58 protein-coding genes are annotated in these 50,434 nt (G+C 31.1%); 14 read left to right on the top strand and 44 right to left on the bottom strand.

From position 1 onward, the window contains the following. Positions 1 to 368 precede the first annotated feature (368 nt). Both COE53_RS20110 and COE53_RS20105 read left to right on the top strand, forming a co-directional pair. Positions 369 to 1,916: a bifunctional GNAT family N-acetyltransferase/carbon-nitrogen hydrolase family protein gene (locus tag COE53_RS20110; RefSeq protein WP_069032142.1), complete on the top strand. Its 1,548-nt coding sequence runs from the start codon at positions 369 to 371 to the stop codon at positions 1,914 to 1,916. A gap of 468 nt (positions 1,917 to 2,384) precedes the next feature. Further along, positions 2,385 to 3,164 (top strand): nitroreductase family protein, encoded by a 780-nt coding sequence (locus COE53_RS20105; RefSeq protein ID WP_069032141.1) that lies wholly within the window; start codon positions 2,385 to 2,387, stop codon positions 3,162 to 3,164. Positions 3,165 to 3,249: 85 nt separating this feature from the next. On the opposite strand, the gene COE53_RS20100 is transcribed toward COE53_RS20105, so the two are convergent. Both COE53_RS20100 and COE53_RS20095 read right to left on the bottom strand, forming a co-directional pair. After that, entirely contained in the window at positions 3,250 to 3,813 is a 564-nt protein-coding gene (locus COE53_RS20100) for a tetratricopeptide repeat protein (RefSeq protein ID WP_084006714.1), read from the bottom strand. Between the two features lie 73 nt (positions 3,814 to 3,886). Next, positions 3,887 to 4,546 (bottom strand): class I SAM-dependent methyltransferase, encoded by a 660-nt coding sequence (locus tag COE53_RS20095; RefSeq protein ID WP_286143661.1) that lies wholly within the window; start codon positions 4,544 to 4,546, stop codon positions 3,887 to 3,889. A gap of 232 nt (positions 4,547 to 4,778) precedes the next feature. Between COE53_RS20095 and COE53_RS20090 the strand changes: the two genes are divergently transcribed. Next, positions 4,779 to 5,360: a TetR/AcrR family transcriptional regulator C-terminal domain-containing protein gene (locus tag COE53_RS20090; protein WP_091021195.1), complete on the top strand. Its 582-nt coding sequence runs from the start codon at positions 4,779 to 4,781 to the stop codon at positions 5,358 to 5,360. Between the two features lie 136 nt (positions 5,361 to 5,496). Here COE53_RS20090 and COE53_RS24140 read toward each other — a convergent pair whose 3' ends face one another. The 4 genes from COE53_RS24140 to COE53_RS20080 all read right to left on the bottom strand — a co-directional run bounded on the left by COE53_RS24140 (position 5,497) and on the right by COE53_RS20080 (position 6,736). Next, positions 5,497 to 5,640, bottom strand: coding sequence for a DUF6440 family protein (locus COE53_RS24140; protein ID WP_175495535.1), 144 nt, complete (start codon positions 5,638 to 5,640; stop codon positions 5,497 to 5,499). Positions 5,641 to 5,722: 82 nt separating this feature from the next. Continuing rightward, a complete protein-coding gene (locus COE53_RS20085) occupies positions 5,723 to 6,031 on the bottom strand; it encodes a hypothetical protein (RefSeq protein ID WP_069032138.1) in 309 nt (102 codons plus the stop codon). 117 nt (positions 6,032 to 6,148) lie between these two features. Next, the gene (locus COE53_RS24135; RefSeq protein WP_175403431.1) at positions 6,149 to 6,316 is read right to left on the bottom strand and encodes a hypothetical protein; all 168 of its coding nucleotides are present in this window, start codon (positions 6,314 to 6,316) and stop codon (positions 6,149 to 6,151) included. Between the two features lie 93 nt (positions 6,317 to 6,409). Then, complete coding sequence (locus COE53_RS20080; protein ID WP_091021194.1) at positions 6,410 to 6,736, bottom strand: hypothetical protein; 327 nt, start codon at positions 6,734 to 6,736, stop codon at positions 6,410 to 6,412. A 182-nt stretch (positions 6,737 to 6,918) separates the two neighbouring features. Between COE53_RS20080 and pssA the strand changes: the two genes are divergently transcribed. Further along, entirely contained in the window at positions 6,919 to 7,410 is a 492-nt protein-coding gene (gene pssA, locus COE53_RS20075; RefSeq protein WP_069032136.1) for a CDP-diacylglycerol--serine O-phosphatidyltransferase, read from the top strand. 83 nt (positions 7,411 to 7,493) lie between these two features. Here pssA and COE53_RS20070 read toward each other — a convergent pair whose 3' ends face one another. From COE53_RS20070 to COE53_RS20060, 3 genes are all read right to left on the bottom strand, one after another. Beyond that, the gene (locus COE53_RS20070; protein ID WP_069032135.1) at positions 7,494 to 7,847 is read right to left on the bottom strand and encodes a hypothetical protein; all 354 of its coding nucleotides are present in this window, start codon (positions 7,845 to 7,847) and stop codon (positions 7,494 to 7,496) included. A 196-nt stretch (positions 7,848 to 8,043) separates the two neighbouring features. Beyond that, positions 8,044 to 8,646, bottom strand: coding sequence for a hypothetical protein (locus tag COE53_RS20065; protein ID WP_091021193.1), 603 nt, complete (start codon positions 8,644 to 8,646; stop codon positions 8,044 to 8,046). A 233-nt stretch (positions 8,647 to 8,879) separates the two neighbouring features. Beyond that, a complete protein-coding gene (locus COE53_RS20060; RefSeq protein ID WP_091021192.1) occupies positions 8,880 to 9,464 on the bottom strand; it encodes a hypothetical protein in 585 nt (194 codons plus the stop codon). Positions 9,465 to 9,790: 326 nt separating this feature from the next. Between COE53_RS20060 and COE53_RS20055 the strand changes: the two genes are divergently transcribed. Next, positions 9,791 to 10,750, top strand: coding sequence for an AAA family ATPase (locus COE53_RS20055; RefSeq protein WP_091021191.1), 960 nt, complete (start codon positions 9,791 to 9,793; stop codon positions 10,748 to 10,750). Positions 10,751 to 10,761: 11 nt separating this feature from the next. Continuing rightward, positions 10,762 to 11,397: an RNA ligase family protein gene (locus COE53_RS20050; protein WP_098948628.1), complete on the top strand. Its 636-nt coding sequence runs from the start codon at positions 10,762 to 10,764 to the stop codon at positions 11,395 to 11,397. Between the two features lie 211 nt (positions 11,398 to 11,608). On the opposite strand, the gene COE53_RS20045 is transcribed toward COE53_RS20050, so the two are convergent. The 11 genes from COE53_RS20045 to COE53_RS19995 form a co-directional block, all read right to left on the bottom strand. Then, a complete protein-coding gene (locus tag COE53_RS20045) occupies positions 11,609 to 11,923 on the bottom strand; it encodes an iron-sulfur cluster biosynthesis family protein (protein WP_091021189.1) in 315 nt (104 codons plus the stop codon). 22 nt (positions 11,924 to 11,945) lie between these two features. Continuing rightward, a complete protein-coding gene (locus COE53_RS20040; RefSeq protein WP_098948627.1) occupies positions 11,946 to 13,004 on the bottom strand; it encodes a lactonase family protein in 1,059 nt (352 codons plus the stop codon). A 116-nt stretch (positions 13,005 to 13,120) separates the two neighbouring features. Next, entirely contained in the window at positions 13,121 to 13,786 is a 666-nt protein-coding gene (fsa, locus tag COE53_RS20035) for a fructose-6-phosphate aldolase (RefSeq protein ID WP_056465967.1), read from the bottom strand. Positions 13,787 to 13,834: 48 nt separating this feature from the next. Next, complete coding sequence (gene gnd, locus COE53_RS20030) at positions 13,835 to 14,728, bottom strand: phosphogluconate dehydrogenase (NAD(+)-dependent, decarboxylating) (RefSeq protein ID WP_069032129.1); 894 nt, start codon at positions 14,726 to 14,728, stop codon at positions 13,835 to 13,837. 92 nt (positions 14,729 to 14,820) lie between these two features. After that, entirely contained in the window at positions 14,821 to 16,815 is a 1,995-nt protein-coding gene (gene tkt, locus COE53_RS20025) for a transketolase (protein ID WP_098948626.1), read from the bottom strand. Next, a complete protein-coding gene (gene zwf, locus COE53_RS20020) occupies positions 16,816 to 18,327 on the bottom strand; it encodes a glucose-6-phosphate dehydrogenase (RefSeq protein WP_098948625.1) in 1,512 nt (503 codons plus the stop codon). It lies immediately after the preceding gene. Between the two features lie 391 nt (positions 18,328 to 18,718). After that, a complete protein-coding gene (locus tag COE53_RS20015; protein ID WP_098948624.1) occupies positions 18,719 to 19,909 on the bottom strand; it encodes a DUF445 domain-containing protein in 1,191 nt (396 codons plus the stop codon). A gap of 207 nt (positions 19,910 to 20,116) precedes the next feature. Beyond that, positions 20,117 to 20,542: a GNAT family N-acetyltransferase gene (locus COE53_RS20010; protein WP_286143660.1), complete on the bottom strand. Its 426-nt coding sequence runs from the start codon at positions 20,540 to 20,542 to the stop codon at positions 20,117 to 20,119. An 89-nt stretch (positions 20,543 to 20,631) separates the two neighbouring features. After that, on the bottom strand, positions 20,632 to 21,450 hold the full coding sequence (locus COE53_RS20005) for an SPL family radical SAM protein (RefSeq protein ID WP_098948623.1): 819 nt from the start codon (positions 21,448 to 21,450) through the stop codon (positions 20,632 to 20,634). 19 nt (positions 21,451 to 21,469) lie between these two features. Continuing rightward, positions 21,470 to 21,982: a methylated-DNA--[protein]-cysteine S-methyltransferase gene (locus COE53_RS20000; RefSeq protein ID WP_098948622.1), complete on the bottom strand. Its 513-nt coding sequence runs from the start codon at positions 21,980 to 21,982 to the stop codon at positions 21,470 to 21,472. Between the two features lie 589 nt (positions 21,983 to 22,571). Then, the gene (locus tag COE53_RS19995; RefSeq protein WP_098948621.1) at positions 22,572 to 23,144 is read right to left on the bottom strand and encodes a DUF1836 domain-containing protein; all 573 of its coding nucleotides are present in this window, start codon (positions 23,142 to 23,144) and stop codon (positions 22,572 to 22,574) included. Between the two features lie 141 nt (positions 23,145 to 23,285). On the opposite strand from COE53_RS19995, the gene trhA reads away from it, so the two are divergent. Continuing rightward, positions 23,286 to 23,933: a PAQR family membrane homeostasis protein TrhA gene (trhA, locus tag COE53_RS19990; RefSeq protein WP_098948620.1), complete on the top strand. Its 648-nt coding sequence runs from the start codon at positions 23,286 to 23,288 to the stop codon at positions 23,931 to 23,933. A 36-nt stretch (positions 23,934 to 23,969) separates the two neighbouring features. Here the strand turns inward: trhA and COE53_RS19985 are convergent, their stop codons facing one another. The 6 genes from COE53_RS19985 to COE53_RS19960 form a co-directional block, all read right to left on the bottom strand. Then, positions 23,970 to 25,097 carry a Ger(x)C family spore germination protein gene (locus COE53_RS19985; protein ID WP_091021179.1) on the bottom strand — a complete coding sequence of 376 codons (1,128 nt, stop codon included), beginning with the start codon at positions 25,095 to 25,097 and terminating at the stop codon, positions 23,970 to 23,972. Next, positions 25,087 to 26,193, bottom strand: a complete 1,107-nt coding sequence (locus COE53_RS19980) for a GerAB/ArcD/ProY family transporter (RefSeq protein WP_091021178.1) — start codon at positions 26,191 to 26,193, stop codon at positions 25,087 to 25,089. Before COE53_RS19980 ends, COE53_RS19985 begins: the two co-directional genes overlap by 11 nt. Further along, positions 26,180 to 27,676 carry a spore germination protein gene (locus tag COE53_RS19975; protein ID WP_098948619.1) on the bottom strand — a complete coding sequence of 499 codons (1,497 nt, stop codon included), beginning with the start codon at positions 27,674 to 27,676 and terminating at the stop codon, positions 26,180 to 26,182. The genes COE53_RS19980 and COE53_RS19975 overlap by 14 nt, the downstream gene beginning before the upstream one ends. Before the next feature lie 176 nt (positions 27,677 to 27,852). Next, positions 27,853 to 29,703 carry a PTS fructose transporter subunit IIABC gene (locus tag COE53_RS19970; RefSeq protein ID WP_098948618.1) on the bottom strand — a complete coding sequence of 617 codons (1,851 nt, stop codon included), beginning with the start codon at positions 29,701 to 29,703 and terminating at the stop codon, positions 27,853 to 27,855. Positions 29,704 to 29,714: 11 nt separating this feature from the next. Further along, positions 29,715 to 30,626, bottom strand: a complete 912-nt coding sequence (pfkB, locus tag COE53_RS19965) for a 1-phosphofructokinase (protein ID WP_098948617.1) — start codon at positions 30,624 to 30,626, stop codon at positions 29,715 to 29,717. Further along, positions 30,623 to 31,378 carry a DeoR/GlpR family DNA-binding transcription regulator gene (locus tag COE53_RS19960; protein WP_286162603.1) on the bottom strand — a complete coding sequence of 252 codons (756 nt, stop codon included), beginning with the start codon at positions 31,376 to 31,378 and terminating at the stop codon, positions 30,623 to 30,625. Before COE53_RS19960 ends, pfkB begins: the two co-directional genes overlap by 4 nt. 302 nt (positions 31,379 to 31,680) lie before the next feature. Between COE53_RS19960 and COE53_RS19955 the strand changes: the two genes are divergently transcribed. Further along, complete coding sequence (locus tag COE53_RS19955; protein WP_098948615.1) at positions 31,681 to 32,172, top strand: DinB family protein; 492 nt, start codon at positions 31,681 to 31,683, stop codon at positions 32,170 to 32,172. Between the two features lie 93 nt (positions 32,173 to 32,265). On the opposite strand, the gene COE53_RS19950 is transcribed toward COE53_RS19955, so the two are convergent. Next, positions 32,266 to 33,051: a DUF4931 domain-containing protein gene (locus COE53_RS19950; RefSeq protein ID WP_483295439.1), complete on the bottom strand. Its 786-nt coding sequence runs from the start codon at positions 33,049 to 33,051 to the stop codon at positions 32,266 to 32,268. A gap of 432 nt (positions 33,052 to 33,483) precedes the next feature. Between COE53_RS19950 and COE53_RS19945 the strand changes: the two genes are divergently transcribed. After that, positions 33,484 to 33,636 carry a YpzG family protein gene (locus COE53_RS19945; protein ID WP_098948613.1) on the top strand — a complete coding sequence of 51 codons (153 nt, stop codon included), beginning with the start codon at positions 33,484 to 33,486 and terminating at the stop codon, positions 33,634 to 33,636. A gap of 101 nt (positions 33,637 to 33,737) precedes the next feature. On the opposite strand, the gene COE53_RS19940 is transcribed toward COE53_RS19945, so the two are convergent. The 5 genes from COE53_RS19940 to COE53_RS19920 all read right to left on the bottom strand — a co-directional run bounded on the left by COE53_RS19940 (position 33,738) and on the right by COE53_RS19920 (position 36,068). After that, on the bottom strand, positions 33,738 to 33,869 hold the full coding sequence (locus COE53_RS19940; protein WP_056466015.1) for a DUF4023 domain-containing protein: 132 nt from the start codon (positions 33,867 to 33,869) through the stop codon (positions 33,738 to 33,740). A gap of 83 nt (positions 33,870 to 33,952) precedes the next feature. After that, the gene (locus COE53_RS19935) at positions 33,953 to 34,276 is read right to left on the bottom strand and encodes a DUF2085 domain-containing protein (RefSeq protein ID WP_098948612.1); all 324 of its coding nucleotides are present in this window, start codon (positions 34,274 to 34,276) and stop codon (positions 33,953 to 33,955) included. Positions 34,277 to 34,290: 14 nt separating this feature from the next. After that, positions 34,291 to 34,593, bottom strand: coding sequence for a hypothetical protein (locus tag COE53_RS19930; protein ID WP_098948611.1), 303 nt, complete (start codon positions 34,591 to 34,593; stop codon positions 34,291 to 34,293). A gap of 243 nt (positions 34,594 to 34,836) precedes the next feature. Then, positions 34,837 to 35,133 (bottom strand): hypothetical protein, encoded by a 297-nt coding sequence (locus COE53_RS19925; protein ID WP_098948610.1) that lies wholly within the window; start codon positions 35,131 to 35,133, stop codon positions 34,837 to 34,839. A gap of 179 nt (positions 35,134 to 35,312) precedes the next feature. After that, complete coding sequence (locus tag COE53_RS19920) at positions 35,313 to 36,068, bottom strand: sporulation protein (protein ID WP_098948609.1); 756 nt, start codon at positions 36,066 to 36,068, stop codon at positions 35,313 to 35,315. 201 nt (positions 36,069 to 36,269) lie between these two features. Here COE53_RS19920 and COE53_RS19915 point away from each other — a divergent pair, with 201 nt between their 5' ends. Continuing rightward, positions 36,270 to 36,710 (top strand): cupredoxin domain-containing protein, encoded by a 441-nt coding sequence (locus COE53_RS19915; RefSeq protein ID WP_069032110.1) that lies wholly within the window; start codon positions 36,270 to 36,272, stop codon positions 36,708 to 36,710. A 97-nt stretch (positions 36,711 to 36,807) separates the two neighbouring features. On the opposite strand, the gene COE53_RS19910 is transcribed toward COE53_RS19915, so the two are convergent. Beyond that, positions 36,808 to 37,188 carry a FixH family protein gene (locus COE53_RS19910; RefSeq protein ID WP_180242463.1) on the bottom strand — a complete coding sequence of 127 codons (381 nt, stop codon included), beginning with the start codon at positions 37,186 to 37,188 and terminating at the stop codon, positions 36,808 to 36,810. Between the two features lie 192 nt (positions 37,189 to 37,380). On the opposite strand from COE53_RS19910, the gene COE53_RS19905 reads away from it, so the two are divergent. Continuing rightward, entirely contained in the window at positions 37,381 to 37,845 is a 465-nt protein-coding gene (locus tag COE53_RS19905) for a hypothetical protein (protein WP_098948607.1), read from the top strand. Positions 37,846 to 37,905: 60 nt separating this feature from the next. Here the strand turns inward: COE53_RS19905 and COE53_RS19900 are convergent, their stop codons facing one another. The 4 genes from COE53_RS19900 to COE53_RS19890 all read right to left on the bottom strand — a co-directional run bounded on the left by COE53_RS19900 (position 37,906) and on the right by COE53_RS19890 (position 40,467). Continuing rightward, positions 37,906 to 38,484, bottom strand: coding sequence for a histidine phosphatase family protein (locus COE53_RS19900; RefSeq protein WP_098948606.1), 579 nt, complete (start codon positions 38,482 to 38,484; stop codon positions 37,906 to 37,908). A gap of 69 nt (positions 38,485 to 38,553) precedes the next feature. Continuing rightward, entirely contained in the window at positions 38,554 to 38,706 is a 153-nt protein-coding gene (locus COE53_RS24130) for a hypothetical protein (protein ID WP_180242462.1), read from the bottom strand. 321 nt (positions 38,707 to 39,027) lie between these two features. Then, positions 39,028 to 39,885 (bottom strand): alpha/beta fold hydrolase, encoded by an 858-nt coding sequence (locus COE53_RS19895; RefSeq protein WP_098948605.1) that lies wholly within the window; start codon positions 39,883 to 39,885, stop codon positions 39,028 to 39,030. Between the two features lie 117 nt (positions 39,886 to 40,002). Further along, positions 40,003 to 40,467 (bottom strand): GNAT family N-acetyltransferase, encoded by a 465-nt coding sequence (locus COE53_RS19890; protein ID WP_098948604.1) that lies wholly within the window; start codon positions 40,465 to 40,467, stop codon positions 40,003 to 40,005. A 218-nt stretch (positions 40,468 to 40,685) separates the two neighbouring features. Between COE53_RS19890 and COE53_RS19885 the strand changes: the two genes are divergently transcribed. Then, the gene (locus COE53_RS19885; RefSeq protein WP_098948603.1) at positions 40,686 to 41,513 is read left to right on the top strand and encodes a 5'-nucleotidase, lipoprotein e(P4) family; all 828 of its coding nucleotides are present in this window, start codon (positions 40,686 to 40,688) and stop codon (positions 41,511 to 41,513) included. Positions 41,514 to 41,634: 121 nt separating this feature from the next. On the opposite strand, the gene COE53_RS19880 is transcribed toward COE53_RS19885, so the two are convergent. After that, positions 41,635 to 42,123, bottom strand: a complete 489-nt coding sequence (locus tag COE53_RS19880; RefSeq protein ID WP_098948602.1) for a hypothetical protein — start codon at positions 42,121 to 42,123, stop codon at positions 41,635 to 41,637. A 104-nt stretch (positions 42,124 to 42,227) separates the two neighbouring features. Beyond that, positions 42,228 to 42,845 carry a hypothetical protein gene (locus COE53_RS19875; RefSeq protein ID WP_098948601.1) on the bottom strand — a complete coding sequence of 206 codons (618 nt, stop codon included), beginning with the start codon at positions 42,843 to 42,845 and terminating at the stop codon, positions 42,228 to 42,230. 419 nt (positions 42,846 to 43,264) lie between these two features. Between COE53_RS19875 and COE53_RS19870 the strand changes: the two genes are divergently transcribed. Continuing rightward, the gene (locus COE53_RS19870) at positions 43,265 to 43,912 is read left to right on the top strand and encodes a 2OG-Fe(II) oxygenase (protein WP_098948600.1); all 648 of its coding nucleotides are present in this window, start codon (positions 43,265 to 43,267) and stop codon (positions 43,910 to 43,912) included. A gap of 562 nt (positions 43,913 to 44,474) precedes the next feature. Here COE53_RS19870 and COE53_RS19865 read toward each other — a convergent pair. After that, positions 44,475 to 45,344, bottom strand: coding sequence for a proline iminopeptidase-family hydrolase (locus COE53_RS19865; RefSeq protein ID WP_098948599.1), 870 nt, complete (start codon positions 45,342 to 45,344; stop codon positions 44,475 to 44,477). A 43-nt stretch (positions 45,345 to 45,387) separates the two neighbouring features. Beyond that, the gene (locus COE53_RS19860; RefSeq protein WP_091021167.1) at positions 45,388 to 45,627 is read right to left on the bottom strand and encodes a hypothetical protein; all 240 of its coding nucleotides are present in this window, start codon (positions 45,625 to 45,627) and stop codon (positions 45,388 to 45,390) included. 340 nt (positions 45,628 to 45,967) lie between these two features. Between COE53_RS19860 and COE53_RS19855 the strand changes: the two genes are divergently transcribed. Further along, positions 45,968 to 46,828 (top strand): alpha/beta fold hydrolase, encoded by an 861-nt coding sequence (locus COE53_RS19855; RefSeq protein ID WP_069032098.1) that lies wholly within the window; start codon positions 45,968 to 45,970, stop codon positions 46,826 to 46,828. A 107-nt stretch (positions 46,829 to 46,935) separates the two neighbouring features. Here the strand turns inward: COE53_RS19855 and COE53_RS19850 are convergent, their stop codons facing one another. The 3 genes from COE53_RS19850 to desA form a co-directional block, all read right to left on the bottom strand. Continuing rightward, positions 46,936 to 47,535 (bottom strand): response regulator transcription factor, encoded by a 600-nt coding sequence (locus COE53_RS19850; RefSeq protein ID WP_098948598.1) that lies wholly within the window; start codon positions 47,533 to 47,535, stop codon positions 46,936 to 46,938. Beyond that, positions 47,532 to 48,668 (bottom strand): sensor histidine kinase, encoded by a 1,137-nt coding sequence (locus COE53_RS19845; protein ID WP_098948597.1) that lies wholly within the window; start codon positions 48,666 to 48,668, stop codon positions 47,532 to 47,534. Before COE53_RS19845 ends, COE53_RS19850 begins: the two co-directional genes overlap by 4 nt. Positions 48,669 to 48,760: 92 nt before the next feature. Further along, positions 48,761 to 49,786, bottom strand: coding sequence for a Delta(5) desaturase DesA (desA, locus tag COE53_RS19840; RefSeq protein ID WP_069032095.1), 1,026 nt, complete (start codon positions 49,784 to 49,786; stop codon positions 48,761 to 48,763). Between the last annotated feature and the right edge of the window lie 648 nt (positions 49,787 to 50,434).

Raw genomic sequence — 50,434 nt, 5'->3', positions numbered from 1 at the left:
AACCTCTCATGAGTAACTATTTTTCACATTTTTGCTGTTTTACTTCCTCATGAACCTCTTATGAGTAACTATATTCCAGATTCATGCTGTTTTATTTACTCATGAACCTCTCATGAGTAACTATTTTTCACATTTTTGCTGTTTTACTTCCTCATGACCCCTTATGAGTAACAATTTTTCACATTTTTGCTCTTTTACTTCCTCATGAACCCCTAACATTAAATAAGTTGTATTTAAAAATAAAACCTCTTCTCTTTTTAAGATCATATTGAAAAGGTAAATTGTGGGTATCCTAACTGTGAGAATCGAAATGCTATAGACCATATGGCCCCTTAGCATCGAGACATTTATATTTAGGACGTGAGATTATGTCAGAGACAGATATGTCAAAATATGAGAAGAAAATTGAAGTTCGAAATATACGTATGGAAGATATAAGTGAAATTATGAAGTTATCAAATCGTTGTTTTCCTGGTATGGAAGGATGGAAACGTGAACAATTAGAAAGTCATATTCGCATTTTTCCAGAAGGCCAGTTTTGTGTAGAATATGAAGATAAAATTATTGGTTCTTGTTCAAGTTTAATGGTTGACTTCGACGAATATGACGATCAGCACACTTGGAATGTCATAACTGATAATGGTTATATTACAAATCATGATCCGAATGGATTTAATTTGTATGGTATTGAAGTTATGGTTGATCCAGAATACCGTCGTATGAAAATTGGTCATCGTCTTTACGAAGCGCGAAAGGAATTAGCTCGACAATTAAATCTTCAAAGCATTATCATTGGTGGTCGAATCCCAAATTATCATAAACATAGAGATGAAATGTCACCACGTGAGTATGTAGCTGCAGTAGAAAAACACAGTATATATGACCCCGTTTTATCATTTCAATTAATGGAAGGTTTTACTATTAAACGTATTAATACTCGTTACCTACCGGATGATAAAGCATCAGATTCATTTGCCACTTTAATGGAATGGAGTAATATTGACTATCTTCCAAAATCTAAACGTGTTTATCGTGCTTCATTTCCGGTTAGAATTTGCGCAATACAATACATGATGAAAAAAATCGATTCATTCTCTGATTTTACGAAGCAAATCGAGTATTATGTTGATGTCGCCGCCGACTTCGGTTCAGATTTTGCTGTTTTCCCAGAGTTGTTTACAACACAATTGATGTCTTTTCTGGAAGAAAAACGTCCTGATCAGGCTGTTCGTAGGCTTGCAACTTATACTGAGCAATATATCGAACTGTTTACAGAACTTGCTGTACGCTACAATGTCAATATTGTTGGGGGATCTCACTTCGTTGAAGAAGACGGTAATATCTACAATGTTGCTTATCTATTTAGACGTGATGGTACGATTGAAAAGCAATTAAAAATTCATGCAACTCCTAATGAGCGAAAATGGTGGGGAATTTCAGAAGGAAACGAAATCCATGTTTTTGATACCGATTGTGGAAAAATCGCTATCCAAATATGCTACGATATCGAGTTTCCAGAACTTGCTCGTATTGCAGTCGATCAAGGTGCAAATATCATTTTCGTTCCATTTTGTACCGATGATCGCCAAGGTTATCTCCGTGTTCGATATTGTGCTCAAGCAAGAGCGATTGAGAACCAAGTATATACTTGTATCGCAGGAACAGTTGGGAACTTAACACATGTACAGAACATGGACATTCAATATGCACAATCTGGTATTTTCTCCCCTTCTGATTTTGGCTTCGCAAGAGATGGCATTGTTGGTGAATGTGATGCAAATGTTGATACTGTCGTAGTCGGAGATGTTGACCTTGAAAAATTAAGACGTTCACGAAATACGGGATCAGTCCGTCAATTACGTGATCGACGTCGTGATTTATATCGAATTGAATTTAAGAATTTAAAGTTAGAATAAAAAACTTGATTGATAAAAAAGTTGAGAAAATAAGTTCAGTATAAAATAGTATGCTGAGCTTACTTTCTTTTTTATATTCAATTTATTTCCTTAGCTTCCTAATCATATAGGCACATCTATTACTAGTTTCTACCAATTTTTCTAAAGTCATATCGTTTATATTTTAATTAATCAATTTACTCATTAATTTAATAAATCATTCTATTAACCCTTAATCTACTTAGCAATATTTTTTGACATATTTAGACATTGTCCCAAACCTCTACTATTCTAAAAAAATGTTAAACTGAGTAATTTTTACTAAAAATTTTTAAAAAGCACAAATTTATGTACGGTAGCGTTTTTTTATGATATGTTTACTTTATAATTTGATTATTCAGAAATAATTACAAATTCATATTATTTGTCGAAACTTTGTATATTTTTATTATTTCTAATGAAATCTTTTTAATATGAGGAGTGAAAGCTTTGGAATTTACCGATGTACTACATGGGCACAGATCAATACGAGAATATGAAGATAAGGAAGTAAGCCAAGAACTGTTAGATCAAATATTAGATGCAGGAATTCGTGCGTCTTCAAGTGGCAATATGCAATCTTATTCGATTATTGTTACAAAAGACAAGGAAATTAGAAAGAAATTATATTCTGCTCATATGGAGCAATCAATGGTTATTGATGCACCTATACTTTTAACTTTTTGTGTGGATTTTAATCGAATGAGAAAATGGCTTACGCTTAATGATGCACCTGTACATTTTGATAATTTCATGAGCTTTATGATTGGTGCCATTGATGCTACATTGGCATCTCAAAACTGTGCATTAGCAGCAGAGAATGCTGGTCTTGGTTTATGTTATATGGGCTCTACACTTGCAAATTGCAATCAAATTGGAGAAATACTTAACTTACCACCAAATGTAGTACCAGTTGTAGGATATTCATTAGGCTATCCTAAAGAAAATCCAGCTTTACGTGACCGCCTTCCAAGACAAGGTCTAGTACATTATGAACAATATAATGATTATTCAGATGAAGATATTCTTGAAATCTATAAAGAAAGAAATGAAAAAGGCTGGCAACGTTACATGGACGTTCCAAAGCTTAAAGAAATGACAGAACGACTAGGATTAAAGAACTTAGCACAAATTTATACGATTGCAAAGTATACACAAGAATCTCATCATGAATATTCTCAAACAGTTCTAGAATATTTAGAGAAACAAAATTTTATGAATAATAAATGATAAGTAATATTAAAAAAGTCGATTTCCACCTAAGGAATCGACTTTTTATAATTTTCTCTATTAAAATGGAATTCTACTAGTAAAATTAAGTTAATAATTGATCCATTATAGGCTGCAACCTTTTGAATTTTTTATTGTAAGATTGTCTTTCTAACAATTCTTCTACTAATTTTATTGCATCTTCTTTTCGATTTGCTTTTACGTAGCAATCAATCATTACTTTATATTGCTCATCGTAAGGTATTTTTTCTAGTTTAACTAGCTCAAAAGCTTTATCGAAACTGTTGGTAGCATTTTCATAATCTTTTAAATAAGAATATGTTCCACCATTACCAACATATAATTCTGCACGTTGTAAATCAGATAGTGAGTGCAAATTCAGAGCTTCTTCTCTTATTTGGAGAGCTTTTTCATATTCTTTTCTGTCATCACAATTTAAAGCCTCGTTATGGAAATGCTTAAATTTTGTTAAGCTTTTTCTAGACTTTTTTGTTTTTAATAAAATCAAAATAATAAATAAATCGATGAAGATTGAAATAGTATCAAAACCTAGAGTTTGCGTTTTATTCTCTCCCCAAGCCTTATATACTAAATGAATGAGATCCCATGTAAGCTTAAAATACAAAATATAAAGAAGATATTTTCTCAAACCGATTCCAACTTTCTAAGATACTATCTGTTTATTATATCAATCTAGAATTTAAATGGGTAAATAAACCTGATCATTTAGAAAGATATACATATAAGCTAATATCCTCTTGCTTAATGTGATAATTCTTAAATTCAGTTTCATTTAAAAACATCTCAAAATTTTCTTTTGTATACGCACCTTTTTTCAAGAAAGTTTTAAATGCAAATTTTACAAAATACTTATCAAACCCCTTCATTCCAGTTTTTCTAATTTCACCTTCAATATCTTGAGCAGTTGCGTTAAAATTCATATCAATTATAAGTGACGTACCACCTGGCTTTAATACCCTGTACATTTCTTTAAGTGCCTTTAATGGATCCATAAAATTCTTAAATGCTGCACTGCAAACAATAAAATCAAATGTGTTATCTTCACATGGTAGATTTGATGCATTACCTTCTTTAAAATCTACTAAAACATTTGCTTCCTTTGCATTATTTTTTTCAATGTTAACAAAATCTGGACTTAACTCTACTCCTGTTACATCAAAACCCATTTTTGCAAGCTCAATAGATAGATATCCTGGTCCAGGAGCTACTTCTAAAATCCTAGCACCTTCATGAACTAACGATTTAATTTCGGTTGCATATTCTTGCATTTGTGCTAGACGACTTTTTCGAGAATTTTTATCATACCATTTTGCTGTAAAGCCATAAATACCAACATCTTTTTTCTTGCGCATATTTTTCATCATCATATCCACCCTATCTCTTTTTAATGTTATCAATCATTGTTCACAGATCTTATTATTTAAATTTATTTGATTTAGCAAATAGGTAATTTGTTTGAGCTTTAAAGTAGTTACTATTTCTAGTACAATAAGAGAACAAATACGTCTAACAACGTTAGTTATCTAACATCGTTAGATTAACATCTAACACTGTTAGAGTCAATGACAATTATTAAATTTTTGGAGAGAATTTATGGCGATAACGAAAGAAGCAATTGTAAAAGCATCACTTGATATTTTGAATCGTGACGGAATAAGTAATTTATCGATGCGCACTTTGGCAAAGGAACTTGAGATCAAAGCCGCGTCCCTATATTGGCATATTAAAGATAAACAGGCTTTATATGATTTAATTGCTGAGCACCTAAATAATGAAATTGTCCTTCCTGAAGAATTAGATGATGCAAAAGAAGCTTTAACAGCTCTTGCATTTGAAGTACGTAGAGTTTTATTAAAGACACGAGATGCAGTAGAAGTTTTTGCGCAATCAATGCCAACTACACCGAGTAGATTAAAAGCAGTCAAATTCACTTTAGAAAATTTGACTAAATATGGTGTATCTGATAAAAACTGTTTAATTGCTGGTAACCTTTTTAACAATTATGTTTTGTCATTTATAGCAGATGAACATCGTGCAAAACAGTTTACATACACTCCAGAGGAAGTAACTGCATTTACATCATTTTTTGGTGAACAGTATCATTATAGTTTTGATTTTGAAGAACAATTTCTATATGGATTAAGGGTAATATTTGCTGGATTGCATATTGAATAACAAAAAGAGTCACATCATCCTTTTGATGTGACTTTTTGAAATCAAATTTTAATACGTTAAATTTCTTTGTAAACGTTGGTCTATAAACTAATATGTACATGTTTAAAACGAAATAGAGCTGAATCCTAATCAGCTCCTATTCCTTTTCATTCTTTTCTTTTATGACTGGTTTCCCGTCCTTATCCAAAAATGGAGTAAGTCCTCCAGCATAGCCATGCCAACTAAATAAATAATGTATTTCTGTCTCTTTATCTTCTATTATTTTTACGCCAGACGTCATTTTACCTTCTTAATAAGTTACATTAAATCTATTATCTGGATCTTTTTTTTAGACATATGTATTCCTCTTAACATTCGTTTAATTATTCATTAAAATCCAACCGTACTGTCTCAATACCATCAACTATATCCTCTAATTCAGTTAGGAAATTTAATTGTACTGGACCTGGAATTTGCTCCATCCACTTTTTAACTTCAGGTAACTCCTCAGCATCTTCTATATTTGTAGGTTTTGGATCAAGCGTTTCCCACCATTTCTTCACTTCATCAATAAATTCATAGAAGTAGCGTTCGAATCGTTCTGCCCATTCTGCTCCTTCATCATCAGTCGTTTTTTGCATCATACTCCAAGCTTCCATTGCTGTTTCAAAGTATTCATCAATCTTTTTCATGGTATTTTCCTTTCTTGGTAAAGTACTACTTTTTCTTTTATATTAACTTTTTCAAGCTTCTACGTCATTTGGAAATTAGTACAATGATTTTTCAATTAATTCAACCGCACCCATGATTTAAAATCTTGGTCGATCATTGTTATGTGTCTGTCTCGTAATTTCTTCATGCAATTTTTGACTTTCCGTTTTATCAGGTGCTTTTGTTCCAAATTTTTTTTGCATAAAAAAACCAAATGCAATGGCAACAACAAAAAATCCCCAAAATAGATAGCCAAATAGTGTCAATTCAATCACTCCTAGATTCAATTGTATAGACAAAATAAAAATCGACTAATCGTCGATCTTGTTGTTTTCTAAGTAACTGCTATATTAACTTTTTTACAACCTATGAATTACTTCATTTATGCCAGGTATTAATATCATAATGATTGAGCAAGAAATTAACAGTTTTGTGACTATTTTAGTTAATTTCTCCCTTCCTTTTCCATTATACCATCCACTGAATTGTAATTTATTTCGATAGATGACAAAAATTAAAACAAGTATACCAAAATAACACCACCATCCAGTATGAGTAAGATTTACACCAATTTCATTATATGTTTTTGATACAACAGTTGAAAATAAAGCACCTAGTAACCCGAAAATCGCTATTATTCTAATCACTTCTAGAAATAGTTCAAGTGAAACGGATAATGCCTTCATTTAATGCCTCCTAAAATCTTTAATCTTATTTTAACTTGATCCTATGTATTTATTATTCGGTATTTGGTATTTTTCCCCTTTTTTAATTTTACAAACTTAATAAATAACTATGTATGATTTAAGAATAAAGTGTAAAAAGTTAGAAAATACTATTGAAAGGTTTTTATGTCAGGGGGGATACTTTGTTTAGTCAGGTCGTAAAATCTATACCCAATTTACTTACAATCGGAAATTTAGTATGTGGTGTTCTATCGATCACGCTTAATATGAGTGGTTTAATCATGTTATCCTCAATTTTTATTTTCATCGCTGCTATTTTTGATCTTCTTGACGGAAGAGTGGCTAGGAAACTAAAAGTGAATAGTGAATTTGGTGTAGAGCTAGATTCTTTAGCGGATATTGTTAGTTTCGGCGTTGCCCCTGCGCTTTTATTTCATTCCATTTCGGCACCATCAATCTTAACATCACTTGCATTTATCCTTTTTCCTACGATGGGGGCATTAAGATTAGCAAAATTTAGTGCTAAACCTACCATAGGTTATTTTAAGGGTTTACCTATTCCTGCTGCTGGTTTACCTTTAGCTGGTATGGGAATGTTTTTTTATAGTAATGCATGGATTACTTTAATTCTTGCTTTCTTAATGGTAAGTCCAATTAGGTTTAAAAAACTTTAACAAACTTCAATCTTAAATGCTATTACCTTTCTTAGAGGAAATAGCATTTTTAATTTTTATTGGAATAATCTTGACACATTTTATTACTTATTATTAAATGAAATGATTGCATTTTTTAAAGTGTAGAGTTTTGCTGTGAAAATATAAAGTTCATTATAGTTATTTTCCACGTATTCATCAATAATGCTTATTCCTTTTATAAAGTTCTCAATCAATAAATATGTATATTTTCCATCCCACGCAAACCGATTAATTCTGAATAGTTCATCTGCCAATACTTGAAATCTAAATTCTTCAATTAGTAGTTTTATTTGATATATTTTGTCTTTATTATTAGTAGACGTGTATTTACTATTTTCATAACTATTATGTACTAACTTAACAAAATCATTTATATCTTCAGCCAACATATTCGCTTTTTGCATCTCAAATTTCATTTCTCCATCCCCTAAAGTGTTAAAAATATACATCACTAGAGTGTATGTTTTTATTTTAAATCATATCACAAACAATCTAATTTATCCCGTATACTACCCTTAATGGAAAAAGTGTTTCAAATAATATAAGAGCCACTATTGTGACACTTTACTATTCAACTTATTGGAATTGGTAGAATCAAATATAAGAAAGGACTCATATTTTTCTACTTTTCCCTTTAGAGATGATCATCATATGTACTTCTGTTGTTTCCCCACTATCAACATGATTTTTAATGGTTGATACATCAATATCTGTTTCAATTTTTACAACCTTACTCTCATTTCTTCCTAATTTTACTTTATATGGGGCATTTTTTTTCATGAGTGATAACATGGCCCCTTCGTCCTCAAACGGATATTTATTATAAAAATCAATCGTAAAAAGCACATCACTATTACGATAGTTTTTAAAAGGAAGTTCACATTCTGCATGTAATATTGTTTCATTTTTCATTTCAAAATTACACCTACTTTTACTCCGCTCATACGAAACTGCATAAATATCAGTAGCCATTGTCTTTTGATATGCATTTGCAAGAAAAGATGGAGTAATCACTGAAATGAATAAAGCAATCAAAATAATCCGTACCCTAAATTTTTTAAATGATTTTGATAGAAAATAAAAGCTAGCGATCAATAATAGTATCGATGTAATTCCTACATAATTTAGTCCAGTTTCTTTTGTAATCGGTATATTATTTACTGAAAATTTCGCACCTAAAGTTTCATCATTGGGAAAAGTAAAATTAAATGCCACAGATATCATAAACAGTATGATTGAAATATAAAAAAACTTTTTATGCTTTAACGTTTTGACTCACTCACCTTTTTTAATCCCACACTTTTTCATATATTCTTCTTCACCAGCATGTCCTAGCTCCATCTCACTGCCAAAACCAATATGTGAATCAACATCCGAAAATAAACCCTTTACATCCTTATGGCAATCTTATTCGGAATATATATTAAGCCTCGATGTTTACCTATTAATTAATCAATCTGTTTTCCATGTTCATCAAAATACCTTTTTTCTAAACTAAATGCATTTGTTGCTTTGTACATTGTAATGATTTTAGCGGTAGGTTTACCAACCTTTATTTCAACTTTTTCAGTGCTCCCAGTAGCATTCACAAGGCGAACGCTTAATTTAGAGACAGTATTAAAATGATTTGTGATGACTAAGATTTTCAAAGGTAAAGGCTTGTCATTTTTATATTTGATCGGCAAAGCAAAGTCTTGTAAGTTTGAATTTATTTTATTTTCATTATTTATGTCACTTTCATAGTTCGATCCAAACTCAGCATTTAGAAATTTATAGTTTCCAATATTATCTTTTTTAAAATGAATGTACGACGGAGTATTGTTTTGCAAATAGGCAACAAATCGATCATTTCCAATATCTAAAATTTTAATAATATCAATAGTTTTTGCCCCATTGGTTACTGAATGGATTGTTGCTAGTATATTTTTTTGATTGTTTCCATTCATCTGTAAAGTAGGCATAAGGAATTTGTAACAGATGAAGACAAAACACAAGAGAAACAATAGTGTGTATTTTATTTTCTGATTGATCACATTCGACCTCCATTGACTATATTTGATTCTATTGTTATTAATTATCCATTACACCAAATAAACCGTCAATCGGGTTATTTTCCGACTATTCAAATATTTATCCAACTCTATTTTATTCACTTTAAAAGAGTAGCTTAACCTTTTATTAAATCGTTTAAATTTGCTATATTGTTGAAAAAATTAATATTTTGCTATCAGTAGCTTAAATTCGTATATATAATAGAAATTGCGGAAGTATTTGGTATTTTGAATTCGATTTCCAACTTTCGCTCCATCAAATCGTAATTCCTTTATTTATCTGCCTTTAGATAAAGGAGGAAGTTAAAATGCAAAAATTGATTTATATGATTGGAATTCCTGGTAGTGGGAAAAGTGAAATGGCTAAACAAATCGCCAAGAAAGAAAAAGCCATTATTTTATCCACTGATGAGTTACGTCAAACACTGTTCTTTAATGTAAATAAGCAAAAGAGGACGAATCTTTTGTATATGGAATTATACAAAAGAGCCAATCATTTACTTGCTGAAGGGAAAAGTGTTCTCATTGATGCAACAAATATTGAACGTGAAAGACGAATGAAAGCATTAAATAAATTCGTAAACGTTCAGAAAGAGTGCTATTACATGGATGTGCCGTATGAAGTTTGTGTAGACCGAAATAACAAGAGAAAGCGTGTAGTAGAAGATCGAATTCTTGTTAAGATGAGGAAAAGTCTTGATTTCCCTTTAAAAAATGAAGGATGGGATGTCATCCACACAATACATGAATCATATTCTTATGAAATGTTGAAACATGAATTAACTTACCTACTAGTGAATGAAGTTTCTTATGAAGAGTTATTCGAGAAGCTCACTTGTGTACCATTTTTTCAAGCTATGAAGGATTTTAATCAAGAAAATCCGTTTCATTCGCTGACATTATGCCAACACACATACGGAGTTATTGAGTACATTAATGAAATGTACGAAGAAGAAGATAAACTTATTCTGCAAATGGCAGCTCTTTTTCATGATGTTGGGAAGGTATTCTGTAAGACGTATAAAGTAACAAAAGGTTATTATTCATACTTTGGTCATGAAAAAGTTTCTTCACAAATTGCATTTCATTTTTTAACTGAACTTGGTTTTGAAGATGAATTTATTCAAGCCGTAGTTGGGATCATCGAAATGCACATGTTAATTAACTACGGTGGAAACGAAGGAGCAACTGAAATTTATCATTTACTTGGTGATGAATTACTCGCAAAACTTTATTTCTTTCGTGAAGCAGATACGTTTGCGAAGTGAGGTGTTAGTATATGAAAATTAAGTATCCAAAGACATTTCATTTACCTTGGTCAGAATCTAAAACTTCTGATGATAAAACGCTTCATACTATTGAACATTTTATTGGAAAAGAAGTTGTTGTAACGGAAAAAATAGATGGTGAAAATTGCTCGATTTATCGGGATGCGATACACGCAAGATCAACTGATAGCCTAGACCATCCATCCAGACATTGGGTTAAAATGCTACAAGCAACGATTGGTTACCAAATCCCCGAACATTGGCGAGTTTGTGGAGAAAATGTATATGCAATGCATTCGATCCTTTATGAGGAACTAGATAGTTATTTTTATATCTTTTCAATATGGGACGAACAAAATAAATGTCTATCGTGGGAAGAGACGATTATATGGTCTGAATTATTAGGTCTAAAAACGGCACCGGTTTTATACAAGGGTGTCTTTAATGAAGAAGCTATAAAAGCTTGTTATACAAAAAAGTCAAATTTAGGCGGGGAACAAGAAGGATACGTTATACGATTAACTGATGGATTTCAATACAATGATTTTAAATACTCGGTTGCAAAGTTTGTTCGAGAAAACCATGTGCAGACAGATAAACATTGGATGACTAAACAGATTCAAGCAAATCGACTAAAACAAGAATAGTAGAGATTATTTTTCACCTATAAAACTAATTTAAATTTATTGAAAGGAATGAGAACAATGTAATTTGTTAATTTTGTAAAAATTTATTATATAAGTAATAAGTATCCCCCTCTCTTTTCATAAATCAAAAAAAGAGACGCTAATCCCTCAAAGAATCGCATCTCAAAAAAATTCTTCTCTCGTAATCATTTAAGTAACCGTTAATATAATCTTATTTAATATAAGTTAATCCGATTCGATTATTAAAAATTTGATTTCGATTTTTGAAAACAAATGATCCATTAACATAATCGATTACTAGTTGGTCTTCGTATACATCTTCAAAATTTTTATTTACCATAAATTCAAACTGGTCACCAATTATCATTTTTTCATTAGGACCACATTCTCTTTTATTAATAACTTTTATCTCATAAATGTTATTTACTACATCACAGCTTCCACGGTCAAATTCTAATTGAAGTATTTTATTTTCATCTACTGCGCCAAGTATTTCTTTTGCTGCATCTGTTATTTTAAAATCCATCTTAAAAGTCTCCTAATTTAGATTAAACGTTTAAAAATTTTACACATACTGCTTCAGGTACTTGTACGTCTGATTGAAGCACTGTTAATTTTCCAGTCGTTTTATTTCTTGCATATAAAACTAGATTCCCTGACATTTCATTTGAACCAACTAAATAGTTCTCAGATGGATCTAAAACGAAATCTCTTGGCCAATTACCCTCACTTGAAGTAATTTCCACTAAATCAAGCTTACCAGTATCTTGATTTACACTAAATACTGCGATACTATTATGACCACGATTTCCTGCATATACGAATTGACCGTCTTTTGAAATATGGATGGCACTTCCTTGATTGTTTTCAGTAAAATCGCTAGGGATTGTAGAAATATATTGTAAATCTGTAAAGCTTCCATCTTCATTTAATTGTAGCGCAATTACTTCCGAACTAAGCTCCGTCATAATATAAGCGAACTTTCCATTCGGATGGAATGTGATATGACGTGGTCCACTTCCAGGTTTAACAGATAGACTGCTTACTTCAATTAAAGAATTGTTTTCAATTTTATAAGTAATTAATTTATCGATTCCTAAATCTATTGCAGCAACATATTTTTCATTTAATGTATAACCAGAAAAATGGGCATGAGGTTTTTCCTGACGTTCTTTATTCGGACCTGTTCCTTCATGTTGCATAATCGATTTAACATCACTAGCAAAACCATTTTCTTGATTGATTTTATATAATTCAATTGTACCTTTATGATAATTTGCTGTAACAATATTTTGCTTAGATGAGTCAATGCTAATATGGCAAGGTGAAGCGCCTTCATTAAGCTGTTCATTTAATTTTTTTAGCTCACCACTGTTTTCATCGATCGAATAAACAGCAATACCACCTAAGTTCCCTTCTTTTACAACAGCATATAGATTCTTATTGTCTTCACTAATTGTTAAATAAGTTGGATTTCCTAGTTCAGCAACCGCTTTAACATCAGTTATTCTTTCTTTTTCTGTATCAAGCGTAAATTGATAAATCCCTTTACTTTCACTTTTTGTATATGTACCTACATAACCAACAAATTTCTGATTCGAATTCATTCCTATTTCCTCCTCTATTCCTTGTTTTTATGTAAATACCCCCAATTCATAGCTACAAATTATGTTTCAATGAATATGGGGGCTTTGTACTTATTTAATTTAAAGTTTCTTACAAATTATAATGAAGTTTTTGCCCAGTCAGCAGCAAATTTTTCAATACCTTGATCTGTTAATGGGTGTTTAGATAATTGCTCAATAACACTGTAAGGAATTGTTGCGATATGAGCTCCAGCTAATGCTACACGAGTAACATGATCTGGGTGACGAACTGACGCAGCAATGATTTGAGCGTCCATATTATGAACTTTGAATAATTCAGCAATTTTAGCAACTAATAATACACCATCTTCAGAAATATCGTCTAAACGACCTAAGAATGGAGATACATAAGTAGCACCTGCTCTAGCTGCTAATAAAGCTTGGTTAACAGTAAAGATTAATGTTACGTTTGTTTTAACACCTTTTTTCGTTAAGTAGCGGCAAGCTTCTAAACCAGCAAGTGTCATTGGTAATTTAATTGTAATATTTTTATCTCCACCGTTTATTTTAATAAGCTCGTCAGCTTCAGCGATCATTTCTTCAGCAGATACAGCATTTGGCGTAACTTCAGCAGAAACTGATTCTACTTCAGGAACTAATTTTAAAATTTCTTCGATACGGTCTTCGAATTTAACTCCTTCTTTTGCTACTAAAGATGGATTTGTAGTTACTCCAGATAATACACCCATTTTATAAGCTTTTTGGATGTCTTCTACATTAGCTGTGTCAATAAAAAATTTCATTTTTAAATTCCTCCAATTTTTAGGGATATTTCCTATTTTATACTTTATTTATTTCTTTTCAACTGCATGTCCACCAAATTCATTACGAAGAGCCGCAACTACTTTACCTGTGAACGTATCGTTATCTAATGAACGGTAACGCATTAATAATGACATTGCAATAACTGGAGTAGCAGCTTGAAGGTCTAGAGCAGTTTCAATTGTCCATTTCCCTTCACCAGATGAATGCATTACGCCTCTAATTTCATCAAGCTTAGCATCTTTTGAGAATGCATTTTCAGTTAATTCCATTAACCAAGAACGAATTACAGAACCATTATTCCATACTTTCGCAACTTTTTCATAATCATAATCAAAGTCACTTTTTTCTAGTACTTCAAATCCTTCACCGATTGCAGCCATCATACCGTATTCGATACCATTATGAACCATTTTTAGGAAATGTCCACTACCAATTTTACCAGCATATAGGAAACCATTTTCTACTGAAGTATCTTTAAAGATTGGTTCTACGATATCCCAAGCTTCTTGGTCTCCACCAACCATATAACAAGCACCGTTACGAGCGCCTTCCATACCGCCTGAAGTACCAGCATCCATGAATCGGATTCCATGTTCTTTTAATTCATCATAACGTCTAATAGACTCTTTATAATGTGAGTTTCCTGCTTCAATGATAATATCCCCTTCTGATAAGAATGGTTTTACATCACTAATAACAGAATCTACTACTCCATGTGGTACCATAATCCAAAGAACTCTTGGCGTATCAAGATTTTTTACTAATTCTTCTAAGCTTGAAGTACCAACAGCACCAAAGCCTTTCATTTCTTCTACTGCTGCAGTATTCAAATCAAATGCTACTACTTCGTGATTATGATCCATTAAATTTTGACCTAAGTTTAGACCCATTTTTCCTAATCCAATTAAACCAACTTTCATTACGTTATCCTCCCATAATATCTACAGTAATATTAATGTTTTTCTCTAAGTAAAAATTTTTATGATAAAAAAATAAATAAAATATTATTTGATCAAGAATTTAATAAAGTTTTGCTTACGTTAACTACATTCTTTGTACTAAAACCAAATAATTCCATTACTTCATTACCTGTTCCAGATGCTCCAAAAGTCTCGATTGAGATTTTTTTACCTTTGAAACCAACATAGCGTTCCCATCCAAGTGAAATTCCCATTTCAATTGAAACACGGTTTAATACGTGTGATGGTAAAACAGACTCTTTGTATTCATCTGATTGTAGATCGAATAGCTCCCAACTTGGCATTGCTACTACACGAATTGATAAGTTTTCTTTTTCTAACTCAATTTTACTATTCACTGCAAGTGACACTTCTGAACCTGTAGCGATTAAAATTAAGTCTGGTTGATCATTCGTTTCTGTTAAAACATATCCACCTTTTGAAAGATTATCTAATCTAGATGCTGTTTCTTCAAATACAGGTAAATTTTGACGACTTAATACTAAAGCGATTGGTCCATTTGTATTTTGTAACGCATATGCCCAAGCATTAGCTGTTTCATTTGCGTCTGATGGACGAATAACTGTTAAACCAGGGATCGCACGTAAAGCTGCTAAATGTTCAACTGGCTCATGTGTAGGGCCGTCTTCACCAACTGCAATTGAGTCATGAGTGAATACATATGTTACTGGTAATTTTTGTAATGCTGCTAAACGAATTGATGGACGTAAATAATCATTAAATACGAAGAACGTACTTACAAAAGGCTTAACTCCACCGTGTAATGCCATACCATTTGCAGCTGCACCCATCGCATGCTCACGTACACCAAAATAAATATTGCGTCCAGCAAATGATTCTACAGCAAATTTACTTTCATCTTTAATATCTGTCATTGTTGAATGAGATAAATCTGCGCTTCCACCGAAAATTTCAGGAACTGTTTTAATGTAGTGATTAATTGCTTCTCCACTTGCAACACGTGTAGAGATTGTTTTATTCTCGTCAAAAGTTAATAAATCTTCTGTTTCGATTAAAACTTCACCTTTAATTGCTTTTTCAAGCTGAACTGCTAATTCTGGGTAAGCTTCACGGTAAGCATTAAAAACTTTATTCCACTCAGCTTCTTTTTCGCTGCCTTTTTCTTGTATTTCTTTGAAATGACATTTAACTTCTTCTGGTACAAAGAAATCTTCTTCGTAATTCCAAGCATATGCTTTTTTCGTTTCTTTTGCTTCTTCAAGACCTAATGGATTACCATGGGCTTTATTTGTACCAGCCACTTTTGGACTTCCGTAACCAATAATTGTTCTAACTTCAATGATTGTCGGTTGGTCTGAGTTTTGTTTAGCTTGTTCGATTGCTTTCGAAATTTCTACATGATCGTTTCCATCTTCTACTCTTAAATATTGCCAGTTAAATGATTCAGCTCTCTTTTTCATATCTTCTGAATAAGAAAGATTTAATGTACCATCTAATGAAATATCGTTTGAATCGTATAATACAACTAGTTTTCCAAGTTTCATGTGACCAGCAAGTGACATAGCTTCGTATGCAACACCTTCCATTAAATCACCATCACCAACTAATGCATAAGTATAGTGATCAATAATAGAAAGGTTATCTTTGTTAAATTTACCTGCTAAATGAGCTTCAGCCATTGCCATACCAACAGCAGTAGCAATACCTTGTCCTAATGGACCAGTCGTAGCTTCAACACCATCAGTGTGTCCAAATTCAGGATGTCCAGGTGTTTTACTATTTAGTTTACGGAAATCTTTAAGGTCTTCGATTGAAACATCGTAGCCTGCAAGATGTAGTAAACTATATAACATACTTGAACCATGACCAGCTGATAATACAAAACGGTCACGGTCAAACCATTTTGAACTTTTTGGATTATGCTTTAAATGATCTGCCCAAAGTGCATATGCCATTGGCGCTGCACCCATTGGTAAACCTGGATGACCAGAATTAGCTTGGTTAATCGCATCAATTGAAAGTGTGCGGATTGTATTAATTGATAATGTAGAAATCGAACTCATAATTTAAATACTCCTTTTTAGATCTGTTTTGTTGTTTTCATTTTCTTGTACAAAATCTGTATCTAACCACCATTTGAAACCATCTTCTGCTAATAATTCATCAGCAGCCTCTGGACCAAATGAACCGGATTTATAAGTATGAAGTGGTACTAAATTTTCTTCAAATGCTTCTAAAATTGGTTGAACCCATTGCCATGATAATTCTACTTCATTCCAATGAGCAAAAAATTTCGAATCGCCGCGTAACGCATCGTATACTAATAACTCATACGCTTCTGGACGATCTTCTTTATTCGCAAAATACTCAGCTTGTACAGGTTCAATATTGCCCTCTACGTTTTTGCTATTTAAATAGAAAGAAACTCTTTCATTTGGATTAATTTCAATAACCAATAAATTTGGTCCATTATTAATGCTGTTCTTTTTGGCAAGATTTTGAATCGGACTTTTGAATTCAAAAACGATTCGAGTAGATTTTTCTTTCATTCTTTTACCTGTACGGATATAGAATGGAATTCCCTTCCAAAAATCGTTTTCGATTAATACTCTAGCTGCTACATAAGTATCATTTTGTGATGAAAATTCAATTCCTGGTTCTTGTCTATATGCAACTACTTTCTTACCATTTTGTTCACCTGAACCATATTGACCACGTACTACATGAGAAACTACTTCTTCTTTTGATAGAGGTAGAAGAGATTCAAGAACCTTTTTCTTCTCAGCTCTAACATCACTAGCCGTATTTTGGTTAGTTAAATGCATAGCAGACATCATTAATATTTGTAACATATGATTTTGGAACATATCTCGAATTGCTCCAGATTTATCATAATAACCTGCTCGTTCTTCAACTCCGACTGTTTCACTTGCGGTAATTTGAACATTTGCGATATATTGATTGTTCCATAATGCTTGTAAAACTGGATTAGCAAACTCTAAAGCTTCTAAGTTCTGAACCATAGGTTTGCCTAAGTAATGATCAATTCGGAAAATCTCATCTTCTTTAAATGACTTACTTAATTTTTCATTTAAGTCTCTAGCCGTTTTCAAGTCACGTCCAAAAGGTTTTTCAATGATTAGACGTTTCCAACCTTTTGTCGTACCAAGTCCACTTTCCTTAATATTTGATGCAATAACTTCAAAAAATTCTGGTGCTACAGATAAATAAAATAATCTGTTTTCAGGTAATTGTAATTCCTGTTCTCTTTCTTTGACTAAATCTAATAAATCAACGAATCCTTCTTTATTCGTGATATCTAGCTGTTGATAACGAATTGAATCTAGAAATTCTTGGACCATTTTTTGATCCTCTAAAGAACGTCTTGAAAAAGTAATGAGTGATTGCATTACTTGATTCTGAAATTCATCATTTGAAAAATCTTTTCTACCAATCCCAATGATTGAAAAAGACTCTGGCATCTTTTGATCTATAAATAAATTATATAAAGCAGGAAAAATTTTTCGTTTTGCTAAATCGCCTGTGGCTCCGAATAATACAAATGACATAGAATCCATTAACTAAACCTCCTCTTACTCGAACTTTTAACTAGTTGATAATAAAAAATATATTTCAAACGATCTTTAATTTTTATTTAGAGCTAATGTTAGTTCAAATAATTCATTCCAATTATCCATTCGGAAAATATTTTTTACCCAAACCTATAATACATGAAAAAAATTTTTCTTTCCAATAAAATGCTTATGTTTCTATTTATTGGATTTTTTTAATTTATTGACGAGACTTCAGACGAAGACAGAAAAGTAGTTGCACTTATAATTAATTCCAAAAATTGGAAAACGCGTCGATTTTTCTTCCCTGATGCCAATTTAAACTTTCATTATATAAAAAAACCTTAATTAACTTTTTACGTTAATTAAGGCTTTTGTAGGAAGTAATGTTTAAATATTATGTAAAAATCAATCTTAGACTAGTCAGTACTAAACCAATAATAAATCCACAAACAGCTCCATTGACACGAATCCAAGTAATATCCTTACCAATTTTATTTTCCAATAAATCAGTTATCTCTTCAGTAGATAATTTTTCAATATTGTATCTTACTAAATCACTAATTTTATGGTGATATTTTTCAACTGTATTTGTTAATAGTTTCTTAAAACTTTGCTCAACAGTATCAATCCAATTAGAATTTTTAATGAAGTTAATTATTTTTTGGATCGCATTAAAAATAAACTCTTCATCATTAATTTTTGTTCTAAACATTTTAATTGCTTGATCTACAATATATTCATAGCCTTTATTTTTCCATTCATCTAATTGGCGAATAATGTTTTCATTCGATTTAGTTTTATCAGCTTCCATTCGAATAAACGATAAAATGAAATTCCTACGATCACTATTAGGGTGTTTTAATTCCGTTAGTAAATCGATTAATCCGCTATGTATAAATTCTGTTATTTTCTCTTCTCCAATCATTGGTAGAAATGCTTTAATCATAAAAAACTTTCGCTCGATAAACTGTATAACTTCTTTACCGATTAATTCCTTAATATGTGGTAGGCTAACAGTTTCTTCGATTTTATTAATTAAAAATTCATATGTCTTTGCATCCCATTCTTTTTCAATAACCGTATCGACAGCTTTACTTAATAAATTCTGAGATGATATGGAATCAATTGTTGGTTTAAATGTATTTAATAAAAATTTTTTGATTGTATCATCCTGAATAGATGCACCAAACTGTTTGATTGAATGAACCATTTTATTTCTTGATTCATCATTTTCAAGTATCTTTTCAAAAGCATTAATACCTTGATTAACCCAGTCACGTTCTTCTACCTTTTCAATTAAACTTTCCTTACTTAGCCATTGATTATTAAGTGTATTTAAAATCCCCTCAGTAATCTTCTTTCTATTCTTAGGTAATAAAGCTGTATGTGGGATCGGTATACCAAGAGGATGACGAAACATTGCAGTTACAGCAAACCAATCCGCAAGACCACCAACTAAAGCTGCCTCAAATCCACCAGAAAGGATTTGAAATAATTTAGATTGAAACGGCATTGTTGCAGCGAAACCACAAGTTGCCACGATTAGTGAAATATTGGCTAGCCGTTTTGAATTCTTTTCTTTCATTTAGTAAAAGCCTCCTGTATCTATTTGAAAATAGTATATCATTCCTTTAATCTATTTTCTAAAATCAATTCTAATAAATAATAAAAGATTTGGTCCGTAAGCATAATTGTAAAGTTTTTTAAATTTACTATCAAAAAAGAGACTGTTTTCACAGCCTCAATGTATTGAGTATCGATCTGCTAACTAATTTTGAAGCAGTTGAGTCAGTTAAAAATTCAATTGAAAATGATGACATGTAATATTTAAACTATTTTTAAGATAAAACCTATGAGCATCGTAACGTTGTACCCCAGAATCTAGATGAAATTGTTCACAATTATTTAGTTTTGCTTCATTAATTAACCAATTCCACAAAATTTGTGCATAGCCCTTTTTACGATGATTTTCACTTGTAATTAAGTCGTCAACATAAAAGTATTTCCCCCATGCTAATGATTCTGTTATACGATAACCAGCAACAGCTGTTACTTCATCATTTTCAATCACGGCTACAAGTTGATAATGATTTGTGTTGATTAATCTGTTAATCGTGTTAACAAATTCATCTTCTCTTAAATGTGGACGTAATTGACTTACTGTTTGAAACGTTTTCAAAATATCCGAACTACTATTCATTATTTTTACTTCTGCCAACTTTTATCTCTCCATTCATAAAAAGGTTCTACTTTAAAATACCACAATTTTCTATTTTTTTTATGAATTGATGTTTTTAAATTTTTGGTTTATGGTTCAAAACCTTTTTGACTAATAAAAAGCTGATCCTCAGAAAAATATTTTTTAAATCGTTGATAAACGATATGATAGGCATCTGGACCATACCAATCTTCTAAATTACGCTCAGCATATTTTTTTTCAATACCAAGACGACCAGTTCGTTTTCCTCCGCTTCCGTCACCCATAAAAAAATCATCGATACAGATTCTATGAACAATTTCCGATAATCTTTTTGGGAAATTCTCGCTACTAGGGAGAATAGGAGCGATTGTAGCTTGGGTTGGAATTCCAGCATTTACAAGCTCTTCGATGACTTTAAGTCGTGCATTAATAGGAGGTGCATATGGTGAGAAAAACTTTCTTATTTCATCCAAGTCTGTTTCAATCGTCATACTTACTCGTACTTTCTCCTTAAATAGCTTTAAGAGATCAATATCTCTTTTTACAAGCGGACTCCGAGTTTGAACGAATAAAAAATCTGGTTGATTTTGCAGCATGACTTCTAATAGACTTCTAGTCAATTTTTCTTTATATTCAATCGATTGATATGGATCTGTGCTAGATGACATAAAAATGGTTACTTTATCTTTGCTTTTTGCCTTTTTCAATTCTTTCTCTAGAATAATAGGGGCACTCTGTTTAATATCAACCCAACTACCCCATTCTTTTTTTCGAAAAAGTGAAACAGGCATTTGTCTTACATAGCAATATGAACATGCATATGAGCAACCAGTATAAGGATTTAAAGAGTGAGTATATCCTGAGAGAAAACCTGTACCTTTATTTAGAATGGTTTTTGGATTTTTATAAAATATTTCACTTTCCATCCAAACACCTCCTAATTAATTAGTTTCTATTTTCAATTTTTAAAAGACTTTTTTTCATTTCTAAACCACCACGATAGCCAGTTAATGATCCATCCTTTCCAATTACGCGATGACAAGGAATAATGATCAATATTGGATTTGCACCAATTGCTCTCCCGACTGCTCGAACAGATTTTGGCTTATTTAGGTAACTCGCAATGTCTGAATAAGTTTTAGTTTCTCCATAACCGATCGAGCATAGCGCACTCCAAACTGAATTTTGAAATGCAGTACCACGAAAATCAAGTCTACTATTAAAATTAGTCCGCTCGCCCTCTAAAAATTCAATAATCTCTTTTTTATAAGCTACTAATATTGTTTCATCTTCTTCCATTTCAATTCCAGGAAAGTATTTATCCTTAAATAAAATTAATTCTTGAATGGGTCCACATTGTGAGCCTACGAAACATAACCCTTTTATTGTTGCAGCAATATGAATCTTCCATTTTTTATGTTCAATTAAAGTCCAATATAGTTTTTCAGTTGAATGCAATTTAAATCACCCTTTGCTCTTCATGGTCTTATTTAAATTTTATTATAAACTTAATTAAGAAAAATGGACTGATATTAGAATGAAAGAGCAAGAATTTGAAAAATATTTTAAAATGAAACTGCAAATAAGTGCTGGATAACTTCATTATGTCGTCCTGGTGAATTGAAAATGGGGAATCTATCTGTGCAAATAAAATTGTACTGCAATAAAAATCTGAAAATCGCAATTAAAAACGGCTAAACTGCAATTAAAATTAGAGAATAGCAAATAAAAACGGCTAAACTGCAATTAAATTCAAAAGAATAGCAAATAAAACAAAAAATTACCCATACCAGTTAAGGTATTACATCCAATAGATTGTACAATCGTGAGTAATATTAAGTGAAAAGCTAGCAATTTTACTCTAAACCTTTTTAGAATGAAAAAACATTGATGTATATAGGCATATTACCTGCAAAGAAAGGTCATTTCCATCAAGAATTCCCTAATGCCTCGTACATTCTACCAAACATTAGGCGGGGCCACTTTAAATAGCAACCTACTAAATTAAATAGCCCCTTTCCGATCGACAAAGCTCAAAAAATGTATTTTATTTCTGCTTCTCAATCATATCCATTACTAATTTTTCAGCTGCATTTTTATATAAATTACTCATATTAACGAAAGAAGTAATTAAGAGTAATTTCTCAATATATTCTTTACTTTCATCATCAATATGTTCAATTTCTTTGTTTACATTTTCACTAGATTGTTGCAGTTCAGTTTTAAACTTTTCAACGTTTAGTTCATTTAAATATAAAAAACTTGAATATATATCATCAATATTAATTTCATTGTTTTCAAGTATTCTTTGATTTAACCCATTTAGAGTTTCTTTAATATCATTAATCGAAAGTGCACCTTTTAAATGATAAATTAAACTGATTAAAATGATGTGATTCTTTGTGTATTTCTTATTTTTTATTGGGAAAAGCAATTTAGCTTTAGCGTAATTATTAATCATTGTTTTTGTCATTACTTTTTCATTTGAATTCGGTTTCGCAAATTTATTATCAAATAGTTGGATTACTTGATCCATATAAAGATCTAGATTAGGAATATCCTCTAATAATATTTTTTTATCTACATCTATTTGTTCAATTAATTCATTAATTTTTTTCATTTTTCTTCCTCTTTTTATGTAATTTACGGGTTAATTTTATCATAAAAAAATTGTTCTTTAAACACTTGACTATATAATATCGTTGATGATAACTTTATATGTAGTTATCAAAACTACATAACATAGTTGGAGGAGATATATATGGGGAACTATATGCGTGAACCTATTAATACCATGACACATTTAGTTGGTGCTGTTTTATCGCTATTTGGGTTAGTAGCGATGGTTTTAAAGTCAACTTTTTCTGGTGGGAGTGTATTACAAACATCTGCGGTTATTGCATTCGGTGTAAGTATGATTCTTCTCTATTTAGCTTCAACGACCTATCATATGGCAAAAGCTAGCGATAAAATAATCGCTTTTTTAAGACGGATGGATCATTCAATGATCTTTGTCTTAATTGCAGGTACATATACTCCTTTTTGTATCATTAGTCTAAAAGGTACATTGGGATGGATTATCTTTTCGATTGTATCTTTCATTGCATTTTGTGGTGTTTTGTTCAAGTTGATTTGGTTTAGTTGTCCAAGATGGTTATCAACAGCCCTTTATATCGCTTTAGGCTGGGTCATTATACTTGCTTCGGCACCTTTATCTGATGCGATTAGTATGAAAGGAATGTTCGCACTAATCTTAGGTGGAATTTTCTACACGTTTGGTGGTGTGATTTACGGAATTAAGCCTAAATTTTTATCTTTTAAAAATTGGGGATTTCATGAAATTTTTCATATTTTCATTATGCTTGGAACACTTTGTCATTTCTTCTGTGTTTATTATTTTGTAATCTAAATAAACAAAAAACCATCCTCAATGGATGGTTTTTTGTTATTTTAAGATACCTGTTCCGACAATTTTCACTTCAACTTTTGGTTTAATTGTAATTTTAGCATAGTCTTTGTCCCAATCCAGTTTTTTCCACACGTCAGGATGAAATGAAATTAACTGTCTGCCAATTCCTAAAGCATCACAATTTGATTCTTGAACTGTTTTAATGATTTTTTCAGCTTTTATTGTTAATTGCTTTGAAATTTTTTTATTTAACATATCAATTTCTTTTTGGGAAGCTAAATCATCATGTGCGTACTCAAGTGTATCAACGTCCAGTTTAAGATTTAAATTTACGGTTATTTTATTGTCTTTTGAAACTTTAATTTTCATTTTTGGCTTGTTTTTTTTCACTTGAATCGTTATATACCGTTCCCTAATATCTTTTTCTTTCGGAATAACTTCTAAATTAAATCTTGCGTACTTCTTCATTTGATCTTTAAATAAAAGCAACATAGTAGGTTCATCACCTAAAAGATTATACCCTGTATATTTCTGATCGTTAAATAATGCTACCCCAGAAATATCAATCAATTTATCATCATCTTTTTCAATTAGCGGTAAAAAAATATCTTCACCTGGATCGAACATAATTGTACAAATCGTTTGGACATTTTCAATAGGAATCATCGTATGGCTTTCTGCGTTAGTTATTAGATCTAAAATTTCTTCACTTACAAGGGTTTCCTCTACTTTGCTTAATTTTAAAACATCTACCGCTCGGCCCTTAGTAATAATAACTTTTGCACCTAATGAACTTCTTGGGTCTCTATATATAACATCGAATATAGGATAAATAGCCTGTTTAGACAATTCATCTCCAAGTAATAAAACCCTTGTTTTATTAGTAGCATAATCTCCTGCTACTTTTCGAGTAAATTTTATTCTTGAAGCATTTGTTGTTTTTCCTGTAGTAGTAATAATGACATTTGTTGTTTTAACTTGTGAAGGATCACTTCCGCCTTGACTATTTGTTTTAATGACTGCAGTTACTTGCATATTATTATCCTCTGCTAAGTCAAATCCAGCACTATAAACTAGCCTAGACTCCTTTAGTAATCTTTGATCCCAACAACTAGTTAAAGGCAAAATACAAATTAAAGAGATCAATACCATTTTATATTTCATATGAATTACCGAGTTCTTTCTTTTTTCTAATAAGCGAAACAATTAATAAAATTAAAGGTAATACAAAGATAAAAACATAACTTGTAAAAGAAAGAATTGTCCCAAATTTCATTATAAATTCTTCACTATTTGGTAAAAAAGTACAGATAATCGCCATGACAATTCCTATAAAAATAGTTGTTTTACTATGGCTTTTAAACTTTAAGAGTTTGCTGATTCCGAAACTAGTTAAATATAAGTAGGTCACAAATGAAGTTAAGATTGGTACAACCCAAATAGATAGAAAGACAAGGTCTAATCTTTCAATTACTTCATATGATAATGATTTTAGTAAATATAAGATTGGCTCAGGTATGATTTCAATTTCTGCTTTGCTAAAACTCATATAACTTGTAATTAAAAAAAATGTATACAAGAGGCTTACAAAACTAATAGCGATCGTTCCTGCTTTTAATATTTTATTTGGCTTTCCTTTTACATACGGAAATAATACTAAAATGAACTCAAATCCCATCATTGAGATTAAAGCATCATGTGCTCCTATAAAGATGTTTTTTACACCCGCCTGTCCAATTGGAAATAAATAGCGGTAATTTACATTATTGTAAGAACAAAATTCAAAGAAAATTAAAAATAAAATTAAAATACAAACGAAAGTAAAAAATCGTGCGATTACTTTCATATTTTCTTTTGCTAAATAAACCCCTGTACCAACTATAAAGATAATTAATACATAAGGTGGAGTAAATGTAAGAATCCACTTTTTTAGTACTGAAATGGTGATGATTACCACATAAATCGCAACAATAAAGAAAAATAAGATATAAAGATACGAGACTACAATCCCAATATATTTACCGACTATTTTCGTTGTATAATCATAAATCGTATCTTTCGGAAATCTCGTACCAAGTAACCACATTATAAGTAATAGTAAAAACACTCCAACACCAGCAACTAATGTTGAAATCCAACCATCGTGTTCTGCATGTTTATGGACTACATATGGTAGTGAAAGTAATGCCACACCAATTTGAGCTTGAATGATGACGAATGTGAATTGCGTTATTGAAAGCATCTTTTCATTTTTCATCATTTTTCCATCCTCTAGAATTATTTTCTCGTTTAAAATTCTTTGGTAAAGGTGCAAACGGTCGTTTTTTCATTTTCCATGATGGCGCACGAACAACTGTATCTTTTAGGTCTGATTTTCTAAATGGAGCAAATGGCGCAAAATATGGTGACCCAAACGATTCAAGTTTACATAGATGGATTAGGATAATACTAAGACCAAAAACAATTCCTATTAATCCTATTAATGATGCTGCAAACATTAAAGGAAAACCCAGTAATCGAACAGATGTTCCCATTTCATTGTCCGGTACAACAAATGATGCAATTGCAGTAAGTGAAATAACGACAATCATAGTATTTGAAACTAAATTTGCCTGTACAACAGCAGTTCCAATAACTAAACCTCCTACAACACCTATTGTTTGGGCAATTGGATTAGGTAACCGTATTGCTGATTCTCTAAGCAATTCTAACATTATTTGCATTCCTAGAGCTTCAATTAACGGTGGGTATGGAACGTTTTCTAATGAACTTTTTACATTAAATACTAGATCTATTGGAATAATTTCAAAGTGAAAAGAAACTAATGCAATATATAAAGCAGGCAATGATATAGAAATTAAAAAACTAACCAATCTTAAAATACGTGCAAATGAAGCGACCATCCATCGGCTATTATAGTCATCTGGTGATTGATAAAACGTGAAAAAAGTAATTGGTAAAACAAGTGCTGAAGGGCTACCATCTGTTAAAATAGCAACCCTTCCTTCCATTAAGTTTCCAGCTATTCGGTCAGATCGCTCAGTTGTTAATACTTGCGGAAAAGGTGAATAAGGGTCATCTTCTATGAATTCCTCAAGATTACCTGGTGAATGGACATAATCAACATTTATATAAGAAAGTCTTCTATGGACTTCCTTAACTAACTCCTCATTTGCAATCGTATCAATATATATAACTGCTAATCGCGTGTCAGATTCTACCCCTAATGATAAAGTTTTTACAACAAGATTAGGATTACTAATTCTTCGTCTTATTTGATTAATATTTGTCAGTATACATTCTACTAATCCGTCATGGGAGCCCCTGATCGTTTGCTCACTACTTGGCTCTTGAATAGATCTATTTTGATAGGAAGTAGTTTCTAAAATAACTACATTTTTCTCAAATTCTGTGAAAATGAGCGTGTTTCCTTTTACAATACTGAGAATACATTCATCAAATGAATCCGAACTTTTAACATCATTAATTGCTACTGTATTCGGAATCGTATCCTTTGGATTATTAATAAGTTGTTGAATAATTTGGACTTCAAGAGCTTCCCTACCTACAATTGTACTAATATAGACAACTACAATCTTTTTATGATGAAACATTAAATGTCTGATTGTTAAATCACTTGTATTTATTAATGATTTTTTTACATTTTCTACATTCTGATCCAAATTTCCACTAATTTCGATGATTGAACCTCGATTATTTTGGTTATGTTTATTAGAACGCATTATGCATTTCACCTAATTTCCAAACTCATACAATAAATTAGATTTATTTTGTGTTAAATTAAGGTTATTATTCACTTGTAAATTCCAGTATTTGTAAAAATGTTAAAATTTGAATAAAAAAGGCGATCCTAACAGTCAAAGTAATGACTTTAAGGTCGCCTTTTTATTGTACTTAATTATTCATTTACTCTTTTTTTCCAAATTCCAAGCATGATCGCTGTGATGATAGAGCCAATTAAGATAGCTAGTAAATACAATACTGGTTTATTTACTAACGGAATCACAAATGCTCCACCATGAGGGGCAGGTAATGTAATACCAAATGCCATTGCAAGTCCACCTGCGATTGAAGAACCTACAACAGAACTGACAATTACCCTTACTGGGTCTGCAGCAGCGAATGGAATCGCTCCTTCTGTTATAAAAGAAATCCCCATAATATAGTTTGTAATACCTGATTTACGTTCCATTTCAGTAAACTTTGATTTGAAAAGTGTAGTAGCTAAAGCAATACCTAATGGAGGTACCATACCACCTGCCATTACAGCAGCATGTGGTGCAAAATTATTTGCTGCAATTGCAGCAATACCAAATGTGAATGCAGCTTTATTTATTGGTCCACCCATATCGACTGCCATCATTCCACCAAGAATTAATCCTAACAATACAGCGTTTCCACCATTTAAACTACTTAACCAATGAGTTAAAGCTGAATTTAAATAAGTTACAGGAGGATTAACGACTAATTCCATTAATATACCAGTAATTAATAATCCAAATACTGGATATAATAGAACCGGTTTAATACCTTCTAATGATTTTGGTAACTTAGAAAATACTTTCTTTAGTCCAAGTACAACATAACCAGCTAAGAAACCTGCAATTAAACCACCTAAGAATCCCGCGCCAGCACTTGAAGCTAAAAATCCACCAACTACCCCTGGTACAAATCCAGGTCGATCGGCAATCGAACTTGCAATAAAACCAGCTAATATTGGAACTAAATAACTAAAAGCACCAGTTCCTCCAATTTTCATTAACAATTCAGCAACAGGACCTTTTGTATGAATTCCTCCAAAAGCAAATGCTAACGCAATTAGAATTCCTCCACCAACGACAAAAGGTAACATATTACTTACACCATTCATTAAGTGCTTGTAAATTCCTGATCCTTGATTAGTTGAAGAACTTCCACCACCATTATGATTAGCATGAAAAATTGGTGCATCTTGTTTAACAGCTCTTTCAAGTAATTCCTTTGACTTGCGAATTCCATCTGCTACAGGGACTTGGATGACATGCTTTCCATCAAAGCGATTTACTTCAACTTGTTTATCCGCTGCTACGATAATAGCTGCTGCTCTATTAATCTCGTCTTTTGTTAATTCATTTTTTATCCCTGTTGATCCATTCGTTTCAACTTTAAAATCAATATTTAATTCTTTTGCTTTTGCCTTTAATGCATCTGCCGCCATATAAGTGTGAGCAATACCTGTTGGACATGCAGTAACTGCAAGTACTAGTGGACGTGAAGAATCTTCTATAACTGTTTCTTCTTTTTCATCATTTAACGATTTTTCTTTTTGATCGATTAACTGAATAATTTCATTTGCATCATTTGCACTTAGTAAAGATCCGCGAAATTCTTCATCCATTAATAGTGAAGATAATCTAGATAAAGTTTCTAAATGCGCATTATTTGCACCTTCACTAGCTGCAATCATAAAAAATAAATGAGCCGGTTGACCATCAAGTGATTCATAATCAATCCCATCTTTTGATCGACCAAATGCAATTGCAGGAGTCTTAACCGCCGCTGTTTTAGCATGTGGAATTGCAATACCTTCTCCAATTCCTGTTGTACTTTGACCTTCACGTGTTAAAATCGCTTCTTTAAACTGTTGTTGATCGTTTAATTTCCCGGCTTGATCTAATACCTGTATTAATTCATCAATTACTGACATTTTTGATGATGAATTCAAATCAATGAGAACTGTATCTATTTTTAATAATTCTGTGATTCTCATATTTCGCCCCCCTAATCTTTTTCAATCTTTACTTGATTAAGTAATTCTTCAATTTTATCTCTTTTTGTTAAATCCTCTGAAAAAGCGGTAGCACTACCTGATGCTACACCTACTTTAAATGCAGTTTCAATATTATTTGTTTTTACATAAGTACCAACAAAACCAGCCACAAGTGAATCACCTGCACCGACTGAATTAATTACTTCTCCCTTTGGAACATTTGATACATAAACAGAAGACTCAGTAATAAGAATCGCTCCATCACCTGCAAACGAAATCCCTACATTTTGAGCACCCATATCAACTAATTTTTTACCGAACGGGATTGCTTGTTCAATTGAAGTAATTTTGACATCAAATAAATCACCTAATTCATGATGATTTGGCTTGATAAAAAATGGACGATGTTTAACCACATCTAAAAGTACTTTTCCACTTGCATCTACAATGATATGAATTCCATTTTCTTGTCCCCACAAAGTCAATTGTTCATATAAATCAGACGGTAATGTATTAGGGATATTACCAGCTAATACAACATAATCACCTTTTTTAATTTGTTTTAGTTTATAAAAAAATTGATCTAGTTTTTCTTCGGAAATTGCAGGGCCTTGACCGTTAATTTCCGTTTCTAGTTGAGATTTTAATTTTATGTTAATTCTAGAATCGCCTTCTACTTGAACAAAGTCAGATATAACGCTTTCATTTTCCAAGACATTTTTAATAAAATCTCCTGTAAATCCTCCAACGAAACCAAGTGCTATGCTTTCGACATCTAATCTTTTCAAAACTCTAGAAACATTAATTCCTTTACCACCAGGAAATTTATTTTCCCTTTTCATTCGATTAATTTTTCCTAACCCTAGATCCTCTACTTCAACGATGTAATCAATTGAAGGATTAAGTGTTACTGTATAAATCATGATTTCACTACCTTTATCAAAGATGTTTTTTCCTCTAATTGTTTGGCTAGAGCATCATCTATTTCGTCCGTTAAAATAATTGCTTCTTCAATTTCACCAATCTTCGCAAAACTTGTTTCGCCAAATTTACTGTAATCAGCTATTATAAATACTTTCTCTGAAATAGAGATTGCTGTTTTCTTTACAAACGCCTCTTCAGGATCTGGAGTAGTGTAGCCAAACTCGGGATGGATACCGTTCGCCCCAATAAAACATTTATCAAACCGATAATTCTTTAGACTTTCAGAAGCCATACTCCCAATCAACGCTTTTGTATGCCCTTTCATTTTTCCACCTATAAGATAAGCAGACACTTCATTTTCGAAAAGAGCTTCAACATGCATTAATCCATTCGTAACGACTGTTACATCTAACCCCTTTAATAAAGGAATCATTTCGAATGTAGTACTACCAGCATCTAAATATATACAATCGCCTTCATTAATTTGAGTTATTGCAAGCCCGGCGATTAATTTTTTACTTTGAACGTTTTTGGATGTTTTTTCAGTCATACTTAATTCAGTGGCTTTGCTATTGATTGAAGCTGCTCCACCATGAACTCTTTTTAAGAGATTAAGAGACTCAAGCTCAACTAAATCACGACGAATTGTCGACTCAGAAGTATTTGTAGCCTCTACGATATCCCTCAATTTCACAATACCCATTCTCTTTATCATCTCTATAATGAATTGTTGTCTTTCCGGAGTTAACATAGAATTCATCCTTTCATAGAACCAAGTATAAGACACAAAAAATAAAAAATCAATCATTTTCTTCCAAAAACATTCATTAACAACCTAAACCATTCAAAAGCTTTCAAAATCGTTCAAATTTGTAAAAATTTGTAAAAATTTACAAGCTACATTAAACTAAAAATAAGTATTTACATTTTTTTATATTATTTCTTATGATTACTCATAATATTTATCTAATTAAGTAATACTCAAATTTTAGATTCATAGAGTCTGAAAAAATTTTGATTTGCAATTATTAAAATAGAAATGGGGAATATCTTTTGAAAGAGAATATCCAAATTCGTGAAGAACTTATGGAAGTTATTGATCATTTAACAGATGAACAGTTAAATAAGAAGGTAAATAATGAAAAATGGTCCATTATGCAAGTTCTTGAACATTTATACTTAATGGAGTCTAAATTAGTAAAGCTGATGACACGAACATTTAATGAAGCACCTAAAGAAGTGATTCAAGATAAGCCAATTCACCTAGCAACTGATCGTACTAAAAAAATAACCTCCCCACCTCATTTTGAACCAGCTGATCAATTCATTACTAAAAAAGAAATGGCTGAGAAATTAAGCCAATCTAGAAGATCACTACATGATTTTGTTGAACTAACCAAAGATCATACATTAGTTGATAAAGGCATGCCACATCCGATTTTTGGACAAATCAATTTAAAACAATGGATTCCTTTTATAGGTGTTCATGAAAAACGTCATATTGAGCAAATTAGAGAATTAAAAAACGAATTAAACATTAAATAAGCAGATTATAGATACTTGGAAATTGATTTAGGCAAGTTTTACTAAAATCCTCTCAACAATATAAAAAAGAGCTTACATCTCGTAAGCTCTTTTTTATATTGAAGAAATTGCATCTAATTCTTTTTGATAAAGACTAAGTATTTGATCTTTATGTACTTCTAACTGATTTGACACTTGAGAAATTGAATAGCCGATAAATAAAGGAGATACAACAAATCTAGGAATAATTTTACAAATAATTTTTCCCTTCCATTTATAAAAGAATAAATTATAGCTTTGAAGTCCTTTATAAAAATGGTTAAGTAAGTAATGAGTTACCGTTTGTAGGTATACGGCCATTTGTGGTATAAATTTCTGATCATCGATTAGAATATTGAATTCTCTAAATCCCATAATTGGATGAGTAGAAATGTTTAATTCATATCCATTATTCCCCGAAATGGTTATCCCCTCGAAATACACATCTGTTACCTTTTTGTTGTAATCAACATTTTTTAATCCAACAATTTGCATATGCGGATGACTTAATGTTCCCCCGGATAATGGGCCATGATTTTTATATAAAATAACAGATTTGTATTCTCCTGTCGATTCCATTTCATCCCATTTATTAATTGCAAAGGCTAATAATTCCGTCAAGTGTGTTAAAGAATATTTCGAAGGATCTCCTTCACAATCGTCGCTTTCAATAATAACAGTTTGAAAAGTATCTTCTAATGTTGGAAATTTATTTTTCAAATAAATGATTGAGCCAGATGTATCGAAAATATCCGTTAAGTTTTCACGATCACAGAATGGGCATTTAACTTCTTTATTTTTAATACTATCAGGTTTTTTAACACCTATATCCATTTTAAATTGTAAGACCTCATTTTGAATATCCATCACGGTTTCCCCTTTGAATAAATTGAAAAAAATATTTCTAAATTAAATAAGCTAAAATTCTCCTCTTTGAAAATACATTTTTTTTAGTGTTTTCTTATTGAAAATTACCGTCATATTTCTTAACTTCGCGATATGTAATTTCTATTACTTAAAATAATAATAAACGACACGATGAATTATCAATTAAAACGCTAATTAATACCATTAATTTTTAGATTTAACAATTTACTTAAATGAAATTCTATTTTCACCCAAAAATACTTGAAATTAATTTATATACATAAAAACCAAAATCTCATGTTAAATTAAATCAAATTAATTTTAGTGTTTTAAAATAGTATCTTTTTCAACTAATTTTCAAATACTAACAACGATATTCAGTTGAATATCAAAGAAATCCTAAATTATCTTAGAGGTGAATCAAACATGACATTAAAAAATCATTTAGATCCTCATTCTCAGAAATTTTACCACAATTGGACTAGACCTAAACATGCTAAATCACAAGTCAATGGACATACTATGGAGTCTCAGAACACGATCATTTTAAGAACCAACGCTAAGGCACATAGATGGTAAAAAAGGATAATTAAGGAGCAGGAAGACATTTATGTCTTCCTTTCTTTCTTTTATCAAATTAAAACTAGCCATGACAATTGCCACGGCTAGTAAAACATTCATTATTTATTTGTTCCGTGTTGCTTAGTAGGTAATTTTTCATTTGGTGTTCCATTACCTTGGTGTTCTTTATTTTTTTGGTCTTTTCTTTGTTTTTCATGTAATTTTTCGACAAATTCATGTGTATCTTCCATTTTTTAATCCTCCTTAGTAAAGAATCTAAATGTTACTTTAACCAATCAGGTAGGAAAAAATTCATGTTTTCATGAGATAGAAGTTACATAAGAATTTTTATTAAAAATAAAACAGACCTTACGATCAAGATTGTTTGAGCAATTCCAAATAAGAGTCCTGTTATGAAACGTAAGAGATTATTACTTTCTCTCCATTTCCATTTCTGTGTATACCCATCAATTAATAATGGAGTCATTAAAATAGGAATGTACCACCAAAATAGAAAAGATGAGATTATAAATAGAAATGGGAGAAACAAATAACCCACAAGTATGGCAGTACACCTTGCACAAAGTGGAAAAGTATAATAGCCGATATGAAATGACCTTTCTTGCTTACGATGACATGGAATCCAATTTAAAATCAAAAATAATCCCCCTATTAGCTTGGACAATCTGGGCTACAATCACAATCTGGTGTGCAATCTGGTGTGTGATGATGACAATCAGGCATGTGTTGATGACAATCAGGGATGTCACAATCTGGTATAATACCAAAATCACCGCAATCACACCAATCGAATCCCCTATTCTGTCTTCTCCGCTCATAGTAAATAATCATTATAATTCCAAAAACGATACTTGCACTAATCAATATTAGACCTTTTACTAAAACACCCTTTATAATTAAAACAATTCCTAGTATAAGAAGTATGAAAAAACCACTGATTAAGAAAAAGACCAACTTTACCACTCTTTCTTAAAAATAATGAAAGACTAACATGATGTTAATCTCAGACTGCCCGAAAACGCTCGCTTTCTACGTTGCTTCGCCTGTTTGCGGTGCTCATTACCGTCTAGGGTAACTTCGCGCCTCGAAAGACAAGCGCTTGCAATCAGTCTAAAAATCAGGTTTTTAGGACTTTGTCTACACACTCAGATTAACCTGATGTTTAGTTTTGATCTTAGAAACAAACATTAAATCCTTCTATTTTGAACGTTGAGTCGCTGCACCAATTAAGATAAAAATGGCTGATAGAATATGCAAAATCATACCTAATATCGGAATCCATGCAAGACAAGAAGTTACGATCCCAAAAATATTTCCACTAGCAGAGACACCAGCCTTTTTCGCTAACACTAGTGTAATAATGTGGAGGATTAAAGCTATAAATAATGGCGTATAGCCGAAACCAATAACGATCGAACCACCTAAAACAGGAATCCCAAGTAAAGCTTCGAAACCACCCGAAATCCATTTCATATTTTTTACATTAGATCTCATAAAATCTCCTTTTCAACATAAAAATGTTAATTTTTTCTAATAAATACTATTTTATTCTATAAATTCTTTTACGGATAGTTTTTATTAAAAATTCCATTTAAATTCAGTCTAAAGAATGAGAATTTATGATCATGTAAAAATTTAAAAGCAAGAGACAAACACTTTATTTTACTTTTTTATTAATTATATTGTTGTAAAAACGCTCTAACCGACTTTGCAATTGATTGTACATCTTTAAGTTGCTCATTTTTAAAACTAAGAGATGTTTTCTTTTCATCTAATCCAAATGACTCTTGTAGTAAGCCTGTTAAACCACGATATGAACCAGCTTTATCTACTGCTATCATCATAAACAGTCCATCTTTATTCGGTTCGATCATACATTCAATTTCATCAAATCGCCATTCTCTTTTAGAGTTAGGAACAAACTCCCACTCTTGATAGAATCGACCATTTTGAGCCTCCACCTCGACCTGACGTAAACGGAAGCCAAGAATTTTAAATGCTTCTACAAAGTTTGCTAATTCTTCATGTGCAAGAACCTTTAAGAAATCAGTATCTGTTGGGTCTATACTTAAATCGATATCTAAATCAGTTTCAATCCAAACCTGGCCATGCCTTATTGTAATCGGTGTGTAAAATGGCAATTGGAACGAAAAAGGAATTACTTTTTCTTCATTCGCTTCAATTTTTATTTTTCCAGATACACGTTCTTCATGCAATTGAATTTTAACGTTTAGCTCATCGTCTCCACTTTTCTTTTTAGCATATGATTTTAACTTAAGCCCAATATGATTAATTTCTTGTGCAACTGAACCACCCTTAACTTCAACTACACCTTCAACATTTTTTCCTGGATATAAATCTCTTGTATGAATAATTGTATTTACCGAAGCTGCTCCAATTCCTAGTCTAGCTAGTACTTTTTTAAACATCAAATCCCCTCCAAAAAAATTACTATATTTCCATTATATAGTAGATTACCATTCTTGAATAATCCAAATTTAGTAATAATTCCCTTCTATACATTATGAAAAATAGAAATAATTATGTAAATTATGAATGTAGAATTAGTAGACAAGTTATGAATAGGATAAGCATATTTTATAATATGAAATTAATTTTGGAGGTGTCTTATGCATTTTATTTTTATTAAGAAAAAATGGTTATTAATTTGCTTTCTCCTTGTAGTAATTGGATTAAGTGGTTGGTATTACTTAACACCAAATTCAGTTCAGACTGCAGTAGAGCAGCAACACGTAAAAACAATAGACATCGATATGATTACAGCCGAATTCAGTACAAAGCTAGATGATGGAACGGAAATTGAAGCTTATAGATGGGATCCAGGTACGATCGTTGTTGAAAAAAACCAAAAAGTAAATTTAAAAATTCATGGAATAAATGGAAAAGAACATAGTTTCCATATCGAAGGAACAAATATCACGGGTGTAGTTGTTAAAGGTAAAACGACTGAAGTACCTTTATTCTTTAAAAAAGAAGGTACATACCGATTAATTTGTGATACTCACTCTCATGATGGAGCACCAATGATTGGTTATATTGTTGTAGATTAATTATTTAATAACAGAATCTGGTAACAATCTGACATTCAAAAAAAGATAGTAAAAATAGTCTAGTTTACTAAATTTACTATCTTTTTCTTATTCTTCCTTATTTAAATGTTACTTTACGTTCATTTTTACCCTTTTTTATGATAATTTGTTTACTCCAAGTACCTTCCATCGGCAGTTCCAAGCTCACTTCATATCTACCTGTATTTATTTTCTTCATACTCGCTTCAACATGATGATTCATACTTTTCATTTCCATTTTAAAATTAATCGAATCTACATCTACTTCTTTACCATCTGAATCTACTAAATTTACTTGATACACATGTGTATGTTTTTTATTTGTTAATCTTTTTTCGTTAATTGATAATTGAATATGATCTAAAAAAGGGCTCGATTTAATTTCAGCCTTTTTTCCACAGCCAGAACAAATTAGTAAAATACATAACATAGTTATGAATATGTAAAAGAATTTCTTCATTAACATCACTCCTTTTTAAATAAAATCCTCACCCTTACTTTACTTAAAACGGTTAATTAAATTTGTGATATAAATGTAAAAGCAAAAATAAAATTATTGAAATCTCATTCATACAATTAAGCTTTTTCAACATATAATTGAACGTTATAACTCAAACAACTAAGAATCCTACATAGGGAGGAGTTTAACTTAATGTTCTTAGAATGGGCTAGCATTGTCTTAAGTGTATTACTTTCATCATATGTCATCTTAATCACAAATAGAAAAAAAGAAAAACTTTCTTGTACAGCCGGAAAAATGATCAGTATGACGAATTCAATGATGACAAGTGTCACAATTGGTACAATCTTTGGTATTATTTTTCGGAATACAGATTTAACCATTCCTACAATTATTTCAATGACTGCAGGCATATTAATAGGATACTTAACAGGTAAACCATTATCATTAATGGCTGTACTAGAAGGCATAACTGCGGGAATTATGGGTGGTATGATGGGAGCAATGCTTGGCATTATGCTACAGGAAACTTATTTAAACTTATTAATCTATTTTATAGACGTTGTTTTTGTATTAGTTACAATCCTATTAATTAAGGTGATTGATCAAGAAGTTAACAAATTCAATAAAAATGAAAAATCTTTCCAATCAATTTAATCATTAAAATAGCCTACCTATATTTTAAATTAGGTAGGCTAACATATTTTAGTAAAAACATTAAATACGATCTAAATGAGTTGTATCGCAAAGTACTTTAAATTCCAACTCTTTATCTTCATCAAAATTAATAATCGTTAAACTTGTTCCATGGACATAAGGTAGATCCCATAATTTTTCATTTGGTGATTGCTTTAAATGAGCTACAATTGTCGCCAATACAACTGCATGTGTAACAATTAATATATTTCCTTCTTCATTTGAATTTAAAATATTTTGGATAACATTACCTACTCTTTCTCTTAAGTCTAATAAACTCTCACCTTGATGTGGACTATGATCGTATAAATGTGGTTTTTTCCATAGCGATTCGAATTCATTTTCAAAGCCCGCATTAATTTCTTGTTTCGTTTTCCCTTCCCAATCACCAAAATTAATCTCTTTTAAATCATCTTCTTCAATAATTGGAATTGTGGGATTGTTTTTTAAAATATTTGCAGTTGTTACTGCACGTTTACTCGAACTAGTATATATTTTTCTAAAACTCACTTTTGCTAATTTTTCACTTAATAATTTAGCATCACTAATCCCACTAGCAGTAAGTTCGGAATCTTTTGAGCCTTGTAATCGATTTTCGATATTCTACACCGTTTCACCATGTCTTGTTTAATAAATGGTTAACAACTTTAGTCCTCCAGCTTTTGTAAATTATTCATTAACTTGTTTTTCTTCTCTTCGTTCATATAATATACCTGCGATTAAGGCTAATAAAACATTTGTTATTAATAATGGGCTAAATCCAGAACCACAGACTAATGATAGAACTAACGCAATAATACCGAAAAGGATTGGTAAATTCATTTTGTATGCTCCTTAAATATGAAGTTAATTATTTTCAAATACAAATATTAATAATTTATATTAAAAATATTTTACCATGAATTAACCTTTTTTTAACAATTCAAAAAAATAAAAAACGATTCATTTGAATCGCTTTGGAATCATGATTGGGCTGATTATTAACTAAAATTTCTGTATTCCTTAATTTAGTTAATAATCTTCTGTCGCTTCCCCATTCCTATACCTACTTGCTTAATTTAACTAGGGTATAATGAGGTTGAAAGAAATCATTAAATTGCTATATATTATTTGTACTTATTTTGACTTCATTTAAACATTCTTTCAACTTCTTACAGTCGATTTTTTAATAAATTGTTTTACTACCTTAAAAAACAATTCCTTCTCTTCTAAAAATGGATAATGATTACTTACATTTAAAATGACTAATTTCGAATTTTCAATTCCTTCAGCTATTTCTTCTGAATATTCGATTGGGCATTGTACATCATGTTTGCCACAAATGATTAAAGTTGGACAGCTTATTAATGCTAACTTTTTTGTTACATCGTATATTTGATATTCTCGATTAAAATAATTAAGTCGAATTGCTGACATTTTTTTAGAGATTGGTAAATTAAAATAGTCATAATATCGTTCAGGCTTATGTAAAGAAAGCTTTGTCCGCTCAATTGATAGCGCTTTTCTTTCTTCATTAGATAATTCGTTACTTTTTAGTCTTTCAATTAATTCTTGCATATTTTTATATTGCGGATGAGCCCTGTTATAAATACAGTTTTCTGAAAATGTTGCATAGTCTCTTGCTGCAGCCCCAACAATAATATTATGATTTAAAGAATTTGAAAAATAGATCCCATAAATAATTCCAAGCATTCCACCGGTAGAATGTCCAGCAAAACTCCAGGACGAATAACCTAACGCTTTCCTAATTTCTTCTAAATCAAAAATCGTTTCTAACATACTTAATTCATAAGGAAAATGTGCTTTTTCAGAATTACCCGTTTCTCTTAAATTTATTAAAAACACTTTAAATAATTTAGTAAATGAATTTGCAAAATAATCTCCTGTTTCATTAAACTCAGAGTAATTATGTGTGACACATAAAGGCTCTCCCTCACCTTTGCAAAATACTTCAAAAGTACCTCGATTCGTATTAATTAGTCTTCGTTCCCATTTCTCCATAGCGTGAAAACCCCTACTTTTTGACATACCCTACTATTTCTTGAAAATAGCTACTAATTCCTATCATTTAAAAAATTGTTCACATATTATTCAAAATTAATCATACATAAAATTCAGTTATCTCTGAACAATGTAATACCAAACTGCTTCTTCTCCAAAGTAGTCACCAGTCGGATTAAATCCGGATTGCTTATATAAATTCATAGCTAATTTATTATCTTTATGAACTGTTAAGCGAATCTCATTGCATTGCTGAAATTTATTCTCAATCCATTTAACCATTTCAGCAAATGCTAATTTACCATAACCTTTACCCTGAAACTGTTTATCAACTAAAAAACCATTTATCCAATAACTATTTGTTGTATGTTCTTCATAAGCATGCATAATAAATCCGACCATTTTCTGATCATCATAAATGGCAAATGGGATATATTCCACTTTTTCACCATCTGGCTTTATATATACTTTTGCAATGGATACTGCAACCGAAGGAACAAAATTCAATTGTTCTCTATCTACTTCAAGTTTTAAAGCTTCTTCCCAATTTTCTCTTGTTACGATTTCTAAATGAATAGTCATCGATAGCCTCCATTCAAATTTAAAATTGAATTCCCTTATATCATATCACTTTCTTTACTAAATTCAGAAATTTCCGAAATTACGGTAAATGAAATTTTTAATATTAGGCGAATATTTTCTAGACTTTAGGTAATAACAACCTTGAAAAGCAATTTTTCATATTTACTACCTAATTTTTATTTAGCTAGTACATTTAATAAATATGAAAGGAAATTATTATGAAAAAAATTGTTATTATCCTCTCTATCTTATTTGCATTTGCATTTGGTTCATTGGCTGGCATTGGTTTTAGTAAAGCTGAATTGGTAAGAAGCACACAAGAACATAATGTTATGTCTACTAATTGGTTTCAATCCTCTGCGGAAAACAAGGCTTTGCAAATTCAAATTTATAATCAGGCAAAAGAAGAGCTTGCAGAAACAATGATTAAAAAGAAAGCAAGTGATAAATTAAATAAAAACGCAAAACCAGCCGCAGTTGTTTTAGACATTGATGAAACAATCCTTGATAATTCCCCAGATACTGCTTGGTCCATTAAAAATAATACTTCCTACCCACAAGGCTGGGATGAATGGATCCATATGGCAAAAGCTGAATTAATCCCTGGTGCAAAAGATTTCCTGCTTGCAGCGAAAAAAATGAATGTAGATGTTTTTTATCTTACAAATCGTCCTGAAAAAACACGAGATGACACAATAAAAAATTTGAATTTACATGGATTACCAAATGTTGACTCAAAACATTTATTTTTAAAAACAAATACTGCTCAAAAAGGTCCGAGACAAGCAGAGATTGCAAAAACCCATGAAATTGTTATGTTAGTAGGCGATAATACAAACGATTTATCAGATATCTTTTATAAAGCGGATTTGAAAACTCGAAAAGATAATGTCGATAAAATTGCAAAGGACCTAGGTATAAAGTATATCCAATTACCAAATCCGATGTATGGAGACTGGGAAGATGCAATCTATCATTACAAAATGTCAAAAACTGCAGATGAAAAAGCAGTCGATCGATATAAGGCTTTACAACCAATGAAATAGATAGCTTAAAAGGTTAGATGAGTTAGTTTTGACTTATCTGACCTTTTTCTTTTATAAGTTGATTTGAAATAATTGACCATCTAATTAGCATCCCTTGAACATATTATTAGCAATATTTAAGTTAAATTTCTACATTGTAAAGGTTTAAATCCTTCCACCCTTCAAATGCATTTCTAAAGATTCTCGATATATTTTCATCTTTACTAATTAATAAATTATAGGACGAGTCCCAAAATACTATTTCAAATAAAGCCTTTGGATGTTGAGTTTTCGGATTTGGTACCCAAAAACTTGGGTTACCATCTGCAAATGGAATGATTTCTAAATTACTTAGTTCAATCTTTTCATTTTTAGGGAAAGCTGAAAATACACCCCAAGATAAACCAAAATACTTATGTTCAGTAATCTTTGAAATGTTTTTATGTGGTATCCAATATATTTCTAAAATGTCATTATCACTATTTTTTATTCGATAGTTCTCAATTGTTTCACTAAATTCTTCAAAATAAAAATCTGTATCAGTTATTAGCCAGTTATATTCATCTTGAAGTGCACTGAGTGCTTGAAAAACTTCATATGGAGAATAAAACACTTCCGTTATTGTATTCATTTATTTACCCCGTATAGTATGTTTAATTAGCTTTTTCCTGTTAGTATTTATGCAAGTTTAAGTCATTAAAACTGAAGATCCGATTTTAGTTAACTTTACTAAATCTACAACATTTTATTTGCGATATTAATGACATATTGTTTATTCTTTTCAGTATTTTCAATATTTGAAACATAAGTAAGTTCATAATAAATACCTTTTTTATTGAAAACAAGCGTATTTTCTTCTGTATCAAAATCTTCTTTATTGTTATCAAGTTTATATGAAATACCTAAAGTTGAATTTCCTGTATAAGTACCAAGTACCCCACCCTTTAATTCAACAATTTCATTCGATTCATTTTCTTCTACCTCAAGTTCAGGTTTATAATTATGAACTATAACAAGTACTATAAATAGGGTTGACTTATCAATATGAGAAAGACTATATTGTACATCTAATTTCTTTCCTTTATGATCGATATCATTTATAGATAATGTTTTAATAGGATCGAATTCAAGTGGTAAATTATTAGGAATCTTCAATTTAAAAGGAAGTGCACTTAAACCTTCTTCGATCGAAGAGGATTTATAAGTAACAGGTAATATTTTTCTTTGTTCTTTTGTAAGTTCTGGTTGTTCAAACTTTTTTAATTTTGAAGTATCTAGCGATGGATTTTTTTCATTTTCACAACCAAATGGTATTAATAATGACGTTAGACCAATAAATAGTGATTTTTTCATTTCATGCTCCATTAGATAATTTAATAGGATAATATTTTCATATTATAAAATTATATCATTTCTATTTTTATTTAACTTAAACTTCTCCCCCTCACTATCAATACGATGGGTTTTCAACACATGAAAATCGACAAAACTCCCGAATTACCACAAATTAAATACCCTAAAATTTATTTTCGAAATTTTCTTTAAACATTAGTCTGATAGGCATTGATTTAAGCAGGAAAATAACATCACAATGAGGAATTTAATCTAAAAACAAATTTTTTATCTACATGTATTTTAGCATTGAATCAAAAAATCCAAATTTCAGTTTTTTCTTTTCTACAAAAATGATTTGCGAAATTTATTCAAATCAATGTGCTCACCAATTTTTCCTAGGATTTGTATTAGTGAAATAGACAAGGAGATGTGACAAAATGTTAGAAGTAGGCAATTTAAAGGAAACCGAACAAACCATTTTTAATCATACTGGCCCGATTATCCAAACAAATGATCGTGAGATTGAGATTCATACTCGGAAAGAAGAACCATTAGTTGTCTTACTTAATAATGTTTTAAGTGATGAAGAGTGTGATGAGCTGATCAACCATGCGAAATTGCGCATGAAACGCTCAAAAATAGGGTTATCTCATGAAGAAAATGAGATACGAACAAGTAGTGGCATGTTTTTTGAGGAAAGTGAAACCGAACTTATTAAACGTATTGAAAATCGAATCGAAACGATCATGAATATTCCAATCGAACATGCAGAACCATTACAAGTTCTTCATTACGAACCAGGGCAACAGTATAAACCACATTTCGATTACTTTTCTAATCATAGGACAAAAAATAATAGGATTAGTACACTCATTCTCTATTTAAATGATGTGGAAGAAGGCGGAGAAACGATTTTTCCTGCACTTAATTATTCTGTCACAGCTAAAAAAGGCACTGCTTTATACTTTGAATATTTTTATCAGGACGAAGCAATCAATGAACTAACGATTCATGCAGGTAGCCCTGTTATTAGTGGAGAAAAATGGGTTGCGACTCAGTGGATGAGGCGACAACGTATTCGCTAGTTATAACGAAATAAATAGATAGTTTAATAGAAAATTTTGCATATTTAGGACCTGATATTTCAGATAATTCTAATAATATTTGGTCCTATTTTATGTATGGTGTTTTCCTTTTTGCTTTTTCAGTAACTCATGAGCATCTTATGAGTTACTACAAATCTATTTTTTCCTTTTTAACATACTCATGAAGCTTCTATGAGTTACTTCAAATCTATTTTTTCCTTTTTAACTTACTCATGAACCCTTTTAAGTTACTACAAATCTATTTTTTCCTTTTTAACTTACTCATGAATCCCTTATGAGTTACTTCAAATCTATTTTTTCCTTTTTAACTTACTCATGAACCCTCTATGGGTTACTATAAATAAATTTTTTTCCTTTTTACATACTCATGAACTCTCTATGAGTTACTATAAATCAATTTTTCTCCTTTTTACTTACTCATGAACATCCTATCAGTTACTAAAACTCATTTTCCCCCTTATTCCCCGCCTCATTAACCCTCAACGAAATCCACCATTAAAAAAACGCAGGATAACAACCTTGCGCTTCACAATTTAATTGTTTATTCAACTTCCTTCAAAAAGCCTTCGACTACTCGAATATACTCTTCTGGTTCTTCAATGTAAGGCATATGTGCACTTTTCTCAAATACGTGGAATTTTCCATTTGGCGTTAACTCGCTGAAATATTCTGTTGATTTAGGTGTTGCTTCGTCGTATCTCCCACAAGTATACATTGTTGGGACTTGAATATTTTTTAATTTCGAAGTACAGTCAAAATCCTTTAAGTTTCCAGTAACGTGAAACTCTGATGGACCCCACATTATATTGTAAACTTCTGAATTTCTGTAGTGTTTTCCTTTTTTCAGAAATTCTGGATATGGGTCTAATCTGCAAACAAAATGCTTGTTAAATACAGCATTAGCATTTTTGTATTCCTCTGAATCTGTTGTTCCATTTTCCTCGCACTTTATTAATGTTTCTTGTACATCAAGCGGGAGTAGTTTTCGATTATGGTCCTGGTCCTCAGCCCATAACGGGGCACTTAAACAAGGGCTAGAAAAAATTATACTTTTCACTCCAACTGGTCTTGATAAATAATAAGCTGCAGCAAGTGTTGTTCCCCATGAATGACCGAGGATATGAAACTCATCAAGCGAAAACGCTTCTCGGATTTGCGCTAATTCTTCAACGAATCTATCAATATTCCATAAGGATGTATCTGTTGGACGGTCAGACTTTCCACAACCTAACTGATCATAAAAAATAACTGGGCGATCTTCTGCTAATACGTTTAGACCTTGCATCGAATAATGCGAAGATCCAGGCCCTCCATGTAAAACAACAACAGGGATTTTAGATGAATGCTTATTATGATACTGATACCATACCTTCCCGCCTGTTACTTCAATAAAACCCTCAATCACATTCATTTATTTCTCTCCTTTACATTCAAATCAGAATATTAAACCCATCTCAAACATTGTTTTTTTTAATAATATAAGCAAGTACCAATGGAATCAATGGAAGAAATACAACCATCCTAAACCAATTCTCTGCGCCACCAAAATATAGTGTTGGTAGTATTAAAGCAACTCCGCTCACTATTAATGTTTTCCAGGATTTTTTCCATAATCCCAAAAATAAAAGAATGAATCCAGAACTAATTAACAACCAAAAGATTAAACCTATCCAATAGAATCCAGCATGTTCCATTTAAATCACACCCTAGTCAGTTTTATGTATTACAGGAAATTTTTTTTAAGGATCATTCCAATAAAAAATAAACGATAGGTATTATTTCATAATGTATGCTTGGATAATTTCTATATTTATCTGAATTTTACCACATTTTTATTTTAAATAGAAAAACATTATGTAATTACAAATTAATCCTTATGTATACAATTTCATAACATGAATGTAATAAAGTGATTTAAAACGTTATTTTTAATTAAACTGTCTTATTCAAAGAAATTGTGAATAGTCATGAATTATTATGAGATGAAATAATATAGGAAAGTAAGACATTTAAAAGCCAATGGGGGCGATTAAATTGGCATATGTAGAACTTGATTCTCATACAAAGCTCTATTATGAAGATCATGGAGAAGGTCAAACTATTATTTTTGTTCATGGAGTTATGATGAGTAGTAAGTTTTTTCATAAACAAGTACCGTATTTTAGTAAAAATTATCGCGTCATTACTTTAGACTTACGTGCACATGGGAAGTCCTCAAAAGTTCAATATGGGCATACAGTTGCACAGTACGCTCGTGATTTAAAATGCTTTATCGAAAAACTAGATTTAAAGGATGTAATTTTAGTTGGTTGGTCAATGGGAGCTTTTGTATTGTGGGATTATGTTAATCAATTTGGGTGTAAAAATATTAAGGCGCTAACAGTTGTTGATCAATCTGCATCCGATTATATATGGCCAGATTGGGAGTTTGGAGCATTTGATTTTACGATTTTAAAAAATGTAATGCAATCGATCCAAGAAGACCAAAACAAGTTTAATAGTGATTTCATATATGGGATGTATAAGGATCAACCTGATCCAAAAGAATATAAATGGATACTAAAAGAAATGAATAAATTACCTGCAGCAATTGCAAGTACAATCGTATTTAATCAAACGGCTGTAGATTATCGGGGTACTCTTTGTAATGTTGATATTCCAACATTAATATGTTTTGGTAGTCATGGATTTTTCCCATTAGCCGCTGGTGAGTTTATTCAAAAAAAAATAAATGGTTCAAAATTTGTTCCTTTTTATAATAGTAGTCATCTTTTATTTTTGGAAGAAACAGATAAGTTCAACCAGGAGCTAGACGAATTTTTTAAGGAAGTACACAAATCTGGAAAACGAAAAACAAAATCTAGAAAAAAAGAAAAAAGAAAAGCAGGAAACTAAATGGTGAACAAGGAATGCAGGATTTAGGCGTTAAAGGATTGAAAAATTTTGTTTTCAATTCTTTCCCTACTTGCTTTTCTTGTTTTTTATTCTTCCTGCCATTAGCTTCACTTAAACCAACCTTTTTCTTTTGATTGTTTTATAGCTTCGATTCTATTTTTAACTTCTAATTTGTCCAAAATCATAGATATATAATTTCTAACTGTTCCTGTTTTTAGACTCAATTCATCCGCAATTTCTTGTGTGTTCTTACCATCCGCTACTAGTTCTAAAACTTCTTTTTCTCGGTCAGTTAACGGATTTTCTTCGGCGTATACATCATCCATAAGTTCTGGAGCATAGATTCTCTTACCGGCAATAATACTTCTAATTGAGCTTGCTAACTCTTCACTTGGACTATCCTTTAATAAATAGCCCTTTACACCCGCTTTTAATGCTCTTTGAAAATAACCAGATCTAGCAAAAGTTGTTAATATAATCACTTTACAATTTAAAGGTTTTAATTCTTCTGCGGCCTCAAGTCCAGTTTTACCAGGCATTTCAATATCCATTATGCAAACGTCAGGTTGTAATTGCTTGACTAGTTTAACTGCTTCTTCTCCGTTTGATGCTTGACCAACAACTTCCATATCATCTTCTAGATTAAGTAAAGAACCAAGAGCACCTAATAGCATTCGTTGGTCTTCAGCAATTACGATCCTAATCATACTAGTTCCTCCACTTCAATTTGTTTAACATCGATTGGAACTGTCATAATTAAAGTCATTCCGTTTTCACAGCTTATCTCTAATGTCCCATTCACAAATTCGAGTCGTTCCTTCATTCCAATTAACCCATAACCTGATGTAAACTTATCCGATTTACAACCAACTCCATTATCTATTACCGAAAAAATTATTTCATTTTTCATTTGTTTAATAGATATTTTACATAAAGTGGCATTACTATGTTTTACTACATTTGTTACGGCTTCCTTTAAGCACATACTAACAATATTTTCTGTAAGTAAGGAAACATTTGAAAGTTGAAAGTTTTCGTTACATTCAACTGTAATTTCAGCCGCATGTAGAATTTGCTTAATCCTTACTAGTTCATCTTTAATTCGAATCCCTCTCATTTGAGAAACGATTTTTCGAACCTCATTTAAAGCTGTTCTGGCCGTTTGTTGTACATCTTTTAATTCATTTTGAGCTAAATCTGGATCCTTTGTAATTAATTTTCTAGCTAAGTCACTTTTTAAGCCAATCAGTGAAAGTTTTTGACCTAGTGTATCATGTAAATCACGAGCAATTCTTTGACGTTCTTCTAGTTTTACTAGATCTGATATACGTTTATTAGCATCTACTAGCTTTTCTTCCAATTGCCCTCTTTCATTTCGACTGTAGAGACTAAATGGTAATAAAATAACGCTAATCCAAGTGATGATAATAAAAGGAAGCTGCCTAATTATTAATTCTTCTTGAAGGATAATCGTGATGTTGATTGATATTGTAGTGATGACTAAATGAAGGATATATAAAGTTAAAAATGTAGCTCGATTTTTTCTCTTTCCAATCATATAAGCTATAAAAAATGCAAAATATACATAACTAAAAAGTATATTCATTGAAGTGGAAATGATGATTAAGATTGATGACCACAGAAAAATTGACCACCCTTTAGATATGTACGCCAATCGATAGATTATAAAAAATGATATTGTTAGTAAAATTCCTATTATGATTCTTAAAGTGGAATGAGCAGAAAGAAAAATAAAATAAAATGGCGAGATTCCTAAAACTGTCCAAATATATGGTGAGATTCCGGTACTTCTTAGGAAGCCTAAATATCTTTTAAACATAAATTTACCTCATTATTCAAACATTTTGTGACCTTCTTTAACAATCTTATCATATTTTAGCAAAGTTATTCTTTATAAAATACATCGAAAGTTCAGACAGTGTCTGAACTTTCGCGATTTACTTTATAGATTGATTTTATATCTTTAAATCCTACAAATTGCTTTGTTTCTTCATCCCATAATTTGAATTTCAAAGATGTTAAACTTGTTTTTAGTGTAATCGTCGGTACATTTTGTAATGGAAGCGTATTATTATGAACTGACTCTAAATTATAATTTGGTACCCTTGGACTTAAATGATGAACATGGTGGTATCCAATATTACCAGTAATCCATTGCAATAATTTTGGAAGTTTATAAAAAGAGCTTCCTTCAACTGCTGCTTTTACATATTCCCAATTCGTATCTTCTTCAAAATAAGTGTCTTCAAATTGGTGCTGTACATAGAAAAGCCAAATTCCTAATACTGCAGAAATGAAAAAGATCGGACCTTCCACTAATAAATAATTTTCCCAACCTATTGTATAGCAAAATAACGCTGATACCCCAACAATTAAAATATTAGTTAAATAAGTGTTTAGTCTTTCTTTTAATTTTGCATCTTTTGTATTGAATCGATTTGAAATTAATACGATATAAATTGGTCCTAAACCAAACATGATTAATGGATTACGGTATAGACGATATTGTATTTTTGTCCAGGATGATGCTGCAACGTACTCTTCAACAGTTAAAACCCACATATCTCCAATTCCGCGCTTATCTAAGTTACCACTTGTCGCATGATGAATCGAATGACTATGCTTCCACTGGCTGAAAGGAAATAAGGTCACAACGCCTGTAATTGTGCCTAGAACTTTATTTGCTGTTTTATTCTTAAAAAATGATTGATGACAACAATCATGGAAGATAATAAATATCCTGATTAGGAATAGTGCAGCAACAATATCAATAAAAATTGTTAATACTACTGAAATAGAAATACTTTTATAAGCAAGATACCATAAAAAGATAAATGGAATAAAAGTATTAATCATTTGCCAAATACTAGCTTTTAAATTTGATTTTTCATAAGGAATAATTTGTTTTCGTAAACTCTTTTGATTTTCTTTTGACATTTAGAAGTTCCTTCCTAATGTTGTAACTTTTCATTATTATATTATCCTAATTATATAAGTTATTTTTCCAAGTGGTAGTAGCAGGCGTCATATGAAAAAGATGACAAATGTCATATTAAATTAAACGCTTACTTTCAATCTTGGCTCTATAAAAACACATTAATTAGAATGTTACATTTTTTGGTAAATATGATAGTTTTTTCATAAAAAAAAAGTAATACTCAAATAGTATTACTTCTTCAGAATGTTTAAAATATAAAATGGTCAATTAGGAAAACAGATAATAAATTGAACTTATTTATGAAAAATCAATTTTTAGATGATTTATTATGGTTTTAAATGTAAATATTTTGAGCAATTTTATGATTCTAATAATCACTAGTAATTATTTTTTTCAGAAGTTAAAAATATTAAATGCAAATTTTTAGAAATCAAATTCCGTTGATTACTTTAATTAAAGTTCGACATTAGTTGAGCTACAAGATTTTTATTACACTCTATTAAGGTTATTCTAAGTAAAGGCTATTTGATTAGAGTTTATTGCAGACTTTTTTTGATGAATAAGTTGATTGGAATGGAGGGGTGCTCGACTCCTATGGGTTTAGCGGGAAGGCTAAAGACCCCCCAGGCTTGCCGAGGAGGCTGAAG

Origin of the sequence: Bacillus sp. AFS029533 (assembly GCF_002585125.1) — a bacterium.
GTDB lineage: Bacteria > Bacillota > Bacilli > Bacillales > Bacillaceae_G > Gottfriedia > Gottfriedia luciferensis_B.
The sequence above is the reverse complement of the archived record's forward strand: the minus strand, read 5'-3'. Positions and strand labels throughout refer to the sequence as shown.

Coding starts and splice junctions, on each gene's coding strand:
- COE53_RS20110 (WP_069032142.1), top strand. CDS start 369: ATGTCAGAGACAGATATGTCAAAATATGAGAAGAAAATTGAAGTTCGA.
- COE53_RS20095 (WP_286143661.1), bottom strand. CDS start 4,546: ATGAAAAATATGCGCAAGAAAAAAGATGTTGGTATTTATGGCTTTACA.
- COE53_RS20090 (WP_091021195.1), top strand. CDS start 4,779: ATGGCGATAACGAAAGAAGCAATTGTAAAAGCATCACTTGATATTTTG.
- COE53_RS24140 (WP_175495535.1), bottom strand. CDS start 5,640: ATGACGTCTGGCGTAAAAATAATAGAAGATAAAGAGACAGAAATACAT.
- COE53_RS20085 (WP_069032138.1), bottom strand. CDS start 6,031: ATGAAAAAGATTGATGAATACTTTGAAACAGCAATGGAAGCTTGGAGT.
- COE53_RS20080 (WP_091021194.1), bottom strand. CDS start 6,736: ATGAAGGCATTATCCGTTTCACTTGAACTATTTCTAGAAGTGATTAGA.
- COE53_RS20070 (WP_069032135.1), bottom strand. CDS start 7,847: ATGAAATTTGAGATGCAAAAAGCGAATATGTTGGCTGAAGATATAAAT.
- COE53_RS20055 (WP_091021191.1), top strand. CDS start 9,791: ATGCAAAAATTGATTTATATGATTGGAATTCCTGGTAGTGGGAAAAGT.
- COE53_RS20050 (WP_098948628.1), top strand. CDS start 10,762: ATGAAAATTAAGTATCCAAAGACATTTCATTTACCTTGGTCAGAATCT.
- COE53_RS20045 (WP_091021189.1), bottom strand. CDS start 11,923: ATGGATTTTAAAATAACAGATGCAGCAAAAGAAATACTTGGCGCAGTA.
- COE53_RS20040 (WP_098948627.1), bottom strand. CDS start 13,004: ATGAATTCGAATCAGAAATTTGTTGGTTATGTAGGTACATATACAAAA.
- fsa (WP_056465967.1), bottom strand. CDS start 13,786: ATGAAATTTTTTATTGACACAGCTAATGTAGAAGACATCCAAAAAGCT.
- gnd (WP_069032129.1), bottom strand. CDS start 14,728: ATGAAAGTTGGTTTAATTGGATTAGGAAAAATGGGTCTAAACTTAGGT.
- zwf (WP_098948625.1), bottom strand. CDS start 18,327: ATGGATTCTATGTCATTTGTATTATTCGGAGCCACAGGCGATTTAGCA.
- COE53_RS20015 (WP_098948624.1), bottom strand. CDS start 19,909: ATGAAAGAAAAGAATTCAAAACGGCTAGCCAATATTTCACTAATCGTG.
- COE53_RS20005 (WP_098948623.1), bottom strand. CDS start 21,450: ATGGAAAGTGAAATATTTTATAAAAATCCAAAAACCATTCTAAATAAA.
- COE53_RS19995 (WP_098948621.1), bottom strand. CDS start 23,144: ATGAAAAAAATTAATGAATTAATTGAACAAATAGATGTAGATAAAAAA.
- trhA (WP_098948620.1), top strand. CDS start 23,286: ATGGGGAACTATATGCGTGAACCTATTAATACCATGACACATTTAGTT.
- COE53_RS19985 (WP_091021179.1), bottom strand. CDS start 25,097: ATGAAATATAAAATGGTATTGATCTCTTTAATTTGTATTTTGCCTTTA.
- COE53_RS19980 (WP_091021178.1), bottom strand. CDS start 26,193: ATGATGAAAAATGAAAAGATGCTTTCAATAACGCAATTCACATTCGTC.
- COE53_RS19975 (WP_098948619.1), bottom strand. CDS start 27,676: ATGCGTTCTAATAAACATAACCAAAATAATCGAGGTTCAATCATCGAA.
- COE53_RS19970 (WP_098948618.1), bottom strand. CDS start 29,703: ATGAGAATCACAGAATTATTAAAAATAGATACAGTTCTCATTGATTTG.
- pfkB (WP_098948617.1), bottom strand. CDS start 30,626: ATGATTTATACAGTAACACTTAATCCTTCAATTGATTACATCGTTGAA.
- COE53_RS19960 (WP_286162603.1), bottom strand. CDS start 31,378: ATGTTAACTCCGGAAAGACAACAATTCATTATAGAGATGATAAAGAGA.
- COE53_RS19945 (WP_098948613.1), top strand. CDS start 33,484: ATGACATTAAAAAATCATTTAGATCCTCATTCTCAGAAATTTTACCAC.
- COE53_RS19940 (WP_056466015.1), bottom strand. CDS start 33,869: ATGGAAGATACACATGAATTTGTCGAAAAATTACATGAAAAACAAAGA.
- COE53_RS19925 (WP_098948610.1), bottom strand. CDS start 35,133: ATGAGATCTAATGTAAAAAATATGAAATGGATTTCGGGTGGTTTCGAA.
- COE53_RS19920 (WP_098948609.1), bottom strand. CDS start 36,068: ATGTTTAAAAAAGTACTAGCTAGACTAGGAATTGGAGCAGCTTCGGTA.
- COE53_RS19915 (WP_069032110.1), top strand. CDS start 36,270: ATGCATTTTATTTTTATTAAGAAAAAATGGTTATTAATTTGCTTTCTC.
- COE53_RS19910 (WP_180242463.1), bottom strand. CDS start 37,188: ATGAAGAAATTCTTTTACATATTCATAACTATGTTATGTATTTTACTA.
- COE53_RS19905 (WP_098948607.1), top strand. CDS start 37,381: ATGTTCTTAGAATGGGCTAGCATTGTCTTAAGTGTATTACTTTCATCA.
- COE53_RS24130 (WP_180242462.1), bottom strand. CDS start 38,706: ATGAATTTACCAATCCTTTTCGGTATTATTGCGTTAGTTCTATCATTA.
- COE53_RS19895 (WP_098948605.1), bottom strand. CDS start 39,885: ATGGAGAAATGGGAACGAAGACTAATTAATACGAATCGAGGTACTTTT.
- COE53_RS19890 (WP_098948604.1), bottom strand. CDS start 40,467: ATGACTATTCATTTAGAAATCGTAACAAGAGAAAATTGGGAAGAAGCT.
- COE53_RS19885 (WP_098948603.1), top strand. CDS start 40,686: ATGAAAAAAATTGTTATTATCCTCTCTATCTTATTTGCATTTGCATTT.
- COE53_RS19880 (WP_098948602.1), bottom strand. CDS start 42,123: ATGAATACAATAACGGAAGTGTTTTATTCTCCATATGAAGTTTTTCAA.
- COE53_RS19875 (WP_098948601.1), bottom strand. CDS start 42,845: ATGAAAAAATCACTATTTATTGGTCTAACGTCATTATTAATACCATTT.
- COE53_RS19870 (WP_098948600.1), top strand. CDS start 43,265: ATGTTAGAAGTAGGCAATTTAAAGGAAACCGAACAAACCATTTTTAAT.
- COE53_RS19865 (WP_098948599.1), bottom strand. CDS start 45,344: ATGAATGTGATTGAGGGTTTTATTGAAGTAACAGGCGGGAAGGTATGG.
- COE53_RS19860 (WP_091021167.1), bottom strand. CDS start 45,627: ATGGAACATGCTGGATTCTATTGGATAGGTTTAATCTTTTGGTTGTTA.
- COE53_RS19850 (WP_098948598.1), bottom strand. CDS start 47,535: ATGATTAGGATCGTAATTGCTGAAGACCAACGAATGCTATTAGGTGCT.
- COE53_RS19845 (WP_098948597.1), bottom strand. CDS start 48,668: ATGTTTAAAAGATATTTAGGCTTCCTAAGAAGTACCGGAATCTCACCA.
- desA (WP_069032095.1), bottom strand. CDS start 49,786: ATGTCAAAAGAAAATCAAAAGAGTTTACGAAAACAAATTATTCCTTAT.